Consider the following 56,298-nt stretch of genomic DNA (forward strand, 5'->3'; position numbering starts at 1 on the left):
TTGAGCTCGCGCTCCAGCAGTTCGCGGCCGGCCTGCACGTTGCGCGCGCGGTCAAGCTTGTGGAACCAGCTTCGTACCTTCTCGCGCGAGCGGTTGCTGGCCAGGAAGCCGTTCGCCGGTATCAGCCAGTCGCGGCGCGGATCGGCCTCCTTGCCGGTAAGGATCTCCACCCGGTCGCCGCTGCGCAGGCGGTAGGTCAACGGCACGATGCGGCCGTTCACCTTGGCGCCGCGGCAGCGGTGTCCCACCATGGTGTGCACCTGGTAGGCGAAGTCCAGCGGCGTGGCCCCCTGCGGCAGATCCAGCACTTCGTCCTTCGGGCTCAGCGCATAGACGCGGTCCTCGGTGAGCTCCGCATCCAGTGCCCCGGCCAGTTCATTGCCCTGCCCGTCCTGCGCCTGCTCCAGCAGCTGGCGCATCCAGGTGATCTTGCGGTCGAAGGCCTTTTCGGCGCCCTTGCCACCTTCCTTGTACTTCCAGTGCGCAGCCACGCCCAGTTCGGCCTGCGCATGCATCTCGTGGGTGCGGATCTGCACTTCGATGGTGCGCCCTTCCGGGCCGACGACGGCGGTGTGCAGCGAACGGTAGTCGTTGGCCTTGGGTCGGGCGATGTAATCATCGAACTCGCTCGGCACCGGCGCCCACAGCGCGTGCACCACGCCCAGCACGGCGTAGCAGGCCGCGACGTCGTCGACCATCACCCGCACCGCACGGATGTCATACAGCTGGTCGAACGCCAGCCGCTTCTTCTGCATCTTCCGCCAGATGCTGTAGATGTGCTTCGGCCGCCCGCTGACCTCGGCCTTGATGCCCTGGGCCGACAGTTCGCGCGAGAGTACCTTCTTGACGTTCTCGACGTAACGCTCGCGGGCGATGCGCGTTTCATCCACCTCGCGGGCGATGCGCCGGTAGGTGTCCGGCTCCAGATGGCGGAACGCCAGGTCTTCCAGCTCCCACTTCAGCTGCCAGATGCCCAGGCGGTTGGCCAGCGGGGCATGGATGTCGCGGGTCAGCTGGGCCAGCGCGCGGCGCTGCTCCTCCTCCAGCCTGTCGGCCGCGCGCATGCGCGCCAGCTGCCGCGCCAGCAGGATCGGCACCACCCGCAGGTCGCGGATGATCGCCAGCAGCAGCCGGCGCAGGCCCTCACTGTTGCGTCCGGCCTCGCGACCGGCGTGCAGCGCCCATACCGGGTCGGCCGCGTCCTGACCGTCGAGCAGGCCGATCACCGCCGCCCGGTGGCTGCCAAGCGGCAACTGCTCCAGGTGGGCGCGCAGGCCGGGCAGGTCGAACAGCAGGGCCGCGACCACCGCGCCTTCGTCCGCCGAGAGCATTGACAGGGCATCGAGGGTGTCGCCCAGCACCGACCAGCTGGCGCGCATCTGCGTGTCAGTCCCGGCAGCTTCCCAGTACTCGCGCAGGGCCTGGCGCAGCGGAGCGGGCAGCACCGCTGCCGAGGGACGGTTCAACAAGGCATCCAGGCCGGGGACGGAAGCGCGGTTCACAGCATCGAGCAGGCAAGACAGAGGCCCCTACACTAGCGCCGGCACCGTTCAGGGACAATCGCCGCCGCTGCATCGCCGGGCATGAGCACATGCCGCTACACTCGCGGGCAAACCCCGGAGAGACCTGTCATGCCTTCCATTGTCCTGCGCGCCCGTCCACGGCTGCTGGCCTGTGCCGCCGTGCTGTTGTCCCTGTCCGCGCCCGCCCTGGCGCAGCGCGTGGTGGAGGGCGATCTGCAGCAGCAGATGTCACCGGCCGAGTTCAAGGCCGCCGGCCTGGACAAGCTCAGCGCCGCCGAACTGGCCTCGCTCAACCGCTGGCTGCAGGGCAAGGTCGAAGCCGCTGCCACCGAGGCGGTTGCCGCCGTGCGCGAGGAAGCGCGCGAGGAGGGGCGACAGGAAGTGATCCGCAAGAACCGTGGCTTCTTCGACTTCGGCAGCAAGGAGCCGATCACCGGTGTGCTGCAGGGCGAGTTCCGCGGCTTCGGCAAGGGCCGCGTCTATTCGCTGGACAACGGCCAGCAATGGGAGCAGACCGACGCGACGTCAATTTCCGGTGTCCGCAGGCAATCACCCAAGGTCAGCATCACCCCGGGCATGTTGGGTGTGTGGTACCTGAAGGTCGAGGGCGTCAATACCCAGCCCAAGGTCCGTCGCACCAAGTAACGCGCGACCCGTCCGAATGCAGCCGGGCACTGCCCGGCTGCACGCTTCATGCCTGGCGCAGTGCCGCCACCCGCTGCGCCAGCTTCTTGGCCGAGATGCCGGTGCGCGCCCCCAGTTCCTGGGCGAACAGCGAAACCCGCAGCTCCTCCAGATCCCAGCGCAGCGCCTGCCACTGTGGCCGCTCGCGCAGGCCCTGCTGTTCACCGGCAGCCAGCGCCTCCAGGAACGGATGCAGTTCCAGCATGCGCGCCTGGTCACGTGGCGGGTCGCGCTTGGCACGTTCGGTGCGAAGGATCATCGCCTTCAGGTAACGGGGATACTGGGCCAGCGCATCAGCCGGTGTGTCGCGCAGGAAGCCGGGGTGGATCAGTCCCGCCAGCTGCGCTTCCATGTCGTCCAGGTTGCCCCGTGCCCAGCCCATCAACGGCGCTTCCAGCATCGGCTTCAGTTCCGCCACCAGCGCCAGGATGGTCTCGGCCAGCTTCAGCCGCGACATCGCCTCGCCGAACAGGGCCTTGGCTGCATGCTCGCGGCGCTGTTCGAAGGCCGCCGCATCGCGGATGTCTTCCAGTCCTTCGGCCAGCACGGCGTTCATCGCCGCATCCACCAGATCGCCTCGCAGGCGCTCCTGCGATTCGATCGCCGCATACAACAGGCCCGTCTTGGCACCGACCGGCAGCTGCTTGCGGGCCTGCTTGACCTTGTCGGCCAGGGCGATCTCCAGCAGGCGGCGCACGCCCAGTGGGTGGGCCTCCTCGGCCTGCTGGCGGTCGGCGAAGATGCGCAGGGCCACACTGTCACCCTCGTCCAGCAGCGCTGGATAGGCGGGCACGCCCGCCTCACCGGGTACCTGCAGTGGAATCGGCGCAGCCGGGAAGGTACGCAGCCCATCGGCCGCCATCTCGCGACCGGCACGCGCGGCAAAGGCATCACCGGCTCGGCCGCCGAATCGCGCCCGCAACGCGTCGAGGTCACGTGAGGTGGCCAGCACCTTGCCCTGCTCATCGCGCAGGCGCAGATTCATGTGCAGATGCGGCTCGATGGAATCCGGCTCGAAATCAGTCGCCGCGACTGGGGCGCCGGTCGCGCGCGACAGGAAGCGTGCCAGTTCGCCGGTGATCGCATCGGCACTGGCATTGGGGAACGCCTCATGGAACGCACGGCCGAAATCCGGGGCCGGCACATAATTGCGGCGCATCGCCTTGGGCAGGCTGCGGATCAGCGCTGCCGCCTTGTCGGCGACGAAGCCTGGCGCCAGCCAGCCCAACTGCACTGGATCGAGCGCGTTGAGCAGGTGCAGCGGCACCTCCAGGGTGACACCATCATCTTCGGCACCCGGCTCGAAACGGTAGTGCAGCGGCAGCCTTGCCTGGCCCAGCGGCAGATACTTCGGATAACGCTCCTGTTCGCTGCCTTCGCCCGGCAGCAGGTCCGCCAGCGTCCAGTGCAGCCCCTTGCGCTGTGCGGGCGGCAGTTCCTTCCACCACGCGTCCAGGCCGGATGCCGAATGGATGTGGGGGGGAACCCGGTCCAGATACCAGCGCGCCTGCCAGTTTTCATCGGCAACGATGCCAGCCCGGCGCAGCTTCGCTTCTTCCTCGCGCGCCACCTCCAGCACCTTCTGGTTGTCTGCCACGAAACTGGCGCGGGTGTTGATCTCGCCGGTCACCAGCGCCTGCCGCACGAAGATGTCGTGTGCCTCGCCGGGTGCGATGCGTCCATAATGCACCGGCTTCTTCGGCGCCAGCACCAGACCGAACAGGCTGATCTGTTCCGATGCCAGCACCTGGCCCTGCGCACGCGACCAATGCGGGTCGAAGTGCTTGCGCAGAAGCAGGTGCGGCAGCTCGGCAATCACCCAGTCCGGCTCGATCGCCGCCAGGGTCATGCCCCACACCTTCTGCGTGTCGAGCAGGTTGGCCACCAGCAACCAGGGGGGTGGCCGCTTGGACAGCACGGAACCGGGGAACGGCAGGAAGCGGCGCTGGCGCGGCGCGAGGAAATCCCCCTTCTCGGTGCGATGGCCGATCTGCGTAGGCAGGCCCGCCACCAGTGCACGATGCAGCGTCTGATAGGCCGAAGCGCGCACGCGTTCACTGAAGCCGCCGCCGGCAGGCGCCTGCTCTTTCTGCGCCCGTGCCGCCACCGGCGCCGGCACGGCGTCTGCCTTGCCCTCGCGGGCCAGACGGGCAGCGCGGTGCAGCTGGCCCCGCGTGGCTTTCACCGCTGCCGCGTCATCACGTGCGGCCGCCGGCGCACTGCTGCCCGCCAGCAACGGTGCCATCGATGCTTCCACGGGCTCTTCCTTCCAGCCCAGCTCCTCGCACAGCAGGCGTAGTTGGCGATGCAGCTCGCGCCACTCGCGCATGCGCAGGAATCCAAGGAAATGCCGCCCGCACCAGTCGCGCAGCTTGGACTGGGTCAGGTCTTCATGGGCCTGCCGGTAGGCATCCCACAGGCGCAGCACGCCGACAAACTCGGAGCGGCCGTCGGCGAACTGGGCATGCGCCGTGTCGGCGGCCCCCCGTGCCTCGGCCGGTCGCTCGCGCGGGTCCTGGATGCCCAGGAACGAGGCGATCACCAGCATCGGCCGCAGGCAGCCGGCCGCCTGTGCCGCCACCAGCATGCGTGCCAGCTTCACATCCACCGGCAGGCGCGCCATCTGCTTGCCGATCGCGGTCATGCGCCGCTCGCTGTCGATCGCGCCCAGCTCGGTCAGCTGCTGCCAGCCATCGGCCACCGCACGTTCGTCCGGTGCTTCCAGGAAAGGAAAATCCTCGATGCGGCCCAGACCCAACTGCAGCATGCGCAGGATCACCCCGGCCAGGCTGGAGCGGCGGATCTCCGGATCGGTGAACTCCGGCCGGGCCTGGAAATCGGCCTCCGCATACAGGCGGTAGCAGATGCCCTCGGCGATACGGCCGCAGCGGCCCTTGCGCTGGTTGGCGCTGGCCTGCGAGATCGGCTCGATGTGCAAGCGGTCAAGCTTGTTGCGCGGGCTGTAACGCTTGACGCGGGCGAAGCCCGGATCGACCACATAACGGATACGCGGCACCGTCAGCGAGGTCTCGGCCACGTTGGTGGCCAGCACGATGCGCCGGTTCGGCCCGGGGTTGAACACCCGGTCCTGGTCCTGGTTGGACAGCCGCGCATACAACGGCAGCACCTCGGTATTGCGGTACCGGCGTCGCTCCAGCGACTGGTGGGCGTCGCGGATCTCACGTTCACCCGGCAGGAAGATCAGCACATCGCCCCGCGCGTCCAGGCGCGTGATCTCGTCGATCGCCGATACGATCGCATCGTTGACGGTGCGTTCGCCCTCCTGCTCGCCCTCGCCTTCCAGCGCGCGGTAGCGCACCTCGACCGGATAGGTACGGCCCTCCACGCTGATCACCGGCGCGTCGTCGAAATGCTGGGCGAAACGGTCGGTGTCGATGGTGGCCGAGGTGACGATCAGTTTCAGGTCCGGCCGCTTGCGCAGCAGCTGCTTCAGATAGCCGAGCAGGAAGTCGATGTTGAGGCTGCGTTCATGCGCTTCATCGACGATGATCGTGTCGTAGTTCGACAGCCAGCGGTCGCTGGCGATCTCCGCCAGCAGGATGCCGTCGGTCATGAACTTGATGCGGCTGTCCTCGCTGACCTTGTCGTTGAAGCGCACCTGGTAGCCGACCAGCTGGCCCAGTTCGCTCTGCAGCTCCTGTGCCACGCGGCTGGCCACGGCGCGTGCGGCGATCCGGCGCGGCTGGGTGCAACCGATCATGCCGGCCTGGCCACGGCCGGCGGCCAGGCACAGCTTGGGCAGCTGGGTGGTCTTGCCCGAGCCCGTTTCGCCCGCGATCACCACCACCTGGTGATCCCGGATCAGCGCGATGATGGCATCGGCTTCACGCGCAATCGGCAGCTGGGGGTCCAGAGTAATGGCTGGTTGCTGCTGCGCCCGTATCTGCCGGCGCTGCACCGACGCCTGCAAGGCCTGCTCGAAGGTAGCAGCCAGTGCCGCATCCTGTGGCTTGGCCTGGCAACGCGAGAGCATCCCCAGCAATCGGCCCCGGTCGCGGCTCATTGCGCCGTCGATGGCGGCGCGCTGTTGGCGCAGGCGGGACTGCGGCATTTTGTCGATAGCGTTCATCAATCGGTTCGTTTAAAACTTTGAAAGCAAACAGTCGTCAAGACTGATTTATTGTGAAGACCAACGATTCCACAAAGGAGGAACCCCATGGCGAAGACCAAGAGCCCGACCAAGGCCAAGACCGGCAAGCAGAAGCTTGCCGCTGCGGCGCCGTCGGCCCCCAATATCGATATCGGGATCACCCAGGGCGACCGCAAGAAGATCGCCGACGGTCTGTCGCGCTTCCAGGCTGACGCGTTCACGCTCTACCTGAAGACGCACAACTTCCACTGGAACGTGACCGGGTCGATGTTCAACTCGCTGCACACCATGTTTGAAACACAGTACACCGAGCAATGGGCGGCCCTGGACGATGTGGCCGAGCGCATCCGCGCGCTGGGCTTCAATGCCCCGGGCTCCTACCGGGAGTTCGCTGCGCTGACCTCGATCGCCGAGGAGCCGGGCCTGACCGACAGTGCGGACTGGCGGGAAATGGTACGCCAGTTGGTGGTCGCCAACGAAGCGGTCTGCCGTACGGCGCGTGAAGTGCTGGAGGTGGCGGCCAAGGGCGATGATGCCCCGACCGAGGATCTGATGACCCAGCGCCTGCAGACCCACGAGAAGTATGCGTGGATGCTGCGCTCCCTGCTCCAGTAAGGGTTGGGGGGTGTTCGGCAGGGCTGCGCCCTGCACCCGCAGAAGCAACTGCAACGGCAACGGCCGGAGCAAAAGCGGGTTTCCTGTGGGTTGGCGGGGTGGGTCCGGTTGCGGGGGACGCCGCAAGTACGTCCCTGTAGGCTCGGTCGCGCCATCCATGGCGCTCACGCCCCCGCAACCGGACCCACCCCGCCTTCGACAGATCTCCACGAGCTGTCAGGACATGCCTTGGGGTCGGATCCGTTTTCCGCAGGAAAACGGATCCGACCCCATTCTGTTTGTCGATATCTGACAGATTTCATCCACGCAGGGCGTGGATGGCCCCACCGTCACCGGGAAACTGTCGAAGGTGGGGCGGTGTCGGAGTGCGGGGTGTCAGCCGCATGGATGCGGCTGCCAAGCCTACACGGACGTACTTGCGGCGTCCCCGCACTCCGACACCGCCCCACCAGACCGCGGATCAGCCCAGAGCCGGCTGTTGCCTTTGACGTTGCACTGGCTTGCAGCAGGTGCAGGGCGCAGCCCTGCCGAACCCCTACCCCTCCCTCCGGGGTAAACTAGCGCGATGGCTTCCCGTCCCGCGCACGACCTGCTCAACCGCGTCTTTGGTTACGACGATTTCCGTGGTCCGCAGCAGGACATCGTGGAGCACGTGGCTGCCGGTCACGACGCCCTGGTGTTGATGCCCACCGGCGGTGGCAAGTCGCTGTGCTACCAGGTGCCCGCCCTGCTGCGCGACGGATGCGGCATTGTCATCTCACCGCTGATCGCACTGATGCAGGACCAGGTCGAAGCCCTGCGCCAGCTGGGCGTGCGCGCCGAATACCTGAACTCGACGCTGGACGCAGAAACTGCCGGCCGCGTCGAACGCGAAATGCTGGCCGGCGAGCTGGACATGCTCTATGTCGCACCCGAGCGCCTGCTGACGGGTCGCTTCCTGTCCCTGCTCTCGCGCAGCCGGATCGCCCTGTTCGCGATCGACGAAGCCCATTGCGTGTCGCAATGGGGCCATGACTTCCGCCCCGAGTACCGCCAGCTGACGGTGCTGCACGAGCGCTGGCCGCAGATTCCCCGGATTGCCCTGACAGCCACCGCCGATCCGCCGACCCAGCGCGAGATCGCCGAGCGCCTGGACCTGCAGGATGCCCGCCATTTCGTCAGCTCCTTCGACCGCCCCAACATCCGCTACACCGTGGTGCAGAAGGACAACGCACGCAAGCAGCTGACCGATTTCCTGCGCGGGCATCGCGGCGAGGCGGGCATCGTCTACTGCATGTCGCGGCGCAAGGTCGAGGAAACCGCCGAGTACCTGCGCGGACAGGACTTCAACGCCCTGCCCTACCATGCCGGCCTGCCCGCCGACGTCCGCGCGGACAACCAGCGCCGCTTCCTGCGCGAGGATGGCATCGTCATGTGCGCCACCATCGCCTTCGGCATGGGCATCGACAAGCCGGACGTGCGCTTCGTTGCGCATACCGACCTGCCCAAGTCGATGGAAGGCTACTACCAGGAAACCGGCCGCGCCGGCCGCGATGGCGAAGCGGCCGAAGCATGGCTGTGCTACGGCCTGGGCGACGTCGTGCTGCTCAAGCAGATGATCGAGCAGTCCGAAGCCGGCGAGGAACGCAAGCAGCTGGAGCGGTCCAAGCTCGACCACCTGCTCGGCTATTGCGAATCCATGCAATGCCGCCGCCAGGTGCTGCTGGCCGGCTTCGGGGAGACCTATCCCCGCCCCTGCGGCAACTGCGACAACTGCCTGACCCCGCCGGCGGCATGGGACGCGACGGTTCCCGCGCAGAAGGCGCTGAGCTGCGTCTACCGCAGCGGCCAGCGCTACGGCGTTGGCCACCTGATCGACATCCTGCGCGGCAGCGAGAACGAGAAGGTGCGCCAGCAGGGTCATGACCAGCTCAGCACCTACGCCATCGGCCGCGACCTGGATGCACGGACCTGGCGCAGCGTGTTCCGCCAGCTGGTGGCCGCCAGCCTGCTCGAAGTGGACAGCGAAGGCCACGGCGGCCTGCGCCTGACCGATGCCAGCCGCGACGTACTGAAGGGCCGCCGCACGGTGAACATGCGCCGCGAGGCTGCGGCCAGCGCCGGCCGCGAACGCAGCGCGCAGCGCACCGGCCTGTCGGTCCCCCCGCAGGATCTGGCCCTGTTCAATGCCCTGCGCGGCCTGCGTGCCGAACTGGCCCGCGAGCAGAACGTGCCGGCCTTCGTGATCTTCCACGACAGCACCCTGCGCAACATCGCCGAACAGCGCCCCACCAGCCTGGACGAGCTGGCCCGGGTCGGCGGCATCGGGGGCACCAAGCTGAGCCGCTATGGTCCGCGCCTGGTGGAAATCGTGCGCGAAGAGGGGTAGCGCCCGGCCTCCTGTAGAGCCGAGCCCACGCTCGGCTGCCGTTGCCGCAGAAGCAGCCGAGCGCGGGCTCGGCTCTGCATTGGTGCCGCTCCAATCTTGAACCGGCCATTCAGCCGGAAGTGCATCCGGGCCCGCTTGCGGCTAGATTAGCGCCATGTCCCTGGCCTCGACCCTGCTCCGCGTCGTGCTCATGCTCAGCCTGTTGCTCAACGGGCTGAACGCGGCCATGGCCAGCGGTCATGAGGAGATGGGCCGCATGGCCCACGTGATGATGGCGACGATGGCGGGCGACGCCGACTGCCATCACCACGCCGCCATGTCCGCCGACGAGGCGCCGCAGGCCCAACCGGCGGCCCACGATGCGCATTGCAAGATCAAGGACTGCCTGCGCAGCTGTGCCCAGCATCCCCTGCTGGCGGTGCAGGCGCTGCCCTTCATGGCCGGTCCCGGCCTGTCGCTGACACCGCAGCCGATGCCGGCCAACGGCCGCCCGGCGCCGCCGTTGCCGCCACTTTCCCGCCCTCCCATCGCCTGATCCACACGCGTCGTGCGCCACGCGCACTCAAGCCGGCCCGCTGCCGGCGTCCTACCGTGTCTGGAGTCACCACCATGAATACCCGCATTCCCCCCGGCCCGGGCGCCCTGCCCATGCCGTCGCGCCGCCTGTTCGTTCAGGGTCTCGCCGCTGGCGGCGTGGTTGCCGGCATCGCCGCGGGCGGCGTGCCGCAGCGCGCGCTCGCTGCGGCCAGTGCCGCCCCGCGCTTGGCCGGCGCACCGGCCGTGCTGACCGATACCCGCCTGGAACTGGCCATCGGCGAATCGCTGGCCAACTTCACCGGTCGCACCCGGCCGGCGATCACCGTCAACGGCTCACTGCCGGCACCGATCCTGCGCTGGCGCGAGGGCCAGACCGTGGATCTGTTCGTACGCAATACGCTGGACCGCCACCCGACCTCGATCCACTGGCACGGCATCCTGCTGCCGGCCAACATGGACGGCGTCCCGGGCCTGAGCTTCAACGGCATCGGTCCCGGCGAGACCTACCACTACCACTTCCAGCTCAAGCAGTCGGGCACGTACTGGTATCACAGCCATTCGATGTTCCAGGAGCAGGCCGGCCTGTATGGCGCACTGATCATCGACCCGGCCGAGCCGGCCCCGTACCGGCACGACCGCGAACACGTGATCATGCTGTCGGACTGGACCGACATGGACCCGGGTGCACTGTTCCGGCGCATGAAGAAGCTCGCCGAGCACGACAACTACTACAAGCGCACCCTGCCCGACTTCGTGCGTGATGTGCGTCGCGATGGCTGGTCCGCGGCGCTGTCCGACCGCGGCATGTGGGGACGGATGCGGATGACACCCACCGACATCTCCGACATCAACGCGCATACGTACACCTACCTGATGAACGGCACCGCGCCGGCCGGCAACTGGACCGGGCTGTTCCGCACTGGCGAGAAGGTGCTGCTGCGCTTCATCAACGGCGCCTCGATGACCTACTTCGACGTGCGCATTCCCGGCTTGAAGATGACCGTGGTCGCTGCCGATGGCCAGTACATCCATCCGGTCAGCATCGATGAGTTCCGCATCGCCCCCGCCGAGACCTACGACGTGCTGGTCGAACCCAGCGGGCAGGATGCGTTCACCATCTTCTGCCAGGACATGGGCCGCACCGGCTACGCGGCCGGCACCCTGGCCGTGCGCCACGGCCTGCAGGCGCCGGTTCCCGCCCGCGACCCGCGCCCGCTGCTGACGATGAGCGATATGGGTCACGACATGGGCGGCGGTCACGGCGGTCATGACATGGCCGCGATGAAAGGCATGGAAGGCGGCTGCGGCGCCAGCATGGGGCACGGCGCGCATGGCGGCGCGACGACCACCGGCACGGCTCCGAAGCACCCGGCCAGCGAACGCAACAATCCGCTGGTGGACATGCAGAGCTCGGCCACCGATCCCAAGCTGGACGATCCCGGCATCGGCCTGCGCGACAACGGCCGCCAGGTGCTGACCTACGGCGCGATGCGCAGCCTGTTCGAGGACCCCGATGGCCGCGAGCCCAGCCGTGAGATCGAGCTGCACCTGACCGGCCACATGGAGAAGTTCTCCTGGTCGTTCGACGGCATTCCATTCGCCAGCGCCGAGCCACTGCGGCTGAACTACGGCGAGCGCATGCGCATCGTGCTGGTCAACGACACGATGATGCAGCATCCGATCCACCTGCATGGCGTCTGGAGCGACGTGGAGGACGCGCAGGGCAACTTCCAGCTGCGCAAGCACACGGTGGACATGCCGCCCGGGACCCGCCGCAGCTACCGCGTGCGCGCCGATGCGCTCGGCCGCTGGGCCTATCACTGCCACCTGCTCTACCACATGGAAGCGGGGATGATGCGCGAAGTGAGGATCGAAGAATGAAGCGCTCCCTTTTCTCCCCCAGCCTGCTGGCAATGGCCCTGAGCGTCGCACTGCCTGCCTTCGCACAGTCGCACGCAGGCCATGACAGGCCCACGCCCGCACCGGCACCGAAGATCCAGCAGCCCACTGCCGAAGACGCGGTTGATCACTCGAAGATGGATCATTCGAAGATGGATCATTCGACGATGGATCACTCGAAGATGGATCATTCGAAGATGGATCATTCGACGATGGATCATTCGACGATGGGCCACGGCACGTCCGCGCCGACCGAGCCGCGCGAGCCCATTCCAGTGCCCACCGACGCCGATCGTGCCGCCGCGTTCCCGCCCATCGCCCATGGCGCGATGGAGCATGCGCCGGAAATCAACAGCCTGCTGCTGATCGACCGCCTGGAGCACTGGGACGGCAAAAACAGCAACGGCCAGGCCTGGGAGGCCACCGGCTGGATCGGCGGCAACATCAACCGCCTGTGGCTGCGCACCGATGGCGAGCGCAGTGAGGGCCGCACCGAATCCTCGGCGGTGGAAGCACTGTACGGGCGCAGCGTGTCGCCCTGGTGGGATGTGCTGGTGGGTGTCCGCCAGGACTTCCGCCCCGCCGATTCCCGAACCTGGGCGGCCATCGGCATCCAGGGCCTGGCGCCGTACAAGTTCGAGAGTTCGGCCACACTCTATGCCGGCTCCGGCGGACAGCTGCTGGCCAAGGCCGAAGTGGAGTACGACGTGCTGCTGACCAACCGGCTGATCCTGCAGCCGCTGGTGGAGGCCACCGTGGCCAGCAAGGACGAACCGGAGTACGGCATCGGGCGCGGCCTGAACAAGGTCGAGGCCGGACTGCGCCTGCGCTACGAGTTCAGCCGCCGCTTCGCGCCTTACATCGGTATCACCCATGAGCGCAGTTTCGGCGATACCGCCGACTATGCCGGCGACCACGCGCGCGACACGCGCTGGGTGGCGGGCGTGCGCATGTGGTTCTAGTCGGCACAATGCGTGCAGCAGCGGGCCCCGGTTCAGACCGGGGCCCGCTACACTGCGGCACGTTCTTTCGCAGCTTGCATCATGGCCTTGCAGATCCGCCGCGCCACCTTCGCCGACGCTGAAGCGCTCTCAGCGATCGCCATCGCCACCTACACCGAAACCTGGGGCGACTCCTATCCGCCGCAGGATCTGCATGCGTTCCTGCACGCGCACTACAGCACGCAGCCGCAGCGCATCGAGCTGTCCGATCCACGCAGCGCGGTCTGGCTGCTGCTCGATGGCGATGCGGTGGTTGGCTATCTGGCCGCAGGCGCCAACACCCTGCCGCATGTCGACGCCCGCGACGGCGACATCGAACTCAAGCGCCTGTATGTGCTGGCGGCGTACCAGAACGGCGGCCACGGGGCGCGCCTGATGGAGGCGTTCCTGCATTGGCTGGATACGCCGCAGCGCCGCACCCTGTGGGTCGGCGTCTGGGAGGAGAACCTCGGCGCACAGCGCTTCTACGCGCGCTACGGTTGCAGCAAGGCCGGCGAATACGACTTCATCGTCGGCGACAGCCGCGATCGCGAGTTCATCCTGCGCCGGGCCTGACGCCCCCGGGATCGCCGCTGCCCCGTGGGCCTGTCAGAAATCGAACAGGTCGGACAGGAAGCTTTCCTTCTTCTTTTTCTTGTAGCCGTAACCGTGCTGGCCACGGTTTTCGTCGTGACGCTGGCCAAGGTGGCGGGTATCGCGGTGCATCACCGGCGGTGGCACTGCCGCCGGTTGTGCCTGTGCTGGCGGCGGTGGCGGCACCGCCGCACCGGCATTGGCGCGCTCGATGATCTTGTCCAGCTCGCCACGATCCAGCCACACGCCGCGGCAATTCGGGCAGTAGTCGATCTCGATGCCATGGCGCTCGGCCATCTGCAGGGTCTGGGTCTTGCACACGGGGCACAGCATCGGCATCGCTCCTGTCGGGTCTGATCTGGACTCTACCTGCTCTGCGATGACTGTCCGGCAACGCATGACCGATGGCAGGGGGACTTCCGGCGCGTGCCCTGCATCGCGCCGCCTCGCACACTGCGGTCTGGTCCCGCATGGAATGCGCTGATGAGTGTCCTGTCCCGCCTGCCGACTGCCGCCCGGATCCTGCTGGTCCTGCTGGGAACGGGCCTGGGGCTGAACGTACGTGACATCGCGGCGGCGCTGGGGCGGCCCATCCCCGGCCTGCCGATCCCCTATGGCGGCAGCCTGCTCGACAACGCCCTGGCGGTGCTGGTGGCCGTGCTGCTGGCCCTGCTGCTGCGTCCGCGCCACATGGGGTTGGCCGAAAGCCTCGGCCTGCGCGGCAACGGGATGCGCGGACCGCTACGGGTGCTGCTGGCCAGCCTGCCCTGCTGGGTGGGTCTGGCCGTGCTCGGCCGACCCAACACGGCGCTGACCGCCCTCGATGCGACGATGCTGGCCGTTCTGTTCCCGCTGGCCGAAGAGATTCTGTTCCGCGGCCTGGGCTTCATTCTGCTGGTGAAGATCGTGCGCGGCCCGTGGCCCTTGCTCGCACTGCCGCAGGCCCTGTTGTTCGGCATGGTGCACTGGCTTGGATTCGGCGGTTTCGATGGCGGTGGGGTGGCGCTGTTCGTCGGCGCAGTGATCGCCTTGGGGGGCTTCGTCTTCGCCTGGCTGGACCGCCTGGATGGCAACACCCTGTGGTGCGGCCTGGCGCTGCACGTGTCGATGAACCTGGCCTGGAACGTGTTCAGCCTGGACGACGCCGTGGCGCTCGGTTGGCAGGCCACCAGCCTGCGCATCGGCACGGCTCTGCTGGCGGTCGCGGTCCTGGCCTGGGACATGCGCCGGCGCCGCCGTCTGTAACATCCACGTGGCTTGCCGTGCACGCCGGGATCACTACCGGATTGCGCATACTTGCGCGCCTTTTCACCGTCGCTGTCCGGAGTTGTCGCGTCATGTTGCTGTCCAAGCGCCACGTTGAACCGCGCGTCCTGCTGATCGAGGACGCGGAGGAGACCCGCGAACTGAGCCGCATGGCGCTGGAAAGCCAGGCCTGCCACGTGGTGGGGGTGAGCTCTGCCGAAGCGGCACTGGGCCTGCTGGCCGCCGGCGAGCGCTTCGACCTGCTGTTCACCGACGTCAATCTGGGCCCGATCAGCGGCATCGAAGCCGCCAACCGGGTCCGCGGCCTGCATCCCCAGCTGCCGATCCTGGTGACATCGGGCATGGACCAGCACGCCGTCCTGCCGCAGCTGCGCGACGGCATCCATTTCCTGCCCAAGCCGTACAACATGAGCGAGCTGCTCGATGCGATCCGCCTGTGCTTCCGCCACGCGGATGTGGGCGTATTGACCGGGCCGGATGCACAGGCGGCGTGAAGCATCCATCCACGCCCAGCGTGGATGACCTCCGCCGTCAACCGCTGCTGTACGGCCCGGTGCCCGGAAACACCCTCAGCAGCGCGCGCGTGATGACGTCCGGGTAGACCGTGAAGTGGTCCTCGTCATCGATCACCATGTTCTCCACCTTCAACGAACGCCCGCTGCTGCGCAGCTGCTCGGCGAATTCGGCGTTGTCGCGCAGCATGTCGTTGCGGGTGAAATAACGCGGCTCGGGCTTGACCGTTTCAAAGCTGCCTACCGACAGCACCACCGTGGTCGGCTGCGTCGGCGCCTTGGCCTCCGCCTGCATGCGCGGCACGTGATGATCATCGAACCACAGCGACGGACTGGACAGGATGTAGCTACGGAACATGTCCGGGCGCGTGGTCAGCACATAGGCGCCGAACAGGCCACCATAGGAATGGCCTGCATAGGCACGCCGCGCCGGATCGGTGCGGTAGCGCGCATCGATCATCGGCAGCACCTGCTCGGCAAGAAAGTCGCGATAGTGCGCGGCACCGCCGTAGCTGACGTCATCACTGTAGTCCCGCGGATCGGTACGTGCCGGGTCGCTGGGCGTGTAGTCGCGCGAACGGCTCTGCCTGGAGGTCAGCCCCTCCTGCGGCGGCAGCCCCACCAGGATGAAGTCTTCGATGTTGACGCCCCGCTGCCCCACCATGTGTCGCACGCTGCGTACCAGCGGGAAGCTGTACAGCGCGTCGGTCACGTACAGCACCGGATAGCGCTTTTCCGGATGTGCGGCGTAGTCGGCCGGCAACGCCACCCACACCGGGTAATCGCGGCCGACCGGATCATGCACGCGCAGCGCCTCGGTATCCGGCAGCACCACACCCGGCGCGACGGTAGACGCGCTTTGCTTTGCCTCACTCTGCGCCGCCGGTGGCGCCACCGACATCGCACAGCCACTTACGGCCAGACAGGCCGCCACACTCCATCCACGCACACGCTGCATCCACACGCTCCCGTTACGGGCGGCGCACCGGATGGCGCCGCTGCCGCATCCTTGCATGCGGTGCACGCCGGTGCCAGTGCGGTCAGGGCGAAGCCGCTGGCGGCGCCGGGAACAGCGTGCGCAGTGCCTGCAATGCGGCCGGGTGATAGATCGTGGCGTGGGTTTCTTCCGGCAGCGGCAGGTACTTCACCAGCGGCGACGGCGACGGGTGTTGCAGCAGCGTGGCCAACTGCGCCGCGGAACTGGCCAGTTCCGGTTGCCCACTGCTGGCCAGGAATACGCGTGGCTTTGCCTGCGTCACCGCCGGCAGCTGCGTGGCTGCGCCGGCCAGCAAGGTGCCACGGTTCCACCACAGGCTGGGATCGAGCGCGATGTAGCTGTTGAACAGCGCCGGTTCCTGCAGCAGTGTTTCAACCACGAACAGGCCGGCCAACGATTCGCCGATCAACGCACGCTCGTCGGTGGTCGGGTAGCGCTGGCGTACCTGCGGCATCAGTTCATCGCGCAGGAAGGTGCGGTAGGCCGCCGAACCGCCGATGCGCGGCGCGATCTTCTGGTCCTGCGGGTCCTTGCTGGGGCCGGTCATGTCGCGGCGCCGCTCGGTGTTCTCGATGCCAACCAGCAGGAACGGGCGCATGCTGCCGTTACCGGTCAGCACCTGCACCAGCCCCGCCACATGCAGGAAATCCTCGCCGATGCCGCCGTCGGGCATGTAGAGCACCGGCAGCGGTGCCTTCGGATCCAGGCCCCACGGCTGCGGGCGGTAGACATTGATGCGGCGGGTCTCGCCCAGCGCCTTCGATTGCACGGTGAAGGTCTCGCCGATGACGAGCGGCGCGGCCGGCGTTGTCTGCGCGGACGGCGCGGGTTCGGCGGCCATCAGTGGCGCGGCGGAGACGGCGGACAACAACAGCGACAGCACGATGGGGCGCATGGGAGAACCCGTCCTGGGAAAGAGGCCGAGCATAGCGCGAGGTCGCTGTACATCCACGCCAAGCGTGGATGGATCACTGTAGAGCCGAGCCCACGCTCGGCTTGGCCCTGACGCGAACCGCAGCCGAGCATGGCTCGGCTCTACAACACGTCGCTCTGGCGCGGACGCCAACATCTCGGTCGTCGCAAATGCACCGATTTTCGAGAGCATGATTCGCAGACCAAACAACCATCTCATGCAAATGTGACGCCTCCGTTCCACGTGCCGCGTCACGTCACACTCGCCGTCACCGGCAGTTCTCGACATTTTCCCCGCGCGATTGACCAAGCCCCAGAGTACTTGCGTCGCGCACTGTCGCTTGCTGCACCAGCGGGGCCTGCGCCACCATCGTCGCGCGCCTTGGTTCCGCATTTCTCTTCGGAGAATCCTCATTGAAATCCAAGCGCGTGCGTGAACACCATGCAGCGCCACCGACAACGGGTGGCACCGGGCCTGCAAGCTCGTAATGACATTCACGCTGTTGTTTGCGCTCACCGGCCGACGCCGTCTTTGGATGGTGCCGGCGGGTGATCCGTCGGCCGTTATGGCGGGCGGTGCGTGGGGGTTTTCGGACCCGCCGGTTACTGCGTGATGTCATTCCGGCTTGCAGCCACGCATCGCCCGCCACCCGCGCTGCGCGGTGGCACGCCCACGCAAGAGCCGAGGAAGCCGAGATGACCGAACGTCCGCACTATGCTTCACACGCCACCAGCATCGATGATGACGACGACAACCCATCGCCCGAACTGAGCACCTTCCTGGGCTGCCTGAAACGCATCCGCGCGGGTGAAGGTGCCGATGGTCTGCCCTGGCCTGAGGCCGACGTTTCCCCGGGGCGTGGGGTTGCCCTGTCGCGGGTGGAACGGGCTGCCATCGGCATGCTGACCGTAGCGGAAATGCTGCACGCCGCCGATCGCTGCCGGGAAATGGCCACGCCGGACCGGCATCTGGACGCCGGAGTGGTGGAAGGGCTGTTCTTCGCCTGCCGCAGCCTGGCGGAACTGGTGTGCAGGGATGTGCGGGCCGAGTAGCCCGCTGCCGCAAAGCGGTCCATACTCGGGCCGGACCGGTCCATCGTCATGTTCAAACTTACAAGGAGGTACACATGTTGAATGCAATGATCGTCGTAGCACTGGCCGCAGGCCCAACCGCATCCGCACCGTATGGCGACTGCCTGCTCGCTAACCTCCAGCCCGGGCTGTCCGACCGTGCAGTGCAACTGGTGCAGCAGGCCTGCGCCGTAAAACACCCGGACAGCTTCGCTGCATCAGTGGAACTGGAGCGCAGATACAGCATCCAACGACAGGCGCAGTTCGATGCGGATCGTGCCACGGCGGAGCGGGCCGCGAACGCCGCCGCCCGCGCTGCGAATGTGGCTGCCACCGTGGCGGCGGAACGCGAGGCAGCAGAGGCCAAGGCTGCGACGGCGAAGTAGCCTCCACAGGAGGTGGGGAACGCACCCATTGATCGCTGTCCAAGGAAAGGAATTCCCATGCAGATGACGTCGCTTGCTTTCGGCATCGCGTTGTTGACGAGTGTGTCTGTCGGCCCGGCACTGGTCGGTGCACAAGCCGCCCCCGCAAAGGCGCGTACCACCGTGGAATCGCGGACGACCTGGCCAGCAGGCTCCGTCGAGGCCGCGTCCATTCTGGCGTGGGTCAAGGCACGGTCTCCCGGACATGCGCCCATCACCTCTGGGGGAGATATCTCGATTATCCGCAGGCAGATTGAGCCGCAGCCGCTGACTCGAACATCCAGCGGCCCAACCGTGGAGCTGCCCGTCTCAGGGCGGCAGGGCGAGGCGATCACGATCACGAGTCGCCAGGCAGATGGCTCCATCGAAACCTGGGCCCATACAGGGATCGATAGCGGGTGGATGCTGGTTGAGTATCACTTCAAGCGCGGCTTCAGCCCCGAGAGCATCAAGTAATCGAGCTACGCTCCTGGGCTGCTGCTGGACCAAACGCGCCTTGCGCAAGCCGGCACCGCTTTTCAACTTGGCTCTGGCGCAACCGGCCTCTGGCAGCGGCGGCAATCTGGACGGAACGGCCCACGCGTCTGGCCGGCCACTGGCCGTGATCTGGGAGCAATGAAACTGGGTACTGGTCTGGCCGCAGCTGGCGTTGGGCCGGCGTAATGGTTGTTGCCACCATCACCTGCGTTCTGTGGACACGCGCGAGGCGAGTTCGGGAAACCACAATGTAGGAATTTCCCTATAGCACGGAAATCGGAGAGCTGAAAGACTCTGAACCGCTCGTAGATGTCGAGCTAGCCAAGACCTAGAGGAGTGATTATGAAGACCCATAACATCCTGTTCGGTTTCATTGCTGTCACGATCGGTGCGATGTCTACAATTGGTGTGGTGCCTGAAGCGAAGGCCGCCGGCTTTCAAACAACCTGCAGCCCTCTCGGGGGTGGCTGGTACCAATGTACGGAAAAGTACTGCAACAACGATGGCTGCGTGGTTGTGAATACTTGGAGCCAGTTCTTCCAAGGCGATCAAGTGATCTTCGAGTAACGTTCCCCACATGAACATCGGCGCAAAGGCTCAGGTCTTTGCGCCTTACCCCAATTGGCGATTGCGATCGCTCGATTTGAAATCAGAGATAGTCGATCAGGCGGCCGCAGCCAAGCACCGCGCGGAGCGGTGGATATTTTGCGGAGCGCGGGGGAAGGGCTGAAACCCTTGGTGCACATGGTGGGCCGTGTAGGATTCGAACCTACGACCAAAAGATTAAAAGTCTTCTGCTCTACCGACTGAGCTAACGGCCCGGTGCACTGCCCCAGCCGCGTGGCGGGGGTGGGCATTCTACCCCACTTTGCCACGCGACGCGAAACCCCATACCCGCAGCCCGGGCAATCAAGCGCCCGGGCAGCCGGCTTGAACCGGCTTAAACCTTCCGCCCACACCGCGCATCCCATCCCTGATCCCCACTGGAGAGCCTGGATGCGCCGCTGCCTGCCCCTGATCGCCGCACTGCTGTTGCCCGGCGCCGCGCTGGCAGCGGCGTCCCCGGTGCGTAGCGACGACATCGCCCGCTTCTGGGCCACCTACGATGCGGTGCGCGCCGAACCCGATGCCGAGCGCCGGGTGGCGCTCGTGCAGCAGCACTACGTCGACCCGGGCAGTCCCGGCCTGCATGCGCTGATGCAGGTCCGCAATTACACCGCGCGCGAGTATGCCGATGCCATGCGCGCGTGGCCGCGGTTCTGGAACTCGGTAAGGCCACTGACAACCAACGCCCGCAGTGCCAGCGCGACGCTGGAACAGGATCTCATGGCCTTCCGCACGCTCTACCCCTCCCTGCGCCCGGCCACGATCACCTATGCGGTGGGCGTGCTGCGTACCGGCGGCACCACGCTGAGCGACCAGGTGCTGATCGGTGCGGAGATGGCACTGGGCGACGAGCGCGTGGATGTCAGCGAACTGCCGGAGCCGATGCGCAGCCGCCTGCGCATCTTCTATGACAGCCGCCCCGGCGCGAACAACGCGCAGAACAACCTGCATGAGTATGTGCACACCCAGCAACGCGAGACCACCGGCAATCTGGCGCAGTACGCGGTACGCGAGGGTGTGGCCGAGTACATCGCCGAGCGCATCAGCGGCAGGCGCCCTGCCCTGCCGCTCTATGACTACGGCCCGCTGCACGAGGCGGAGATACGTACCCGGTTCATCGCCGAGATGGACGGCGATGACCTGGACAACTGGCTGTACAACAGTGCCCGCAATCCGTTCGGCGTGAGCGACGTGGGCTACTACGCCGGCTATCGCATCGCGCAGGAGTACATGCGCCGGCAGGCCGATGAGAAGGCGGGGATCGCGCGGATGATCGAGCTGGACTACGCCGATCCGCAAGCGGTGCGGGCCTTCATCGAGGCTTCGGGTTGGTTGCAGCAGCGGTAGCGCTGGGCCATGCCCGGCGCACAGTGCCAACCAAGGTTGGCACCCACCATTGAGGCATCAGCCCCCATCACCTCAGGCGTACAGCGTCGGGTCGGCCACGCCGGCGTCGGCGAAGCCCTGTGCACGCAGGCGGCAGGCATCGCAGTGGCCGCACGCGGCACCGTTGGCATCAGCGTTGTAGCAGGACACGGTCAGACCGAAGTCCACGCCCAGGCGCACACCCTCGCTGACGATCTGGCCCTTGCTCAGGAACTGCAGCGGCGCGTGCACCTTGATGCCTGCACCTTCCACGCCGGACTTCGTCGCCAGGTTGGCCAGGGTCTGGAAGGCGGCGATGAACTCGGGGCGGCAGTCCGGGTAGCCGGAGTAATCCACGGCATTGACGCCACAGAAGATGTCGTTGGCGCCCAGCACTTCGGCCCAGCCCAGGGCCAGCGACAGCATGATGGTGTTGCGTGCGGGCACGTAGGTGACCGGAATGCCGGCACCGCCGGCCTCGGGTACGTCGATGTCATCGGTCAGTGCCGAGCCGCCGATGCTGCGCAGGTCCACATCCACGGTCTTGTGCGCGACCACGCCCTGGGCCTTGGCCACGCGTGCGGCGGCGTCCAGTTCGGAGGTGTGGCGCTGGCCATAGCGTACGCTCAGGGCATGCACGGCAAAGCCCTGTTCCTGGGCCATGGCGATGACGGCGGCTGAATCCATGCCGCCGGAGAGAAGCACGACTGCCTTCTTCATGGAAAATCTTCCGGTTGGGGGAGGAAAGCCAGCACGCTGTCCCGCGCCGGAGTTGCATCAGGAAACAAGGGTGGCCTCAGCGGCCCGGCTCATCGTTCCACAGAATCTTGTGCAGCTGCATCTGGAAGCGTACCGGAAGCCGGTCTTCAACAATCCAGTCGGCCAGCTGGCGCGCGGTGATCTCCCCCTTGCTGGGCGAGAAGAACACCGTGCAACGCTTCACCAGCGCGTGCTCGGCCAGCAGGGCCTTGGCCCAGTCGTAGTCCTCGCGGCTGCAGATGACGAACTTGATCTGGTCGCGTGCGGTCAGCAGCGGCAGGTTCTCCCAGCGGTTGCGCGCCACCTCGGCCGAACCCGGGGTCTTGATGTCGACCACGCGTGATACGCGCGGGTCCACCGCGCTGACGTCCAGCGCACCGGACGTTTCCAGCGAGACGTCCAGGCCGGCGTCACACAGCTTCTGCAGCAGCACCAGGCAGCGCTTCTGCGCCAGCGGCTCGCCGCCGGTCACGCAGACGTGACGCACGCCCTGGGCCAGCACTTCGGCCACGATGTCGTCGATATCCCACCAGGTGCCGCCGTGGAAGGCGTAGGCGGTGTCGCAGTACTGGCAGCGCAGCGGGCAGCCGGTCAGGCGAACGAACACGGTCGGCCAGCCGGCGGTATCGGCTTCGCCCTGCAGCGAGGTGAAGATCTCGGTGATCTTCAGGCGCGGCAGGGGCGACTGCACGATGTCGCTGGGGGTGGCGACGGCGTTGGACGGGATAACGGCGGTCATGGCGGGAACTTCTTTGTGGGACACGTGGCGGATGGGCTACCGTGGCCGGTAACGAAAGCAGCCGAGCATGGCTCGGCTCTACAACAGCAACCGAACGGGCATGGCCCAGCCGGTGACGCGAGCCGCCGGGCATGGCCCGGCGCTACCGGATCCGGGCGGGTTGGCCGATCCGGAAACGAAAGCAGCCGAGCATGAGCTCGGCGCTACGGGACACGTATTGTACGCCCGGTCAGCGGATCTGCTGGCCCAGGCGGATCGACTGCAGGCGGTCCTGCGCGGTGCGCGCGGCGTCCGAACCGGGGTACTGCGCCACGACAGTCTCCAGCGTCTGCTGGGCCTGATCGACCTTGCCCTCGCCATACTGCGAGAGGCCGACCTTGAGCAGGCCGCCCGCGGCCTTGTCATGGGTCGGATAGCGTGAGAGCAGCTCGCGGAACTGGGTCTCGGCCATCGGGAAATTGCGGGTGGCGTAGTAGCTCTCGCCCAGCCAGTACAGTGCATTCGGCGCGTACACGCCGTTCGGATACAACTGCAGGAAGCTCAGGAACAGCTGCGCCGAATCATCGTACTTGCCGGCCTTGAGCGAATCGAAGGCGACGTTGTAGGCGGTGCGCTCATCACCCGTGGCGGCCAGACTGCCGGGATCGCCATGGATGGACGGCGGCCGCTCGGAAGTGGCCGCCGCTGCCGGTTTGGCCGGGGCCGGTGCGGCCTGCGGCGCGTTCGCCGGAACGGGGGGCAGGACCGGGGCATTGCCCCCTTCCAACCGGTTCAGGCGGCTGTCCAGGTCCAGGTACTGATCCTGGGCGGACTGCTTGAGCTGGGCGTTGTCGTGCTGCAACTGCTCGATCGAGGCCTGCAGGCTGGTCACCTGCTGCCGCAGCTGGTTGATCTGGTTCAACAGGTCCTGGTTGGCACTGTTGTTGTACATCTGCTGCTCGAGCGCGCCGACACGATCGGCCAGACTCTGTCGCTGTGCATGCGCCGGTGCGGCAGCCACGAGGGCTGCCGCAACGACCAGCATCAGTTTGATGCCAATGCGCATGGATTACTGCGCGGTGTAGACGATTTCGACGCGACGGTTCTGCGACCAGCAGGACTCGTTCGACTCGGTGCAGACCGGACGCTCTTCACCGTAGGACACGACGGTCAGCTGCGAAGCCGAGCCACCGTTGGCCTGCAGCGCCGAGCTGACGCCGTTGCCACGACGCTCGCCCAGGGCCTGGTTGTACGCGCGCGAACCACGCTCGTCGGTGTGGCCCTGCAGGGTGATGCGCGAGGACGGGCGGTCACGCAGGTACTTGGCGTGGCAAGCCATGATGGCCTGGAATTCCGGCTTCACGTCTTCCTTGTCCAGGTCGAAGTAGACAACGCGCTGGCGCAGGCAGGCATCGGTATCCAGGTCGCCCGGGCCGTACAGGCCGGAGGTCGACGGACCGGTCGGGGTGGTGGTCGAGGTGCCGGTGTCAACCGGGGCTGCCGGCTCTTCCTTCACCTTCTTCGAGCAACCGGCCAGGACGGCCACAGACAGCAGGGAAACAAGCAGAACACGGGTGGACTTGTTCATGGCGATACCTTTGTGGCTCCTAGGCCGATGAGGGGTTCAAGACAGCGAAAATATTAACACTCTTTTAGCGCTGGGTACGGTATGGGGACCATGCCGGCTCGCGCACATCACCATCGGCCAGAACCAGGCGCTGGCGAACCCGCGCATCGGCCGAAACGGCATACAACACACCACGGCCACCTTCGCGGGCGGCGTACAGCACCATGCTTGCGTTGGGCGCAAAGCTCGGCGATTCATCCAGCGAACCCGGGGACAGGGTGCTCCAGCGCGGCGAGCCCAGCGAGCTGTCCATCATCGCGATCTTGTAGCTGTTGCCCGAGCCCTGGGCCACGGCGATCTTCTTGCCGTCATAGGACACCGAAGGCTTGGCGTTGTAGTTGCCCTGGAAGGTCACGCGCTCGGCGCTGCCGCCGCCGGCACCGACCTTGTAGACCTGCGGACGGCCGCCGCGGTCGGAGGTGAAGTACACCGCGCTGCCGTCCGGTGCCCAGGTCGGCTCGGTATCGATGGCGAAGTGGTTGGTCAGCTGGGTCAGCTGCTTGCTGCCCAGGTCCATCACGTAGATTTCCGGGTTGCCGGAGCGCGACAGGGTCAGGGCCAGCTTGCGGCCGTCCGGCGAGAACGCAGGCGCGCTGTTGATGCCGCGGAAGCTGGTGACCAGCTCACGGGCACCGGTGGCGATGTTCTGGATGTAGATGGCCGAGTTGCCGCGCTCGAAGCTGACGTAGGCCAGCTTGCCACCATCCGGGCTCCACGACGGCGACAGCAGCGGCTCGGCCGAACGCACAATGGTCTGCGGGTTGTAGCCATCGGAGTCGGCCACCATCAGCGCATAGCGCATGGCGTCGCCCTTGCCGCTGGCGGTCACGTAGGCGATGCGCGTCCAGAAGGCACCCCGGACACCAGTGATCTTCTCGTAGATGGCATCGGCCATCTGGTGGGCGACGTCGCGCATGGCATTGCCGCGGGCGGTCATCGCCAGGCCGAGCAGGCGCTCGCCCTTCGGCACGTCGAACAGTTCGTACTCGACACGGTAGGCACCGGCACCAGCATCCAGCACGCGGCCGACCACGATGTAGTTCTGCTTCAGCGCGCGCCAGGTGGCGAACTGGATCTCGCCGCCACGGACGGGCTTTTCAACGATCTGCGCTTCGGGCAGGGTGCGGAACTGGCCCGAACGTTCCAGGTCGGCGCGGACCACACCGGCGACATCGGTCTGCGGTGCGGCCGACGAGCCCTGGTAGGGCATCGGCACGATGGTGATCGGCAGCGCGGACGCGTTGCCGCCGATGATGTCGATATCCAGTCCCCTCTGCTGCGCGACGGCAGCGAAGGGCAGCAACAGGGCCGCAAACACGGCAAGCCAGCGAGGCATCTTCTTCATGGAGCGCTCAATAGGGGGAAACCGGAACGAGGGATAGCAAAGCGGCGGTGAACCGCTTCGCAATCATGAACCAAGGGTACGTGAATTCCGGGTCAGTTCCAGCCCGTCCTCTCACGCCCCATTAACGTATCGGTCGGCTGCCGCGCGACGGGGCGACCCGCAGGCCGGCCCGCGCGGCCGATCAATCCTGCGCGGTGAAGGTCAGGTTGAGCGTGCGCGCAAACACCGATTCGAATCCGCGATAGGGCAACGGCTGCGCATTGAGCACTGCGGCCTCGATCGAACGCCTGCCGGCTTCGTCATAGGGGCAGTTGGCGCCCACCTTGGCCTGAAGCACCTGCCCCCCCGGAATCTGGGTGATGGTGATCTGGCAGCGCTGGCCCAGCGGCACACTGTCTGGACGCGTCCAGGCGCTGCGAACCTTGGCCTGGATCGCGGCAGCGTACTTCGCCGACAGATCATCGCTGTTGCCACCGCCCCCAGCGGCCGGCTGTGCCGCACCGGTGTTGCCGGCCGGCGCGCTGCCGGCGGCGTTGCGTGCGGCGGCGACCTGGCGCAGCTTCTGCTCGGCCAGCTTGGCTTCCTTCTCCGCCTGTTCGCGCCTGGCACGGATCTCGGCGATCTTCTTCTGCCGTTCGGCCTCGGCCTGGTCGGCGGCCTGCCGCTCCTGCTCGGCACGCTTCTTCTTGGCGTCTTCTTCCTGCTGCTTGGCCAGGCGCAGCTTCTGCTCGGCTTCTTCCTGGCGCTTGCGCTCGGTCAGGTCGATCTGCTCCTGGCGGCGCTTGGCTTCCTGTTCCTGCCGGGCCTTCTCCTGCGAGATGGCCAGTGCGCTCACCGCCTCCTGGTCCTGCGTATCGGGCTGGGCGACACGCTCCTGCGCCTGTTGCTGCTGCGGCGTGGGAGCATCCTGCGGACGTGGCTCGGGAATCGGCTGCGGCGGTGGAATGGTGTCCTCGGGCACCGGAATCGGCTCGGCAACCGGCGGCGGCAGATCTTCCAGCTTCTCCGACTGGCGCAGGGCCTGGCGCGCAGCGGCCGCCTCCGACGCGGACAGCGCCAGGCTGGCCTCGACCGAGGGATCACCGGCAGCGGCATCGGTATTGCGCGTGGGCGACCACAGCCACGCCAGGATGAACACCAGCGCGACCAGCAGGTGCACCAGCACGGCCAGCGCCAGGGGCAGGCCCCAGCCCGGTTCCTGCTGTCGCGGAGGCGGCAGGGTCTCAGCGTGCATCGGTGGCCAGGCCTACCTTGTCCACTTTCGCGCGCTTGATCACGTCCATCGCCGCGATGACCTTCTCATAGGCCACGGCACGGTCGGCGGCGACGATCACGCGCAGGCCCTTGTCCTGTGCGGCGATGCCGGCCAGGCGCCCTTCCAGCTCCTCGGCAGACACGGCCGTGGGCTCCTTGGCGTCGGGCAGCTTCAGGCTCAGCTGGCCGTCCTGGCGTACCGAAACGATCACCGGATCCTGCTTGCTCTCCAGCGCCTTGGCATTGGAGTTCGGCAGGTCCACGTCGAAACTCAGGGTGAGCAGCGGTGCGGTGACCATGAAGATGATCAGCAGCACCAGCATGACGTCGATATAGGGAACGACGTTGATTTCCGATTTCAGCTTGCGGCGCTTGCGGCGACCGATGGCAGCGGACATGGCTTGGACTCCCGGGTCAGGCGCTTACTCGTCGCCAGCGCTCTGGCGCTGCAGGATGGAGCTGAACTCGTCGGCGAAGGTCTCGAAACGGACCGACATGCGCTCCACACGGGTGGTGAAGCGGTTGTAGGCCCACACCGCCGGGATCGCCACGAACAGGCCGATGGCGGTGGCGAACAGCGCTTCGGAGATGCCCGGGGCGACCGAGGCGATGCCGGCCTGGGCGCCGCTGCTGATCATGTCGTGCATGGTCACCATGATGCCGAACACGGTGCCGACCAGGCCCACGTAAGGCGCGGTCGAGCCGATGTTGGCCAGCAGTTCCAGATTGCGCTCGAGCTGATCGACTTCGCGGGTGTAGGTGGTGCGCATCGCACGTTGCGCGCCTTCCAGCTGCGCACGGCCATCCAGCCGGCGCTTGTCGCGCAGGCGGGTGAACTCGCGGAAGCCCGCCTCGAAGATCGCCTCCAGGCCGCCCACGTTGCGGCTGCGGTCGGTGGCCGAGCTGTACAGCTTGCCCAGGTCGGCGCCGGACCAGAAGCGGTTCTCGAACTCGTCCGCCTCGCGGGTGGCCTGCTTGAACACGCGGGCCTTGCGGAAAATGATCACCCAGCTGACGAACGAGCCGACCAGCAGCAGCAGCACGATGATCTTCACCGGCAGGCTGGCCTTGGCCATCAGTTCGAGGTAGTTGATGCCGCCGCCGGTGGTGGCCTGGGCAAGGGTCTGGGTCGCGGCGTTGCTGACGTCAGCCGGCAGTGCCTCGGTGACCGTGGCCTGCAGGGCCAGGAGCGTTGCGATCATCCGTTGTTCCTCAGTGTTCGGATTCGGGGTGGAGGTAGGGTTGCAGCACGGCAAGGACCGCGTCGTCCATGCCACGCGGGCGGAAACTGGCCGCGTCCAGTGCGGCGATGCGGACCTGCGCCGACAGCAGCAGTTCGCCGTCGCGCTCGATCCGCTGATCGAAGACCATGCTGGCCTTCTTCAGCTGGACCAGCGTGGCACTCACCTGCAGGAGGTCATCCAGCCGCGCCGGCCGGATGAAGTCCATCTGCATGGCACGTACCGCGAAGACCATGCCGTGCTCGCTGCGCATGCGCTCCTGGCCATAGCCCAGCGCGCGCATCCATTCGGTCCGGGCCCGTTCCATGAAGGCCACGTAGCGGGCGTGGTAGACCACCCCGCCTGCGTCCGTATCTTCCCAGTAAATGCGTGTCGGCCAACTGAATAGTGGCTCAACCGACATCGGGAACCTCCGCGAACAGGTCCTGCGGCGGGTTCTTCGGCTTCAGGCCCATGTGCCGGTACGCCTTGTGGGTGGCCATGCGGCCGCGCGCGGTGCGCACCAGGAAGCCCTGCTGGATCAGGTAGGGTTCGACCACGTCTTCCAGCGTTCCGCGCTCTTCGGACAGCGCGGCGGCCAGCGATTCGATGCCGACCGGGCCGCCGTCGAAGTAGTCCACCAGGGTCCTGAGCAGGCGCCGGTCGAGCTCGTCGAAACCCTCCGGGTCGACCTTGAGCATCTGCATGGCCGCCTGGGCGACCGCCACGTCGATATGGCCACCCGCCTTCACCTGGGCGTAGTCGCGCACCCGCCGCAGCAGGCGGTTGGCGATGCGCGGGGTGCCACGCGCACGGCGCGCGATCTCCCCTGCGCCGTCGGCGGTGCAGTCGATGCCCAGGATGGTGGCCGAGCGGCGTACGATCCGGGTCAACTCCTCGACACTGTAGAACTCCAGCCGCTGGACGATGCCGAAGCGGTCGCGCAGCGGCGCGGTCAGCAGGCCGGCGCGGGTGGTGGCCCCGATCAGCGTGAACGGTGGCAGGTCGATCTTGATCGAGCGGGCCGCAGGGCCCTCGCCGATCATGATGTCGATCTGGAAATCCTCCATCGCCGGGTACAGCACTTCCTCGACCACCGGCGACAGGCGGTGGATCTCGTCCACGAACAGTACGTCGTGTGGCTGCAGGTTGGTCAACAGGGCGGCCAGATCACCGGCCTTTTCGATCACCGGACCGGATGTCACCCGCAGCGCCACCCCCAGTTCGTTGGCGATGACGTGGCTGAGCGTGGTCTTGCCCAGCCCCGGCGGACCGAAGATCAGCACATGGTCGAGCGCGTCGCCGCGGGCCTTGGCCGCTTCGATGTAGATCTCCAGCTGCTCGCGCACCGGCGCCTGGCCCAGGTAATCGGCCAGTCGCTTGGGGCGGATGCTGGCGTCGGCGGCGTCATCCTCGCGGGTGGCGCCGGCGCCGATGATGCGGTCGTCGGTCATGTGCTGATTATGCGGCAAAAGCGCCGGTTTCGACCGGGCTGCGCCCGGCACCCGCGGTAGTGCCGGCCGCTGGCCGGCAACCTCAACAGCAACAGCCGAAGCGGGCTTCCTGGGGAATGGCGGGGTGGGTCCGGTTGCGGGGGACGCTGCAAGTACGTCCATGTAAGCTCGGTCGCCGCATCCATGCGGCTCACGCCCCCGCAACCGGACCCACCCCGCCTTCGACAGTTGGCCGCGATCTGATGGTAGGTGTCGACCTTGGTCGAGACGGAAGATCCACGCCATGCGTGGATGGAACAGAGCAGGAGAGTGGGCTCAGTTTCAGGCACGCAGCATCTCCGCAAGAGGAGCCCCCTTGTTGTTCAAGGGGGCGCGCCGATAGGCGGGGGGATAAGGTGGAATGCGCGCGGGGCCCACGGTTTGCGCAGCAAATCGTGGGACGTAACGCAGGTGGAGATTAAATCTCCACCTGTGCGCCCAACTCAACCAGACGGTTGCCCGGAATCCGGAAGAAGCCCGTGGCCGGCGCAGCATTGCGATGCATCAGCGCGAACAGCTTGTCGCGCCAGATCGGCATGCCGCGGTTGGCGGTGGCGACGATGGTCTCGCGGCTGGCGAAGAAGGTGGTGTCCATCGGATCGAAATAGATCCCGCCGTGGTCGCAGGAGCGCATCAACGCCAACGGTACGTCCGGCGTCTCCATGAAACCGAAGCGGACATAGACCCGGTAGAACTCGTCGCCCACCGATTCGATCTTCAGCCGTTGCCCCTCCATCGCATAGGGAATGGGCAGGGTTTCCACATGCAGGAAGACGTTGCGCTCGTGCAGCACCTTGTTGTGCTTGAGGTTGTGCATCAGTGCATGCGGAGCCACGGTCGGGTCAGCGGTGAGGAACACCGCGGTACCCGGCACGCGCACCGGCGGCGCCAGCATCAGGCCCGGCAGGAAGGTGTCGATGCGGATACCGTCCTTGCGGATCTCGTCGCGCAGCAGCTCTCGGCCACGGCGCCAGGTGCGCATCATGGTGAACAGGAAGATGCCCAGCACGACCGGGAACCAGGCGCCCTGCAGCAGCTTGGCGCCATTGGCGATGACGAAGCCGACGTCGATGATGAAGAACACCACGCACAGCGGCAGGATCCAATGGCGCGCCTTGGGCCACAGCGAGCGCGCGACCAGGGCCAGCAGCAGCGTATCGATCAGCATGGTGGCCGAGACCGAGATGCCATAGGCCACAGCCAGGTTCGACGAGCTGCGGAAGGCGAGCACCAGGCCGATGACCATCACCGCGATGCCCCAGTTGATGCCCGGGATGTAGATCTGGCCGATGGTGTCGTGCGAAGTGTGCTTGATGCGCATGCGCGGGATGTAGCCGAGCTGCATGGCCTGGCGCGAGACCGAGAACGCGCCGGTGATCACCGACTGGGAGGCGATCACCGCCGCCATCGTGGCCAGGATGATCATCGGATACAGGGCCCAGTCGGGGACCGCTTCGAAGAAGGGATTCTTCACCGCTTCGGGGTGGTTCAGCACCAGCGCGCCCTGCCCCAGATAGTTCAGCACCAGGCACGGCAGCACGAAGAAGTACCAGGCATGGCGGATGGGCTTGGCACCGAAGTGGCCCATGTCGGCATACAGGGCCTCGCCACCGGTGACCGCCAGCACCACGGCGCCAAGGATGAAGATGCCGTGCCAGCTGTGCTCCATGAAGAAGCGGATCGCCCACCACGGGTTGAACGCCTTCAGCACTTCCGGCGAATCGATGATGTTGTAGATACCGATCGCCGCCAGCGAAATGAACCACACCGAGGTGATCGGGCCGAACGCCTTGCCGATCTTCTCTGTGCCGAAACGCTGCGCGGCGAACACCATCAGCAGGACCACCACGGTGATCGGCACGATGAACGCGTGCAGGCCCGGTGCGGCCACCTCCAGGCCCTCGACGGCACCAAGCACCGAGATCGCAGGGGTGATCACGCCATCACCGAAGAACAGCGACGCACCGAAGATGCCCAGGATGCCCACCACGTAGGCCGAGCGTGAGCCGTTGCGCAGCGTACGCTGGGTCAGCGCCATCAACGCCATGATGCCGCCCTCGCCATCGTTGTCGGCGCGCATGATGATGGTCACGTACTTCAGGGTGACCACGATGTTCAGCGCCCAGAACGCCAGCGACAGCACACCGAGCACGGTGTCGTGGTCGCTGTTGAGCCCGTAGTGCGGCGAGAACGCCTCCTTCAGGGTGTACAGCGGGCTGGTACCGATGTCACCGAAGACCACACCGATCGCACCGATGACCAGCGCCAGTCCCCCGGCCGGGGGGGCGTGACCGTGTCCGCCAGGGGCGGCTGCGTGCGGGGTTTGACTGCTGGACATGGGACTCCTGGCGAAGCTCAGGCGATGGGGGGAGGAAAAGGACGCGGCTCAGCGCAGCGCCGACTGCAGGGCCTTGCGGATGACCGTGGCCACTTCGTCGCCTTCGTTGAAGGCATCACGGGCCATGCGGGCCGCTTCGGCCGGCTTGTAGCCCAGCTGCTGCAGCGCCACGGTGGCATCGGACAGCGGGTCGGCCGGGGCCGGACCACTGCCGGTCGGCAGCGCCCCGCCGGCACCGAACTGGGCCGCACGGTCGCGCAGCTCCAGCACCATGCGCTCGGCGGTCTTCTTGCCGATGCCCGGGATGCGGGTCAGTGCGGTGATATCGCCCGCCTGCACCATGCGCGCGAATTCCTCGACGCTGACAGCGGACAGCACGGCCAGCGCGATCTTCGCGCCGATGCCGCTGACCTTCTGCACATCGCGGAACAGCCGACGCTCGCCCTCGCGCAGGAAGCCGTACAGCGAGACGCTGTCTTCCTTCTGCGCGTAATGGGTGTACAGCGTGACCTCGCGTCCGAGCTCGGGCAGGTCGTAGAAGGTGCTCATCGGCGCCTCCAGTTCGTAGCCCACTCCATTCACGTCCACCACCAGCCACGGCGGCGCCTTGTAGGCGACGATGCCGCGCAGTCGACCGATCATTGCGTGCAGCTCCTCATTTGCGACCCCACGCCTGGCGGGCGCTGAGCCCCAGGCGGTTGGCCGTCGCCCTTACGTGGGCGTGGGTGATCGCTACCGCCAACGCGTCGGCCGCGTCGGCCTGCAGCTTGGTTTTCAGGTTGAGCATGAGCCCGACCATGTGTTGAACCTGTTGCTTTTCCGCGCCACCACGGCCGACCACGGCCAGCTTGATCTCGCTGGCGGCGTATTCGTGCACCGGCAGGTCGCGCAGCACCACGGCCGAAATGGCTGCGCCGCGGGCCTGGCCCAGCTTCAGCGCCGAATCGGGGTTGCGCGCCATGAACACGCGCTCAATCGCCACTTCCTGCGGCTGGTACTCGCGGCACAGGTCGGCCAGACCCAGCACCAGCAGCTTCATCCGCTGCGGGAAATCGTCGGCGCCCAGCAGTACCAGGGGCTGGTGATGGACGTGGATGACGCGCCCTGCGGCATCGACATCGATGATGCCCACCCCGGTCCGCTGTGAACCGGGGTCGATGCCGAGGATGCGGGTCATGCCGCGCTCCTGGCGGGGCGGAACGGGAAGCGCTGGCAGGCGTATGGGCTCATGACTGTCCGCGGTGACCGTTCAACGGCCCGCGCCCAGGCCGTCGGTGACGGCTCAGGCGTAGGCGTCGGCGCCGAGTTCGGCGTTCGAATACACGTCCTGCACGTCGTCCAGGTCTTCAAGCATGTCCAGCAGCTTGCGGACCTGCAGGGCGACCTCGCCCTCGACCTTGATGTCGTTGTCGGCGCGGAAGGTGATCTCGGCGTGGTCGGCGAGATGCCCTGCGGCAGTCATCGCCTCCTTTACCGCGTTGAATGCGTCAGGGCTGGTGACCACGTCGATCGAGCCATCGTCCGGATAGACGACGATGTCATCGGCGCCCGCCTCGATGGCCGCTTCGGTGATCGCCTCCTCGTCGGCACCCGGGGCAAAGCTGAGCACGCCCAGGCGCTTGAACATGAAGGCCACCGAGCCCTCGGTACCCATGTTGCCGCCGCATTTGCTGAACGCGTGGCGGACATCGGCCACGGTGCGCACGCGGTTGTCGGTCAGGCAATCGACGATCACCGCCACACCGCCGGGCGCATAGCCCTCGTAGCGCACTTCCTCGTAGTCGACGCCTTCCAGCTCACCGGTGGCCTTCTTGATCGCACGTTCGATCACGTCCTTGGACATGTTCACGGCCAGGCCCTTGTCCATCGCCACGCGCAGGCGCGGGTTGTTGTTGGGGTCGCCTCCACCGCCGCGCGCGGCCACGCCGATCTCGCGGATGATCTTGGTGAAAATCTTGCCGCGCTTCGCGTCGGACGCGTTCTTGCGGGCTTCGATGGAGGGGCCTCTACCCATGGGTGCTACCGTCTGGCTGCTTCAGGATCAAGGCGCGGATTCTACCTGATCGGGCGCTGCAACCGTGTCTAGGGCGGATGGACGCCGCTGCGCTCGCCGGGCATGGCCCGGCGCTACCGGGGAAAGCGCCGCAGGATCGTTGCCGGGGTAGCGCCGGGCCATGCCCGGCGGACGGTGCGCATCGACCGGGCGCCTACGCGGCCGCAGCGTCGCGGCTGTGATCGAACCGGCCGTGGCGCAGGAAGTGCGCGGTCTGCCGTGCCGCATCGGGCGAAACCACCAGGCCGCTGTGGCTGGTACGCACTACGCAATGATCGGCCAGACCCGGCAGGCGGGTTTCCGCCAGCGCCACCGTGCCGTCGGAGGCATCGTCGATCGCGCCGAGCAGGCTGCCCAGCCCATGCGGCACCGAACCGGCGATCAGGCCGACCGCGGCCGTGCCCTGCCAGTCGGGCAGGCCGTCAAGCAGCAGTTCGCTGCTGCGGCCCAAGGCCAGGCCCCAGCCATGCTCGGACAGCGAACGCGCGGTACCGCTGCCGCGCAGCGGCGAGCCAAGGCAGACCACGCGCTGTACCTGCAGCTGCGGTTGCCGGCGCAGTGCCTCCAGCGCCAGCAGCCCGCCAAGGCTGTGGCCGACCAGCGACAGCGGTCCGGCATCGGCCAGACGCTCCAACAGCTGAGGTACCGCTACATCCGGGCCGCCGAACACGGAGGAATAGCCAAAGGTCTGCACCCGGAACCCGCGCGCGCGCAGGCGCCACGCCAGCGGCCCTACCCAGGCGCGGGCGTTCCAGATGCCATGGAGCAGCAGTACGGGGGGTGTCATGTGCAACAGCCTGGCGATCAGCGGGGCGGAAACGTGAGGTGATTGAACACACGCCGGCAGAAAGCGGCGGTGAACGCGCTCAGGCCGTTCGCGGCGCGCGGCGCAGGATGAACTCCAGATCGTTGGTCTGGCCGACCGGGAACAGGTACTGCCCGGCCTTCTCGAAGCCGTAACGGGCATAGAAGCGCTGTGCGCCGAAGTTCTCCGACCACACGCCCAGCCACAGTGTCCTCGGGCCGTCGCGCTCCAGCCACGCCAGCGCGGTTTCAAGCAGGCGGCTGCCCCAGCCACAACTCTGCTGCGACTTGACCAGATACAGGCGTTTGAGCTCGCCATCCCCCGCTTTCACGTCCGGATGGGGCAGGCCACAGGGACCGGCGGCGGCATGACCGACCGCCTCCCCTTCCCGCTCCAGCAACCACACGGCGTAATCCGGGTGAGCCAGGATCGTGCGCTGGCGCTCGACCGTGTAGGACTCCTGCAGGAACGCCTGCAGGTCCTGCGGCGGATACAGGTGGCCGAAGGTCTCGGTGAACGTGCGTGCGGCCAGCGCCGACAAGGTCGGCGCGTCGTCCACGGTGGCGCGGCGGATCGAGTACATGCAGGAAGTTGACGTCAGCGCGAAGGGCGGGTCAAGCCTTTTCAGGCGATTCCGCGTCTTCCTCGTCCTCTTCCTCGTACTCCTCTTCGTCCTCGTCCTCTTCTTCGCCTTCCTCGTCCTCGTCGTACTCTTCTTCCTCTTCGTCGTCTTCGTAATCTTCGACGCCGAAGTCTTCACCGTCCCAGCGGCCTTCGCCGTCGGCGACGAAGGTCAGGGCCATCGCCGACGGGTTGGTGCCGACGCGGACCAGCCAACCACCGAACACGCGTGCCCGCTCGGTGACCAGGTTGGCCTCGGAGCCTTCATTGCCCAGCTTTTCCCACTCCAGCGAAAACGCAAACTCGGTCATTGCCTGGATCTCCTGATCAGTTTTTCTTGGGGCGAACCTGGATATGCACTTCGGCCAGCTGCTCGTCGACGATCGGCGACGGCGCGTCGGTCATCAGATCCTGTGCACCGGTGGTCTTCGGGAACGGGATGACGTCGCGGATCGACTCGGTACCGGCCATCAGCGCGGCGATACGGTCGATGCCGAATGCGATGCCGCCGTGCGGCGGCGCGCCGTAGTTCAGCGCGTCGAGCAGGAAACCGAACTTCGCACGCGCTTCTTCGGCGCCGATGCCGAGCAGCTCGAACACCGCGCTCTGCATGTCCGGGCGATGGATACGGATCGAGCCGCCGCCGATTTCATTGCCGTTGAGCACCATGTCGTAGCCGCGCGAGACCGCGGTACGGGCATTGGCGCGCAGGTCGGCGATATCGTCCACGGCCGGTGCGGTGAAGGGGTGATGCAGGGCGACATAGCGCTGCGCCTCGTCGTCCCATTCGAACATCGGGAAATCGGTGACCCACAACGGGCGCCAGCCATCGGCGACCAGGCCGAAGTCCTTACCGGCCTTCAGGCGCAGTGCGCCCATGAAGTCGGAGACCTTGTTATAGCCACCGGCACCGAAGAACACGATGTCACCCTTGCCGGCGCCGACGTGCGCAACCAGCGCGGCGAAGGCGTCTTCGCTGAAGAACTTCTGGATCGGCGAGCTGACCTCGCCGTTGTCGGCGATCTTGATGTAGGCCAGGCCCTTGGCGCCGTACTTGGCGGCGTGCGCAGCGTACTCATCGATCTGCTTGCGGCTCAACGCTGCGCCACCGGGGATGCGCAGCGCGGCGACGCGGCCATCGGCGTCGTTGGCCGGGCCGGTGAACACCGGGAACTCACTGCCCTTGACCAGCTCGGCCACGTCCACCAGTTCCAGCGCGATGCGCAGGTCCGGCTTGTCCGACCCATACCGGCGCATCGCTTCGGCCCAGGTCATGCGCGGGAAGCTGGCATCCAGGTCGACGTCCACCACTTCCTTGAAGATGGCGCGGATCATCTCTTCGACGAAATCCTGCACGTCGCGCTCGCGCACGAAGGCGAACTCCATGTCCAGCTGGGTGAATTCCAGCTGGCGGTCGGCACGCAGCGCTTCATCGCGGAAGCAGCGCGCGATCTGGTAGTAACGGTCGAAGCCGGCCACCATCAGAATCTGCTTGAACAGCTGCGGGCTTTGCGGCAGAGCGTAGAACTCGCCCGGATGCATGCGCGCCGGCACCAGGAAGTCGCGCGCGCCCTCCGGGGTGGCCTTGGTCAGGATCGGGGTTTCGATGTCCTGGAAGCCACGCGCATCCAGGTGACGGCGCAGCGCCTGCACCAGCTTGATGCGGGTGCGCTGCATGCGCTGCATTTCCGGGCGGCGCAGGTCCAGGTAGCGGTACTTCAGGCGGGTATCTTCGCCCGGATTCTCGTGAGCGTGGAACGGCAACGGCGCCGCCTTGTTCAGCACGGTAATGGCCGTGGCGATCACTTCCACCCTGCCGGTCGCCATCTTGTCGTTCACCGCGTGGCGGGCACGCACCACGCCTTCCACCTGCAGCACATCCTCGTAGCCCAGGCTGGCCGCGACCGCGAACACTTCGGCGTTGTCGACCTCGACCGTCACCTGCACGATGCCTTCATGATCGCGCAGATCGATGAAGCAGACGCCGCCCTGGTTACGGGCCACGTCGGTCCAGCCGGCGAGGGTGACAGTCTGGCCAATCAGGGTCTCGTCGACCAGGCCGCAGAAGTGGGTACGCATGGGGGAAAGCTCCGCTGGAGAACGCCGGCACCCGATGGGCCGGAAAGCCCCGTATTCTGCGGCCGAGGCCCCGGCCGGGGCAAATGCGGGGCAGTCACACGGGCTTTATCCGTTCCGTCCTTATAGTCGCGCACCACACACCGTATGGGGATTCGCCATGAAAACGCTGTCCCTGGCCAGCCTGGCCGTCACCCTCAGCCTGGGCGCCCTCGCCGGGCTCACCCTCTCCCCCGCCCCCGCCGCCGCGCAGAACGGCGTCATCCGCTGCGAAAGCCAGAACAACCGCGAACGGGTCTGCACTACCGGCTGGCGCAGCGCGCAGCTGGTACGCCAGCTGTCCGGCTCGGCCTGCCAGGAAGGCCGTACCTGGGGCAGCCGCAACGGCAGCATCTGGGTCAACAACGGCTGCCGTGCCGAATTCGTCGAGGGTCGCGGCGGTTGGGGCGGTGGCAATGGCGGCTGGGGGGGCAGCAACGGCAACACCATCCGCTGCGAAAGCCAGAACAACCGTGAACGCAGCTGTCCGGTCGGATGGCGCAATGCCCGCCTGGTCCGCCAGTTGTCCGGCAGTCCCTGCCAGGAAGGCCGCACCTGGGGCGTGCGCAATGGCGCGGTGTGGGTCAGCAATGGCTGCCGCGCCGAGTTCGCTGAAGCCCGCGGTGGCTGGGGCGGCGGCAACGGCGGCTGGGGCGGCGGCGGCAACAGCAATTACTCCATCACCTGCAGCAGCAACAACAACCGCGTCCAGAACTGTGACTGGGACGAGCGTCAGGGCCGGCCGGTGCTGCAGCAGCAGTTGTCGGGCAGCGCCTGCCAGGAGGGCCGCAGCTGGGGCTATGCGCGAGGCCAGGTCTGGGTGAGCAACGGCTGCCGGGCCCGCTTCGGCACGCGCTGAGCGAACGAACCTGCGGGCGTGCGGCGGCATCGCCGCCGCCGCGGTCGCCGGGGATGGCCCGGCACTGCCAGGCGCGATTCGAGCGCTACGGTGCGGTTGCCGGCGGGGCCTCGTCGCCCCACGGTGCCGGCGGCAACGCCACCGGCTTGCTCAGGTCGAACTGCACGCGGAAGCGGCGGCCTTCGGGACGGGTCAGCTCGTAGACGAAGCGCTGGTCCGGCTCGATCTCCATCGCCCACACGTTGTGGGTAGACGCCAGCATGTCGGCGCGGCGGAACATGGCCACCGAATCGGCATCGGCCGGGAACTGCTGGCGTTCGGCGGTACCCGGCGGACGGCTGTCGCCGCCATACAGGGTGATCGCATCAGGGCTGCCATCGGCATGCCGGTGATCGTGCTTGAGCCGCAGCCCGCTCTCGGTGCGGGTCAGGACCCAGGTCCGCGAATGATCATCGCCAACATGGAAGGGGATGCGCAGCTCATGCCCGGGATCGGCACAGCCCCGCACGTGCATGACCAGCCGCTGCCCGGCGAAGGGGTCCTTGCCGGTCGGTGCCGGCGTGTCCTCCACCACTTTGCCCTCGTACGCCTGGCCGCAGTGGGCGGCGATCGCAGCCATGAAGGCGTCGGCCGGGGCCGTCGCCACGTCGTGGGCGACCGTATGCGAGGGCTGTGAGCAGGCTGCGAGCGTGAGCAGGGCGGCAGAAGCAGTGACGAGGGCAGGCAGTTTCATGCCCCAACCCTAACGACCATGGCCGGCCTGCGCAAACCACTCACCCGTTCAACGCCCCGTGTCCACGCCCTCCGCCAGGGTCTCGGTTGCCGCCACGGGTGCGGCCTCGCCCGCCCCGTCCGGCTCCTGCTCGACCGGGTCGACATCGAAGGGCGTGCGGAACACCAGCGAGGGCAGCAGGGTGGTCAGCGCCGCGTACAGCAGCAATGCGCCGAACAGCACCGCCGGAATCTGGAACCGCTCACGCATGATCGCGGCCAGGACCAGGGTGAAGATCAGCGTCGGCGCCAGCGCCAGCGACACGCGCAGACTGCTGCGGAAACTCTCACCGAACATCAGCCTGCGCTGCAGCCAGACCACGCCGATACGCAGCGGCAGCACCACCAGGGTGATCACGATGCCCAGCCCCAGCGCTTCGAAGCTCAATGCCTCGGCCGGAACCTTGGTGCCGGCATTGAAGAAGTAGAACGGCACGAAGAACGATGCGAACAGCCGCAGTGCATGCAGGTTCTCGTGCGAGGCCAGCAGCGGCATGCGCTGGTGCAGCAGCCGTGCGACCAGGCCTGCGATGAAGGCGCCCACCAGGTAATACACCCCCAGCAGGTAGGTGATGTAGGCAGCGACCATGCCGACCATGACCAGCAGCGAAAACTCCGAACCGGGCGCGTGCGGCGCCACCCAGCGACCCAGCGCGATGAACAGCAGCGGCAGGCCGACCATCATCGCCAGCAGGGCCAGGCTGGACAGGGCCATGTGACCCGGATCGCCGGCCTGCAGCACGATGAACAGTGCCGCCAGCGCCAGCAGCTCACCGGCGATGGCCTTGCTGGTCACCCAGAACCGCTCGTCCTCGCTCAGACCCAGCCGCGACAGCGAATCCATGATGAAACCCGTGGAGGGCGTCAGCAGTGCCAGGGCCAGCAGGCCCGCGGCCTGCCACGGCAGGCCGGCGTAGCGCCAGGCCAGCCAGCCGACGCCGAACAGGGTGGCGCTGCGCACCACAAGATGCGCCAGCAGGGGCCACATGCCACGGCGCAACGCCTGCAGATCGACCTCCAGACCTGCGAACAGGAACAGGGACGAGATGCCGAGCGTGGCCAGCAGCCCGATCACCGCGTCGTGCGCCTGGTCCCCGAGCCAGAGCATGCCGATGATCCCGAACAGCAGGCAGGTGAGCGGTGCGGGCAGGCTGAAGCGCTGTAGCGCGCGCGGGATCACCAGCAGCGCGAAGATCAGCAGCAGGTAGATCAACTCATGACTCATGGGGGACTTCCGTGTGGTTTCGAACGCGCGCAGGATGCGCGCGCACGACCCTCGGAGCAAGCCCGGCCCGGAGACTGGCGGGCGTCAGCCGATCAGCCTGTCCGCGATGCGTCCAACCTGCGCCAGCACGCTGGCGCGTTGATCGTTGCTGATGTCCGCAGCCTGCAGGTAGGCCGTAATCACCCAGGGTGCCCCTCCCCGCACGGGCCACAACACGGCGGTGTCATTGCGTGCATCCTCGCCATTGCTGCCGGTCTTGTCGCCCACCCGCCAGCGCGCGCCCAGCCCTGCGCGCAGGCACGCATCGCCGGTTTCGTTGTCGATCAGCCAGTCGGCCAGTTGCTGGCGCGCGCCCGGCGCCAGCGCATCGCCCAGCACCAGCCGCTGCAGGGTCGCGGCCATCGCCGCCGGCGTGGTGGTGTCACGTGGATCACCCTCGGCGAAGCTGTTCAGTTCCGGCTCGAGACGATCGCTGCGGGTCACGCTGTCGCCCTGAGCGCGCAGGAAGGCCGTCACGGCGGGCGGCCCGCCCACCACGTCGAACAACAGATTGGCCGCCGTGTTGTCGCTGCTGATGATCGTTGCCCGGCACAGGTCGCGTACGGTCAGATCCTTGCCGGCGTGGCGGCGCGCCACCGGCGCATGCGAAAGCAGGTCGGCCTCGCGCACCGGCACGCGCCTGTCCAGCAGCCCGGGCACGCGCCGTGACTGGTCCAGCACCGTGGCCGCCAGCACCGTCTTGAACGTGCTGCACAGCGGGAACCGCTCATCCTGGCGATGGCCGATGCGGCGACCGCTGGCGGTATCCAGCACGGTCACGCCAAGCCGGCCGGCGCAGGCATTTTCCAGGGCGGCAAAGTCCGTGGCGGCGGCGATCGCGCCGGCCGCCGCCGACGTGCCAACGCCCCTGCCGGCAGCACGGGCGATCAGCGGCAGTGCCAGTGAAGACACCACTGCTGAAGTACTGAACTGAAGGAATCGTCGACGGGGCAACATGCAGGACCTCCGGAAAGTGAACCCGATTATCGAAAGCCCCCGCCGCGCCTGACCAGCGCGTTTTTTCAGCACGTGCCATCAATTTCATTCATGCCTAAGAAGGGCATTCAACGGAGATTCCACGAACCATCCGGATCCCGCTACGATCAGTCATCATTTCAGCTCACGGCTTTCCGATGCTGCATCCGACTCTGCCGCTCAACGCCCTGCGCGCCTTCGAAGCAGCGGCCCGCCACCAGAACTTCACCCGCGCCGCGCTTGAGCTGTGCGTCAGCCAGGCCGCGTTGAGCCATCAGATCCGGGGGCTGGAGGACCGGCTGGGGATCCGCCTGTTCCATCGCCTGCCTCGCGGCGTCGCCCTCACCGATGAAGGCGCCGCGCTGTTCCCGGTGCTCAACGAAGCGTTCGAGCGCATCTCGGCCAGCATCGCGCGCTACACGGGGGGAGCGGCCCGCGAAGTGCTGACGCTGGGCGTGGTGGGCACCTTCGCCACCGGCTGGCTGCTGCCACGCCTGGCCGCGTTCGAGGCCACGCATCCGGATATCGAGCTTCGCGTGCAGACGCACAACAACCGCATCGATCTTGCCGGCGAAGGCCTGGACCTGGCCATCCGCTTCGGTGAGGGCGACTGGCAGGGGCAGGCCTGCACGGCGATCCTGGATGCGCCGTTCGCACCGCTGTGCGCCCCCGCCCTGGCACGCCGGCTGAAACAGCCGCGTGATCTGGGCACGCTGCCGCTGCTGCGCTCCTATCGCAATGACGAATGGCCGCGCTGGCTGCAGGCGGCCGGGGTCAGCGGCGTGGAGGCGCGCGGGCCGGTATTCGATTCGTCGCTGACCTTGGCCATGGCCGCTGCCGGAGGGGCCGGCGTGGCCCTGCTGCCGCTGCGCATGTTCGAACAGGAACTGGCGGAAGGACGGCTGCTGCAGCCGTTCGCCACGACGCTGGAACTAGGCCGCTACTGGCTGACGAGGCTGCGCTCACGCGCCGAGCGTGAGCCTGCACGACGCTTCCGGGAATGGTTGCAGGCGCAGGGCTGACGCGCGCGAGCGGTAGCGCCGGGCTGATGCGCACGAGCGGTAGCGCCGGGCCATGCCCGGCGAGCGCAGCGGATCGGGAACACCACCGGGCATGGCCCGGCGCCCTCCATCAGGACTCCAGCAGCTCCATCCAGGCAGCTTCAGCCTTTTCCAGCTGCGCAGCGGCCGTTTCGCGATCACGGCCCAGCACGGCCATGCGGGTGCTGTCGGCATAGTTGGCCGGGTCCGCCAGTTGACGGTCCAGTTCGGCCAGGCCGGCTTCCAGCTCGGCCACCTTGGCTTCCGCCGCGGCCAGCTTGTGCGGATTCACCGGCTTCTTCTGCACGACCTGCGCCACCGGTGCGGTCTTGACCACCACCGGCTCTTCCACCTGCTCCATGCGCGCCTTGGTGCCCTGCGCCTGCGGACGGGTGCGCAGCCACGCAGCGTAGGCGTCGAGATCTCCGTCGAACGGCTCGACCACGCCATCGGCCACGCGCCAGTACGTATCGCAGACCAGGCCGATCAGGTGGCGATCATGGGAGACCATCACGATCGCGCCTTCGAAGGTTGCCAGCGCTTCGGCCAGCGCCTCGCGCATTTCCAGGTCCAGGTGGTTGGTCGGTTCGTCCAGCAGCAGCACGTTCGGCTGCTGCCAGGCGATCAGCGCCAGCGCCAGGCGCGCACGCTCACCACCGGAGAAGCCATCGACCGGCTCGAATGCACGATCACCCGGGAAATTCCACTTGCCGAGAAAATCGCGGAACGACTGGTTCGGCGCATCCGGCGCGATCTCGCGGAAATGCTCCATCGGCGACTGGCCTTCGTGCAGCGACTCGACCGTGTGCTGTGCGAAGTAGCCGATCTTCAGGTCCGGATGGGCCATGCGCTCTCCGGCAATCGGTGCCAGCTCGCCCACCAGGGTCTTCACCAGGGTGGTCTTGCCGGCGCCGTTGGGGCCGAGCAGGCCGATGCGTTGTCCCGCTTCCAGACCAAAGCCGACGTTGTGCAGGATCACGGCGTCCTGGCCATAGCCCGCCTCGACATGATTCAGGCGGATCAGCGAGAACGGCAGTTTGGCGGGCGGTGCGAACTCGATACGGAACTCGCGCTCGGCACGCACGGCCTCGGTACCGGCCAGCTTGGCCAGACGCTTCATGCGGCTCTGCGCCTGCGCGGCCTTGCTGGCCTGCGCCTTGAAGCGGTCGATGAAGCTCTGCAGATGGGCCCGCTCGGCCTGTTCCTTCTCGTGCGCGATCTGCTGCTGGCGCAGCTGCTCGGCACGTTGGCGCTCGAAATCGGTGTAGCCGCCCGGGTACAGCTTGGCGCCGCCCCCATGCAGGTGCAGGGTGTGGGTGGCAACGTTGTCGAGGAACTCGCGGTCATGCGAGATCAGCAGCAGCGTGCCGGGGTACTTCAGCAGCCACTGTTCCAGCCAGTACACCGCATCCAGATCGAGGTGGTTGGTCGGCTCGTCGAGCAGCAGCAGGTCGCTGGGCATCATCAGCGCGCGGGCCAGGTTCAGGCGCACGCGCCAGCCACCGGAGAAGGAGGACACCGCGCGGTGGTGGGTCTCGGCCGGGAAGCCGAGGCCGTGCAGCAGCTTGCCGGCACGTGCTTCGGCGTCATAGGCGCCCATCTCGGCCATCCGGGTATGGGCATTGGCCACCGCCTCCCAGTCTTCACGGGCGGTCGCATCGGCCTCTTCGGCCAGCACGGCGGCCACTTCCGTATCGCCACCGAGCACGAAGCTCAACGCCGGATCCGGCAGCGACGGGGTTTCCTGGGCCACGCTGGCAATGCGGACCTTGCCGGGCAGGTCGACGTCGCCCTTGTCGGCCTCCAGTTCGCCCTTCACCGCCGCGAACAGGCTGGACTTGCCGGCACCGTTGCGGCCGACCACGCCCACCCGGTAACCGGCATGCAGGGTCAGGTCGACGTTGGACAACAGCAGCCGCTCGCCGCGGCGCAAGGCGAAATTACGAAGCGAAATCATCGGGGGGGTCCATATAACCGGATGGAATGTGCTGGTGAGCACTGTTCCTGCGACGCAATTCTAGCGTTAACGAATACTTGACGCGCCCCGGGATGCGCAGCGGCTGGCGTTTCCTCTCTCCCACGTCCTCACCGCACGTGTCCCGGGCCCCTCTCATGATGATGCCCATCGCGGCTAAATGGTTGCTGCTGCAACGTTTTTTCCGATGGCCGGCATTTGACAGGCACTGAATATCCCGTTAATTCCTATTTTGCGCACCGCAACAACCGTCGTCCGCTTCACCTCGTGATGTCGATACCGGTGCCGTCCCCGCCAACCGGAGTTCCGTCCCGATGACCCGCAAGACCAGCCTGATCGCCGCCGCCGTCGCTGTCGCACTCGGTGGCTCTCCGTTCCTCGCCGCCGCCCAGCAGAGCGGTACTGCCGCCAACACACTGGACACCGTGATCGTCACCGGTACCCGCGTGGCCGACCGCACGGTCGCCGAATCGCAGTCCCCGATCGACATCATCACCCCCGAGGTTCTGCAGTCCACCGGCACCAGCGAACTGGCCACCGCGCTGTCGCGTGCCCTGCCCTCGCTGAACTTCCCGCGCCCGGCCCTGACCGACGGCACCAGCGGCGTGCGACCGGCGCAGCTGCGTGGCCTGTCACCGGACCAGGTGCTGGTGCTGGTCAACGGCAAGCGCCGCCACACCTCCGCCATGATCAACGTCAACGGCAGCATCGGCCGCGGCTCGTCGGCGGTGGACATCAATGCGATTCCGATCGCCTCCATCGAGCGCGTTGAAGTGCTGCGCGACGGCGCTTCGGCGCAGTACGGCTCGGACGCCATCGCCGGCGTCATCAACATCGTGCTCAAGGGCAGCGGCAGCGGCGGCAGCCTGGCCGTCGACTACGGCCAGTATTCGGCCGGCGATGGCAACAAGTACCAGCTCTCCGGCGATACCGGCGTGGAGTTCGGCAGCGGCCGTGGCTGCCTGCACGTGGCCGGGCAGATCAGCCAGCAGGATGAAAGCAACCGCGCCGGTCCTTACCAGGGCAGCACACCGAACACCGGCAATTTCCCTGGCATCGGCGAGACGACCTTCGTGGTCGGCGATCCGCGCGTGGATGCGACCGCCGCCTCGGCCAACGCCAGCTTCGACTTCAGCGACCGCGTTACCGGCTACGCCAACGCGTTGCTCAGCAACCGCGACATCACCTCGTTCGCGTTCTACCGCTCGCGCAACCACAGTGGGCAGGGCGCCCTGCTGGCCCAGGTCTATCCCGACGGCTTCGTGCCGCAGATCAACCAGTACTCCAAGGACCGCTCGCTGGTGGCCGGCGTCAAGGGCAGCACCGACAGCGGCTGGACCTGGGACCTGAGCCTGAACCACGGCGAGAACACCCTGGATTTCCACACCCGCAACACCATCAACTACAGCCTGGGCACGGCCAGCCCGAGCTCGTTCTACGACGGCACGTTGAAGTACCAGCAGGACATCTTCAATGCCGACCTGACCAAGTCGCTGGACTGGGGCCTGGCCTATCCGGTGACGCTGTCCTTCGGTGGTGAGTACCGCAAGGAGAAGTGGGACCAGAACCCGGGCGAGCTGAATTCGTACACCGGCAGCGGCGCACAGGGCTTCGCCGGCTTCACCCCGACCAATGAAGTGCATACCGACCGCCACAACTATGCGGTCTACGCCGGCCTGGAAGCGGACCTGACCGAGAAGTTCTCCGCCGGCCTCACCGGGCGCTACGAAGACTATTCGGACTTCGGTGACCGCTTCTCCGGCAAGCTTTCGGCACGCTACGCGTTCACCGACAAGGTCGCGCTGCGGGCCACCGCGTCCAGTGGCTTCCGCGCGCCATCGCTGGGCCAGCAGGGCTACCAAGCGGTGACCAGCACCATCATCAACGGTGACTTCTTCGAACGCGGCACTTTCCCCACCACCAGCCCGGCCGCACAGGCGCTGGGCGCCTCGCCACTGAAGGCCGAGACCTCCACCAGCTACAGCCTGGGCCTGGTGCTGCAGCCGGTGGACCGCCTGTACGTGACCATCGATGCGTACCAGATCGACATCGACGACCGCATCGCGCTGTCCTCCAACATCACCACCACGCCGGCTGCAGCCGCGCTGCTGGGCGGGCTGGGCCTGCCGCAGGTGACGGCCTTCTCGTACTTCACCAATGCACTGGACACGCGCACGCGGGGCGTGGACTTCGTCTCCAGCTATACCGTGCCCTTCAGTGCCAGCAGCCTGGAGCTGACGGCGGCCTACAGCTACAACGAAACCGAAGTGAAGCGGGTGAACGGGTCTCCGTCGGTGTTCCCGACGCTGGGTATCTCGCAGTCGCTGATCGGCCGCGATGAGATCGGCCGCATCGAGGACAGCTATCCGCGCGACAAGGCGATCCTCAGCGGCACCTGGCGCTCGGATCATTGGGAGCTGGGCCTGGCGGCCACACGCTACGGCAAGTTCACCGTGCGCAATTCGGCCACCGCGCTGCGTGACCAGACCTACGGTGATGCCTGGGTAGTGGATGCCTCGGCCAGCTACAAGCCGAGCAGCAACTGGACCCTGACCGTCGGCGCGGACAATCTGCTGGACAAGTATCCGGACCGGACGGCGGACCTGCAGAACTCGACCTTCGGCATGCTGCCGTACAGCAACTACTCGCCGTTCGGCTTCAACGGCGCGTATGTGTACGGGCGTATCCGGTACACCTGGTAAGCGGCACCGGTAACGCCGGGCCATGCCCGGCGGCGCTCGCGTTTCGCACCCGCTGACCTACCGCGGCGGGTGTTCTGTTTTGTGCTGCGGGCAGATCAGTCGCACGGCTGGCAATTGGTCCTGCGACGACCTCGTGCAATCACACGGACAGACTCAAGACAATTGTCCAGACTGTCAAAATTCACGTTTACTTGAAATCCAGGGAGCGACCAGCTCGCGCTGCCAAACGTTCCCTCATCGCGCCATCGACTGGCTCGTTCACCAATGCGTTCTTCGAGAATGGACGGCGGATCATCGAATTGAAGACCGAATGGCAACGGTCCAGCCCAGGCTCTTGAGTTTCCCAGTCGATCGCGGATGAAACTTATGCCGGTGCATACCGGGTGGCCACCGGGCACGCCTCGCTTACTGTCGAAGTAAAGGATGAAGCCATGCTCGTCGGCTCTGTCAACGACCTCCCTGCTCGCCTCCGCCATCAGACTCGCAAGACCAAATTCCCGGAACACAGCCTGGAAATCGGCACCTCCGGTCGATCTCCCGAGGATATCGAGCACCTGCTCCGCTGAGGGGAACGCGTGCATCGCCGGCGCGTGGGCCAGCAATGGCATGGGAATTCCCACGCTGATATCAACGATCCCAGGCTCTCGTGCCTGTTCGACGCACTCCGGTTGATAGGTCAAACGGATGCGGTGGTCAGGCAACCACCAAGCGTCGCGCCTGCCGGCATGCAGTCTACTCCCCCACCCTGCCGTAGCCAGTCTGGCGCGCGCCGTAGCCCTGTCGTCATCCCACTTTAGGCCAAAGGGCAGGACACCCTCATAGCGACGCATGACGTCTGGAATTCCTGAGGTCACAGCGACATTGGTGAAAACAAGCACGCCGCTTTTCCCGTGCGATGCTACAGATCGTCCATTCCAGTAATTTCGTTCGCTGAAAGAGAACAGCACGCCCTGGCCGCTCGCACGCAGGACGGCCTCATAAGGGCTTCTGGCGGGACGGATCAACTCTGGTCTTCGCCTGACGCCCAGCGATTGAAGCATCGTCGTGACGGCTGGATCAGCAGCGCTTCTACCAAAGAGGGCCGTTATCGCCTGGAGTTCCATTTCATTCATTCCTCTGGCGGCAGCCGTAGGCTGACGCAACGCACTCCCCTTTCACCGTCGTAGTCGACAGCCAGCTCCAGCTTTTCGAGCGTCCATGCGTCGACATTGCCAGTTGCCGTCCCGCAGCATCATCCACTCAGATCCGGTGACCACTGATGCCCAAGCGGTAATCATCCAGATCCCGGAGCTGGATTCCGTTCCTGGAGAACATGATTTCGAGCTCCTGCAGTTCTGAATCTCTACCGATCACAGCGATGAATTCTTCAACCGTTGGATGACTCACAAAGATCTCGTTGTCTACTTGAGCGGTAAGCCGCCACGACCTGCCTACGGATGGCGATCGATACGTTTGATAGGATCGCTCAACGAGATGCAGCGAATCGAATCATCGGGACCAGAGAAATCAACTGCGAGCTCCAAGCCACCGACGCACCAGACATCTACCTCACCATCAAATCCCATTTCAACAGCATCCCCTGCATTCAGCGCATCGAGCCGCCCCCTTACATCTCGGCGCAGCATGGAAAAGCTCAGTGCGCAGGGCAACGGGCCAGAGTAGGCAAGCTCTTCCTTCTTGTTCTTCTTACTCTTTCTCGGCCCCCAGAACGCTGCGCTCGTCAGTACCCAGGGCCCATCGTCCAGGTCATGGTACGGAATGTCCGCCAGCAGGCCGATATCCTTGAATTCCAACTGCAGCGTATTTTCCTCGTCAGTCCAAAACCGCATTCCCGCCAGCTTCAACGGATAGTGGCGAAGGTCGCGCTCACCGATTTCCAGTTCAAGGAGCAAGCGGGCCAGGGGCGCCGAGCTCGTGTCTTGACCTATCGCCTGCATTACTACGTCAATGTCGGGAAGCTTCATGTGGTTGTTCACTGGTCTGAAGAGAGCAGGCCCCACTGGTTGGTCAGCAGAACGGAGGAGCGAGCACATGGTGACGCGTGCCGGTTTCGGGGAAACCCGCCAGATCGCAAACTTCACCCCCTTCGCCTGCGCCTTCCGTCCAACCACCGGTGCTTGGATGCCGTCGCATCGACTGGAAGACCTTGTGGCACAGGGCCAGGGGCCCTGCAAAGACGTCGCCACGTGTCGAACCCATCCCCGTTCCCGTGCTTGTATCGGCTGGCGTCGGCTTGGCTCAGGTTCATGGTTCAGAGCAACTGGCCGCCCCACACAGGGCCGATCCCGACAGCGCCCCTCGACCGGCCCGCACACGCCAGCTCGGACGCCGACCGACGGCTCCCCTTACGCAACGATCCGATACGCTGGAGGGGTTTGCCGTATGTGGCCTCATCGGTGAAAATCGGGACATCCCCCTCCCCGAACCCTGCGAGTGCCGATGCACCATGACACCGACCTGATCAACATCGTCGCCGTTGGCCTGGGGCTCGCCTTCATCTTCGGCGCGCTGGCCAACAAGCTGCGCTTGTCTCCCCTGGTCGGGTATCTGGTTGCTGGCATCTGCGTGGGGCCATTCACCCCGGGGTTCGTCGCCGACCAGGCGCTGGCCAACCAGCTGGCCGAACTGGGCGTGATGCTGCTGATGTTCGGCGTCGGCCTGCACTTCTCGCTGAAGGACCTGATGGCGGTCAAGGCCATCGCCATCCCGGGTGCCATCGGCCAGATCGCAGTGGCCACCCTGCTCGGCTGGGGCGTGGCGTGGTTGATGGGCTGGCCGACACTGCATGGGGTGATCTTCGGCTTCTCGCTGGCCACCGCCAGTACCGTGGTCCTGCTGCGGGCGATGGAAGAGCGCCGCCTGCTGGAGACCATGCGCGGCAAGATCGCAGTGGGCTGGCTGATCGTGGAGGATCTGGCCTGCGTACTGGCACTGGTGATGATGCCGGTGCTCGCCGGCGTGTTCGGCCCCGATGCGGCCAAGGAAACCCACACCGTCGGCAGCGTGCTGGCCGATCTGGGCTGGACGTTCGTGCAGCTTGGCCTGTTCGTGGCCGTGATGCTGGTGGTCGGTCGGCGGGTCATTCCCTGGATCCTCGAACGCATCGCCGGCACCGGCTCGCGCGAGCTGTTCACCCTGTCAGTGCTGGCGATCGCACTGGGCGTGGCCTTCGGTTCGGCCATGCTGTTCGGCGTGTCCTTCGCGCTGGGCGCGTTCTTCGCCGGGATGCTGCTCAACGAATCGGAACTGAGCCACAAGGCGGCGCATGATTCGCTGCCGCTGCGCGATGCGTTCGCGGTGCTGTTCTTCGTTTCGGTGGGCATGCTGTTCGACCCCAACATCGTCGTGCAGCATCCGTGGCAGGTACTGGCCACGGTGCTGATCATCATGTTCGGCAAGTCCGCCGCCGCCTTCTTCATTGTGCGCGCGTTCGGCCACCCGAGCAGCACCGCGCTGACCATCTCGGCCAGCCTGGCGCAGATCGGTGAGTTCGCCTTCATCATCGCCGGCCTCGGTGTCTCGCTGCAGATCCTGCCGAAGGAAGGACAGTCGCTGGTGCTGGCCGGTGCACTGGTGTCGATCATGCTCAACCCGCTGGTGTTCGGCCTGCTCGACCGCTGGCAGGCGAAGCAGGAGCAGCTGCCGCAGGCGCCGGAGCCGGAAGAAGCCACCGGGCCCTCGCGCGACCTGCATGACCACGCCATCGTGATCGGCTACGGCCGCGTCGGCAGCGAGCTGGCGCAGGTGCTGCGCGACCGCGGCGTACCGGTGCTGGTGATCGATGACAACAAGGACCATGTCGAGCGTGCACATGCCAGTGGTCTCGCGGCGATCCGTGGCAGCGCCGCGGCCGACCGGGTGCTGGCCGAGGCCCACCCGGAGCGCGCCAAGATCGCCGTCCTGGCCATTCCGCAGCCATTGGAAGCCGGCGAAGCGCTGGCCAAACTGCGCGCGATCAATCCCGAGCTGACCCTGCTGGCACGGGCACACAGCGATGCTGAAGTGAAGCACCTGCTGGAACATGGCGCCGATGGCACGGTGATGGCCGAGCGCGAGCTGGCCTATTCGCTGGCGGAGATGATCATGTCCACCCCGCCCTACCGGAATCTCGGCCAGCACAGCATTCCGGTGGTGTGAGGCAGGGCGGACGGCGTAGCGCCGGGCCATGCCCGGCGGCTGCCATGAAGAATCCCCGGTCGACCCGCATCGACCGGGGATAGGTAACACCAGTGCCACGCCTTGGAGAGGCAGCTCCACCGTAGCGCATCGCGGCGGCGGTGGTGATCGCCACTGGCGATGACGACCAAGCGCCTGGCTATCAGGCGCCGGCCAGCGCCTGCTGCAGGTCGGCCTGCAGGTCGCCGATGTGCTCGATGCCGATCGACAGCCGCACCGTGTCTTCGCTGACCCCGGCGCGGGCCAGTTCATCGGCATCCAGCTGGCGGTGGGTGGTGGATGCCGGATGGGTGGCCAGCGACTTGGCGTCACCCAGGTTGACCAGCCGCGTGAACAGCTTCAGTGCGTCCAGGAAGCGGGCACCGGCCTCACGTCCGCCAGGGAGACCGAAGGTCAGCACGCCTGAGCCCTGCCCACGCAGGTAACGCTGTGCGCCCGCATGCTCAGGGTCATCCGGCAGGCCGGCATAGCGCACCCACGCCACCTTGGGATGCTGCTTCAGATACTGCGCCACGGCCAGCGCGTTGGCGTTGATCCGTTCCATGCGCAGGGCCAGGGTCTCGATGCCCTGCAGGATGAGAAACGCATTGAACGGCGACAGTGCCGCGCCGGTATTGCGCAGCGGTACCACCCGCGCCCGGCCGATGTAGGCGGCCGGGCCGAGGGCGTCGGTGTAGACCACACCGTGATAGCTCGGGTCCGGCTGGTTGAGACGGGCGAAACGCTGTGGCTGCGCCGTCCAGTCGAAGCGGCCCGAATCGATGATCGCTCCCCCCAGACTGTTGCCATGGCCGCCGAGGTACTTGGTCAGCGAGTGCACCACGATATCCGCGCCATGCTCGAATGGGCGCAGCAGGAAAGGCGTGGCAACCGTGTTGTCGACAATCAAGGGCACGCCGGCGGCATGGGCGACTTCGGCAATCGCGGCGATGTCGGTGACATTCCCGCGTGGATTGCCGATCGACTCCACGAACACCGCCTTGGTACGGCTGTCGATGAGGGGAGCAAAGGCTGACGGATCGGCCGGATCGGCGAACCGCGCCTGGATGCCGTACTGCGGCAGCGTATGCGCCAGCAGATTGAGGCTGCCGCCATACAGCGCACTGGCGGCGACGATGTTGTCGCCTGCTTCGGCGATGGTCTGGATCGCATAGGTGATCGCAGCCTGCCCGGAGGCCAGCGCCAGCGCACCGATCCCGCCTTCCAGCGCGGCCAGACGTTGCTCCAGCACGTCGGTGGTGGGATTCATGATGCGGGTATAGATGTTGCCCTGCACCTTCAGATCGAACAGATCGGCGCCGTGCTGGGTGTCATCGAAGGCGTAGGCCACGGTCTGGTAGATGGGCACCGCCACTGCGCGCGTGGTCGGGTCGGGCCGGTAGCCGCCGTGCACGGCCAGGGTTTCCAGTTGCCACTGCGGATCACTCATCGCGTCAGGTTCCATCCGGGGAAACCTGCACGATAGGCGACCCCACCGCGCACGCTGAGAGCCGCTGGCGATGAGCCCGTAACCTGTGGTTATCAGGACCTGCCCGGCAGCCCGCAGGTTCCCGCCCCCATGGGCGGGAACCCGGCCGACATCAGGCCTTGGCGAACACCAGGTGACCGCCGTCGTTGCCGACCTCGATGGTGTCTCCGTTGGCGAAGGCGCCCGACAGGATCTTCTGTGCCAGCGGATTCTCCAGCTGCGACTGGATCGCGCGCTTCAGCGGGCGTGCGCCGTATACCGGATCGAAGCCCACATTGCCCAGCAGGTCGAACGCGGCATCGGACACCACCAGCTTCAGGCCGCGCTCGGCCAGCCGCTTCTCCAGCCCGCGCATCTGGATGCGCGCGATCTGCTTGATCTGCTGCTTGTCCAGCGGGTGAAACACCACGATATCGTCGAGGCGGTTGATGAACTCCGGACGGAAGTGCGCCTGCACCACCCCCATCACCGCGGCCTTCATCTGCATGTAGGCCTCCGGGCTGTCGTCACCGCTCATATCCTGGATCTGGTGCGAACCCAGGTTCGAGGTCATCACGATGACGGTATTGCGGAAGTCCACCGTGCGGCCCTGGCCATCGGTCAGGCGGCCATCATCCAGCACCTGCAGCAGGATGTTGAACACGTCCGGATGCGCCTTCTCGACCTCGTCGAGCAGGATCAGCGAGTACGGACGGCGACGCACGGCTTCGGTCAGGTAGCCTCCTTCCTCATAGCCGACGTAGCCCGGAGGTGCACCGATCAGGCGGGCGACGCTGTGCTTCTCCATGAACTCGCTCATGTCGATGCGGATCATCGCGTCGGCGCTGTCGAACAGGAATTCGGCCAGGGACTTGCACAGTTCGGTCTTGCCGACGCCGGTCGGGCCCAGGAACAGGAACGAGCCGGCAGGCCGGTTCGGGTCGGACAGGCCCGCGCGTGAGCGACGCACCGCGTCAGACACCACCTTGATCGCCTCTTCCTGGCCGACCACGCGGTTGTGCAGCACCTCTTCCATCCGCAACAGCTTGTCGCGCTCGCCTTCGAGCATCTTGTTCACCGGGATGCCGGTCCAGCGCGACACGACCTCGGCGATCTCCTCGTCGGTCACCCGGTCCTGCACCAGCTTGAAGTCCTTGTGCTCGGCTTCCTGGGCAGCCGCCAGCTGCTTTTCCAGTTGGGGCAGCAGCCCATACTGGATCTCGCTCATCCTGGCGAAATCCTGCCGGCGCTGCGCGGCTTCCAGCTCCAGCTTGGCCTGCTCCACCTGCTCCTTGATCTTCGTTGCGCCCTGCAGCGCGGCCTTCTCCGACTTCCAGATTTCATTGAGGTCGGAGAATTCGCGCTCCAGCACCTCGATGTCATTCTCCAGATCGGCAAGGCGCTGCCGCGAGGCATCGTCCTTCTCCTTCTTCAGCATTTCGCGCTGGATCTTCAGCTGGATCACGCGCCGCTCCAGCCGATCCAGTTCCTCGGGCTTGGAGTCGATCTCCATGCGCAGGCGCGAGGCGGCCTCGTCCATCAGATCGATGGCCTTGTCCGGCAGCTGGCGGTCGGTGATGTAGCGGTTGGACAGCGTGGCCGCAGCAACGATCGCCGGGTCGGTGATCTCAACGCCGTGGTGCAGGGCGTACTTCTCCTTCAGCCCACGCAGGATGGCAATGGTGTCCTCCACCGAAGGCTCGCCCACGAATACCTTCTGGAAGCGGCGTTCCAGTGCGGCATCCTTCTCGATGTACTTGCGGTACTCGTCCAGCGTGGTGGCACCGATGCAGTGCAGCTCGCCGCGCGCCAGCGCCGGCTTCAGCATGTTGCCGGCGTCCATCGCACCGTCGGCCTTGCCGGCCCCGACCATGGTGTGCAGCTCATCGATGAACAGGATGATCTGCCCTTCGTTCTTGGCTAGGTCGTTCAATACGCCCTTCAGTCGCTCCTCGAATTCACCGCGGAACTTGGCGCCGGCGATCAACGCGCCCATGTCCAGTGACAGCACGCGCTTGCCGCGCAGGCCCTCAGGCACTTCGTCGTTGATGATGCGCTGGGCCAGCCCTTCCACGATCGCGGTCTTGCCCACGCCGGGTTCGCCGATCAGCACGGGGTTGTTCTTGGTCCGGCGCTGCAGTACCTGGATGGTGCGGCGGATTTCCTCGTCACGGCCGATCACCGGGTCCAGCTTGCCGCTCTCGGCGCGCGCGGTCAGGTCGATGGTGTACTTCTCCAGCGCCTGGCGCTGCTCTTCGGCGTTCTCCGACTGCACGTTCTCGCCGCCGCGCAGCTTGTCGATCGCCGACTGCAGGCGCGCCTTGTCGGCACCGGCGGCGCGCAGCGCCATGCCGAGCGTGCCGCCATCCTCCAGCGCCGCCAGCACGAACCACTCGCTGGCGATGAAGGCATCGCCGTGCTGCTGGGCCAGCTTGTCGGTGTGGTTGAGCAGGCGGTTGAGATCATTGCCGATCGACAGGTTGCCGGCCTGCCCGGACACCTTCGGCAGCGCGTCCAGCGCCTCGTCCAGGCGCTCGCGCAGCACCGGTACATTGACACCGGCCTGCGCCAGCAGCGGGCGCGTGCTGCCGCCCTGCTGGTCCAGCAGTGCGCTGAACACGTGGACCGGTTCGATGATGCTGTTGTCGCGGCCCACGGCCAACGACTGCGCGTCCGCCAGCGCCTGCTGGAAACGCGAGGTGAGCTTGTCCATCCGCATTGCGAATCCTCATCGGTCGTCAGTGCCGGCCCGTGCCGGCGATGCTGGAAAGATGCGGTTGCACCACCCGGTTTCAAGGGCGGCTGCGACTGCACCCCGGGGCCAGTCAGCCTGGGGCCAGCATGCCGGAACGGGTGTGGTCGGCGCGTTGATCCGGATCAGTACGCATGGCGGGCCGCGCCCGCGATCGCTCAGCGCGCGATCGCGCTGCGGATCGCCCGGAGCTGCTGCTTGACCGCCCGCGATTGCGCCACATCCATGCGCAGCAGGGCCTTCTGGCCAATCGAGCGCGCCTGCAGATCCGGATCCACGAAGCGGTAGCGGCCCCGTTCATCGCGTTGAACGAGGGGCGCCTGCTGCGGCTCCGGGGTCTCCAGCAGATGGTCGATCACCGCCACCAGGCGATCATTGAAGTAGCCCTCTGGCCGCCCAAGATCGACATAGGCCTGCTGGATCAACGGGTAGAAGCGCTTGTACGCCGTAGCCGTTGCCGCCGGGTCCAGCGCGGTGAATGCCTGCACATAGGGCGCATAGCGCGCGGCGTTGCTGGCGGCGATGCGTTCCCCGCCCTCGCCCGGCTCGACCTGCAGGCTCCCCGGCAGAGGCCGCGCGGCCAATGCGGTCGGCGGAACACTGGGCTTGTCCAGATTGTCGACCTGGGTCACCAGGCGCTGGATCAGGTGATCGCGCAGCAGCAGGGTGAGCGGCCCCTCCCCCTGGAACAGCTGGCTCAATGCGCTCCAGGCCGCGATATCGCTGTCGGCCAGTTCCGGCAGCGCGGGATCGGCCGCGGCTTCGGTGTCCAGCGGATGCTGGATGGCGGGCGGCGCCGGTGCGGTTTCTGCGGCCGCCTTCGGTTGTGGCGGTGCGCCAGCACTGGCGGGGGGCGACTGCACCGGCACCGGGACACCGTCCGCCAGGCTCTTGAGCTGATCGCGGAACAGCCAACCGCCCGCGCCACCGATCACCACCACACCCAGCACCCAGGGCCATACCGCCTTTCCACTCTGCATGATGCAGTCCCTCGTTTTCCATCTGCATGGACAAGGTGTGACCCTCTCGATTCCCGAGGGTTCCCCG

Annotated in this window: 50 protein-coding genes and 1 tRNA gene (1 of these 51 only partly in view); 18 read left to right on the plus strand and 33 right to left on the minus strand. The window is 66.6% G+C overall.

The genetic code is table 11. From position 1 onward, the window contains the following. On the minus strand, positions 1-1,502 hold the 5' portion of the coding sequence (locus ACZLIF_RS15950) for a bifunctional (p)ppGpp synthetase/guanosine-3',5'-bis(diphosphate) 3'-pyrophosphohydrolase (protein WP_164972393.1). Its footprint begins 655 nt before the window's first position; only the first 1,502 of its 2,157 coding nucleotides appear in the window; the start codon lies at positions 1,500-1,502; its stop codon lies off the left edge, out of view. Between the two features lie 129 nt (positions 1,503-1,631). On the opposite strand from ACZLIF_RS15950, the gene ACZLIF_RS15955 reads away from it, so the two are divergent. Continuing rightward, positions 1,632-2,168, plus strand: a complete 537-nt coding sequence (locus ACZLIF_RS15955; RefSeq protein WP_128989723.1) for a hypothetical protein — start codon at positions 1,632-1,634, stop codon at positions 2,166-2,168. Between the two features lie 46 nt (positions 2,169-2,214). Here the strand turns inward: ACZLIF_RS15955 and hrpA are convergent, their stop codons facing one another. Further along, entirely contained in the window at positions 2,215-6,297 is a 4,083-nt protein-coding gene (gene hrpA, locus ACZLIF_RS15960; protein WP_478462103.1) for an ATP-dependent RNA helicase HrpA, read from the minus strand. Between the two features lie 87 nt (positions 6,298-6,384). Here hrpA and ACZLIF_RS15965 point away from each other — a divergent pair, with 87 nt between their 5' ends. From ACZLIF_RS15965 to ACZLIF_RS15990, 6 genes are all read left to right on the plus strand, one after another. Continuing rightward, positions 6,385-6,933, plus strand: a complete 549-nt coding sequence (locus ACZLIF_RS15965) for a Dps family protein (protein WP_053518946.1) — start codon at positions 6,385-6,387, stop codon at positions 6,931-6,933. Between the two features lie 565 nt (positions 6,934-7,498). Then, a complete protein-coding gene (recQ, locus tag ACZLIF_RS15970) occupies positions 7,499-9,301 on the plus strand; it encodes a DNA helicase RecQ (RefSeq protein WP_128990246.1) in 1,803 nt (600 codons plus the stop codon). A 154-nt stretch (positions 9,302-9,455) separates the two neighbouring features. After that, positions 9,456-9,836, plus strand: a complete 381-nt coding sequence (locus ACZLIF_RS15975; protein WP_128990243.1) for a CopL family metal-binding regulatory protein — start codon at positions 9,456-9,458, stop codon at positions 9,834-9,836. Between the two features lie 74 nt (positions 9,837-9,910). Next, positions 9,911-11,719 carry a copper resistance system multicopper oxidase gene (locus tag ACZLIF_RS15980; protein WP_128990241.1) on the plus strand — a complete coding sequence of 603 codons (1,809 nt, stop codon included), beginning with the start codon at positions 9,911-9,913 and terminating at the stop codon, positions 11,717-11,719. Then, a complete protein-coding gene (locus tag ACZLIF_RS15985) occupies positions 11,716-12,699 on the plus strand; it encodes a copper resistance protein B (protein ID WP_128990239.1) in 984 nt (327 codons plus the stop codon). The genes ACZLIF_RS15980 and ACZLIF_RS15985 overlap by 4 nt, the downstream gene beginning before the upstream one ends. Positions 12,700-12,780: 81 nt before the next feature. Further along, on the plus strand, positions 12,781-13,293 hold the full coding sequence (locus ACZLIF_RS15990) for a GNAT family N-acetyltransferase (RefSeq protein ID WP_128990237.1): 513 nt from the start codon (positions 12,781-12,783) through the stop codon (positions 13,291-13,293). 33 nt (positions 13,294-13,326) lie between these two features. On the opposite strand, the gene ACZLIF_RS15995 is transcribed toward ACZLIF_RS15990, so the two are convergent. Beyond that, positions 13,327-13,644, minus strand: a complete 318-nt coding sequence (locus ACZLIF_RS15995; protein WP_053520162.1) for a TFIIB-type zinc ribbon-containing protein — start codon at positions 13,642-13,644, stop codon at positions 13,327-13,329. A 150-nt stretch (positions 13,645-13,794) separates the two neighbouring features. Here ACZLIF_RS15995 and ACZLIF_RS16000 point away from each other — a divergent pair, with 150 nt between their 5' ends. Together ACZLIF_RS16000 and ACZLIF_RS16005 are read left to right on the plus strand one after the other, a co-directional pair. Then, positions 13,795-14,556: a CPBP family glutamic-type intramembrane protease gene (locus tag ACZLIF_RS16000; protein WP_128990235.1), complete on the plus strand. Its 762-nt coding sequence runs from the start codon at positions 13,795-13,797 to the stop codon at positions 14,554-14,556. Between the two features lie 92 nt (positions 14,557-14,648). Further along, entirely contained in the window at positions 14,649-15,071 is a 423-nt protein-coding gene (locus ACZLIF_RS16005) for a response regulator (RefSeq protein ID WP_065174769.1), read from the plus strand. 37 nt (positions 15,072-15,108) lie between these two features. Here ACZLIF_RS16005 and ACZLIF_RS16010 read toward each other — a convergent pair whose 3' ends face one another. Together ACZLIF_RS16010 and ACZLIF_RS16015 are read right to left on the minus strand one after the other, a co-directional pair. Then, a complete protein-coding gene (locus ACZLIF_RS16010; protein WP_128990233.1) occupies positions 15,109-16,047 on the minus strand; it encodes an alpha/beta hydrolase in 939 nt (312 codons plus the stop codon). A gap of 82 nt (positions 16,048-16,129) precedes the next feature. Next, on the minus strand, positions 16,130-16,981 hold the full coding sequence (locus tag ACZLIF_RS16015; RefSeq protein WP_128990231.1) for an alpha/beta hydrolase: 852 nt from the start codon (positions 16,979-16,981) through the stop codon (positions 16,130-16,132). Positions 16,982-17,694: 713 nt separating this feature from the next. On the opposite strand from ACZLIF_RS16015, the gene ACZLIF_RS16020 reads away from it, so the two are divergent. From ACZLIF_RS16020 to ACZLIF_RS16035, 4 genes are all read left to right on the plus strand, one after another. Further along, positions 17,695-18,051, plus strand: a complete 357-nt coding sequence (locus tag ACZLIF_RS16020; protein WP_053520167.1) for a hypothetical protein — start codon at positions 17,695-17,697, stop codon at positions 18,049-18,051. A gap of 74 nt (positions 18,052-18,125) precedes the next feature. Continuing rightward, entirely contained in the window at positions 18,126-18,455 is a 330-nt protein-coding gene (locus ACZLIF_RS16025; protein ID WP_128990229.1) for a hypothetical protein, read from the plus strand. Between the two features lie 57 nt (positions 18,456-18,512). Beyond that, complete coding sequence (locus ACZLIF_RS16030) at positions 18,513-18,950, plus strand: hypothetical protein (RefSeq protein ID WP_128990227.1); 438 nt, start codon at positions 18,513-18,515, stop codon at positions 18,948-18,950. 363 nt (positions 18,951-19,313) lie between these two features. Then, positions 19,314-19,538, plus strand: coding sequence for a hypothetical protein (locus ACZLIF_RS16035; protein ID WP_128990225.1), 225 nt, complete (start codon positions 19,314-19,316; stop codon positions 19,536-19,538). 178 nt (positions 19,539-19,716) lie between these two features. Here ACZLIF_RS16035 and ACZLIF_RS16040 read toward each other — a convergent pair. Continuing rightward, positions 19,717-19,792: transfer RNA gene (locus ACZLIF_RS16040), tRNA-Lys, on the minus strand. 175 nt (positions 19,793-19,967) lie between these two features. On the opposite strand from ACZLIF_RS16040, the gene ACZLIF_RS16045 reads away from it, so the two are divergent. Next, positions 19,968-20,924, plus strand: coding sequence for a DUF2268 domain-containing putative Zn-dependent protease (locus tag ACZLIF_RS16045; protein WP_128990223.1), 957 nt, complete (start codon positions 19,968-19,970; stop codon positions 20,922-20,924). Positions 20,925-20,996: 72 nt separating this feature from the next. On the opposite strand, the gene queC is transcribed toward ACZLIF_RS16045, so the two are convergent. The 18 genes from queC to aspS all read right to left on the minus strand — a co-directional run bounded on the left by queC (position 20,997) and on the right by aspS (position 37,254). Next, positions 20,997-21,662 carry a 7-cyano-7-deazaguanine synthase QueC gene (gene queC, locus ACZLIF_RS16050; protein WP_053520243.1) on the minus strand — a complete coding sequence of 222 codons (666 nt, stop codon included), beginning with the start codon at positions 21,660-21,662 and terminating at the stop codon, positions 20,997-20,999. A 76-nt stretch (positions 21,663-21,738) separates the two neighbouring features. Then, on the minus strand, positions 21,739-22,440 hold the full coding sequence (queE, locus tag ACZLIF_RS16055) for a 7-carboxy-7-deazaguanine synthase QueE (RefSeq protein WP_065174763.1): 702 nt from the start codon (positions 22,438-22,440) through the stop codon (positions 21,739-21,741). Positions 22,441-22,669: 229 nt separating this feature from the next. Next, complete coding sequence (gene ybgF, locus ACZLIF_RS16060; RefSeq protein ID WP_053520245.1) at positions 22,670-23,485, minus strand: tol-pal system protein YbgF; 816 nt, start codon at positions 23,483-23,485, stop codon at positions 22,670-22,672. Positions 23,486-23,488: 3 nt separating this feature from the next. Next, positions 23,489-24,007 (minus strand): peptidoglycan-associated lipoprotein Pal, encoded by a 519-nt coding sequence (gene pal, locus ACZLIF_RS16065; RefSeq protein WP_005418510.1) that lies wholly within the window; start codon positions 24,005-24,007, stop codon positions 23,489-23,491. Between the two features lie 64 nt (positions 24,008-24,071). Beyond that, positions 24,072-25,391 (minus strand): Tol-Pal system beta propeller repeat protein TolB, encoded by a 1,320-nt coding sequence (tolB, locus tag ACZLIF_RS16070; RefSeq protein WP_053520246.1) that lies wholly within the window; start codon positions 25,389-25,391, stop codon positions 24,072-24,074. A 181-nt stretch (positions 25,392-25,572) separates the two neighbouring features. Then, positions 25,573-26,625 carry a cell envelope integrity protein TolA gene (gene tolA, locus ACZLIF_RS16075; RefSeq protein WP_053520247.1) on the minus strand — a complete coding sequence of 351 codons (1,053 nt, stop codon included), beginning with the start codon at positions 26,623-26,625 and terminating at the stop codon, positions 25,573-25,575. After that, entirely contained in the window at positions 26,615-27,043 is a 429-nt protein-coding gene (gene tolR, locus ACZLIF_RS16080) for a protein TolR (protein WP_053520248.1), read from the minus strand. Before tolR ends, tolA begins: the two co-directional genes overlap by 11 nt. A gap of 24 nt (positions 27,044-27,067) precedes the next feature. Beyond that, positions 27,068-27,847 (minus strand): protein TolQ, encoded by a 780-nt coding sequence (tolQ, locus tag ACZLIF_RS16085; protein WP_053520249.1) that lies wholly within the window; start codon positions 27,845-27,847, stop codon positions 27,068-27,070. Between the two features lie 10 nt (positions 27,848-27,857). Next, positions 27,858-28,289 carry a tol-pal system-associated acyl-CoA thioesterase gene (gene ybgC, locus ACZLIF_RS16090; RefSeq protein ID WP_053520250.1) on the minus strand — a complete coding sequence of 144 codons (432 nt, stop codon included), beginning with the start codon at positions 28,287-28,289 and terminating at the stop codon, positions 27,858-27,860. Next, complete coding sequence (ruvB, locus tag ACZLIF_RS16095; RefSeq protein ID WP_065174760.1) at positions 28,279-29,319, minus strand: Holliday junction branch migration DNA helicase RuvB; 1,041 nt, start codon at positions 29,317-29,319, stop codon at positions 28,279-28,281. Before ruvB ends, ybgC begins: the two co-directional genes overlap by 11 nt. Before the next feature lie 457 nt (positions 29,320-29,776). Then, on the minus strand, positions 29,777-31,696 hold the full coding sequence (locus tag ACZLIF_RS16100) for a potassium transporter Kup (RefSeq protein WP_053519356.1): 1,920 nt from the start codon (positions 31,694-31,696) through the stop codon (positions 29,777-29,779). 48 nt (positions 31,697-31,744) lie between these two features. Continuing rightward, positions 31,745-32,338 (minus strand): Holliday junction branch migration protein RuvA, encoded by a 594-nt coding sequence (gene ruvA / locus ACZLIF_RS16105; RefSeq protein ID WP_053519357.1) that lies wholly within the window; start codon positions 32,336-32,338, stop codon positions 31,745-31,747. A 13-nt stretch (positions 32,339-32,351) separates the two neighbouring features. Beyond that, positions 32,352-32,873, minus strand: a complete 522-nt coding sequence (gene ruvC, locus ACZLIF_RS16110; RefSeq protein WP_053519359.1) for a crossover junction endodeoxyribonuclease RuvC — start codon at positions 32,871-32,873, stop codon at positions 32,352-32,354. Between the two features lie 105 nt (positions 32,874-32,978). Further along, complete coding sequence (locus ACZLIF_RS16115; protein ID WP_053519361.1) at positions 32,979-33,710, minus strand: YebC/PmpR family DNA-binding transcriptional regulator; 732 nt, start codon at positions 33,708-33,710, stop codon at positions 32,979-32,981. A gap of 193 nt (positions 33,711-33,903) precedes the next feature. Then, the gene (locus tag ACZLIF_RS16120; protein ID WP_053519363.1) at positions 33,904-34,536 is read right to left on the minus strand and encodes an esterase/lipase family protein; all 633 of its coding nucleotides are present in this window, start codon (positions 34,534-34,536) and stop codon (positions 33,904-33,906) included. Between the two features lie 79 nt (positions 34,537-34,615). Next, positions 34,616-35,137, minus strand: coding sequence for a GNAT family N-acetyltransferase (locus tag ACZLIF_RS16125; protein WP_074899607.1), 522 nt, complete (start codon positions 35,135-35,137; stop codon positions 34,616-34,618). A gap of 31 nt (positions 35,138-35,168) precedes the next feature. Next, positions 35,169-35,486 (minus strand): DNA primase, encoded by a 318-nt coding sequence (locus tag ACZLIF_RS16130; protein WP_128990548.1) that lies wholly within the window; start codon positions 35,484-35,486, stop codon positions 35,169-35,171. A gap of 16 nt (positions 35,487-35,502) precedes the next feature. Continuing rightward, a complete protein-coding gene (gene aspS / locus ACZLIF_RS16135; protein ID WP_053519369.1) occupies positions 35,503-37,254 on the minus strand; it encodes an aspartate--tRNA ligase in 1,752 nt (583 codons plus the stop codon). Positions 37,255-37,411: 157 nt separating this feature from the next. Here aspS and ACZLIF_RS16140 point away from each other — a divergent pair, with 157 nt between their 5' ends. After that, positions 37,412-38,149 carry a DUF3011 domain-containing protein gene (locus ACZLIF_RS16140; protein WP_128990550.1) on the plus strand — a complete coding sequence of 246 codons (738 nt, stop codon included), beginning with the start codon at positions 37,412-37,414 and terminating at the stop codon, positions 38,147-38,149. A gap of 85 nt (positions 38,150-38,234) precedes the next feature. Here the strand turns inward: ACZLIF_RS16140 and ACZLIF_RS16145 are convergent, their stop codons facing one another. From ACZLIF_RS16145 to blaL2, 3 genes are all read right to left on the minus strand, one after another. Further along, positions 38,235-38,882, minus strand: coding sequence for a hypothetical protein (locus ACZLIF_RS16145; protein ID WP_053519373.1), 648 nt, complete (start codon positions 38,880-38,882; stop codon positions 38,235-38,237). Between the two features lie 48 nt (positions 38,883-38,930). Further along, positions 38,931-40,145: a cation:proton antiporter gene (locus tag ACZLIF_RS16150; protein WP_053519375.1), complete on the minus strand. Its 1,215-nt coding sequence runs from the start codon at positions 40,143-40,145 to the stop codon at positions 38,931-38,933. A gap of 84 nt (positions 40,146-40,229) precedes the next feature. Continuing rightward, entirely contained in the window at positions 40,230-41,141 is a 912-nt protein-coding gene (gene blaL2, locus ACZLIF_RS16155) for a L2 family extended-spectrum class A beta-lactamase (protein WP_478462107.1), read from the minus strand. A gap of 176 nt (positions 41,142-41,317) precedes the next feature. Here blaL2 and ampR point away from each other — a divergent pair, with 176 nt between their 5' ends. Next, positions 41,318-42,181 carry a LysR family transcriptional regulator AmpR gene (gene ampR / locus ACZLIF_RS16160; RefSeq protein WP_053519379.1) on the plus strand — a complete coding sequence of 288 codons (864 nt, stop codon included), beginning with the start codon at positions 41,318-41,320 and terminating at the stop codon, positions 42,179-42,181. Positions 42,182-42,290: 109 nt separating this feature from the next. Here the strand turns inward: ampR and ACZLIF_RS16165 are convergent, their stop codons facing one another. After that, positions 42,291-44,156, minus strand: a complete 1,866-nt coding sequence (locus ACZLIF_RS16165; protein WP_053519381.1) for an ABC-F family ATP-binding cassette domain-containing protein — start codon at positions 44,154-44,156, stop codon at positions 42,291-42,293. 332 nt (positions 44,157-44,488) lie between these two features. On the opposite strand from ACZLIF_RS16165, the gene ACZLIF_RS16170 reads away from it, so the two are divergent. Next, positions 44,489-46,876: a TonB-dependent receptor plug domain-containing protein gene (locus ACZLIF_RS16170; RefSeq protein WP_128990554.1), complete on the plus strand. Its 2,388-nt coding sequence runs from the start codon at positions 44,489-44,491 to the stop codon at positions 46,874-46,876. A 95-nt stretch (positions 46,877-46,971) separates the two neighbouring features. Here ACZLIF_RS16170 and ACZLIF_RS16175 read toward each other — a convergent pair whose 3' ends face one another. Beyond that, complete coding sequence (locus ACZLIF_RS16175; protein ID WP_128990557.1) at positions 46,972-47,979, minus strand: hypothetical protein; 1,008 nt, start codon at positions 47,977-47,979, stop codon at positions 46,972-46,974. Positions 47,980-48,306: 327 nt separating this feature from the next. Then, positions 48,307-48,840, minus strand: a complete 534-nt coding sequence (locus ACZLIF_RS16180) for a hypothetical protein (RefSeq protein ID WP_128990559.1) — start codon at positions 48,838-48,840, stop codon at positions 48,307-48,309. A gap of 475 nt (positions 48,841-49,315) precedes the next feature. On the opposite strand from ACZLIF_RS16180, the gene ybaL reads away from it, so the two are divergent. Continuing rightward, the gene (ybaL, locus tag ACZLIF_RS16185; RefSeq protein ID WP_053519386.1) at positions 49,316-51,013 is read left to right on the plus strand and encodes a YbaL family putative K(+) efflux transporter; all 1,698 of its coding nucleotides are present in this window, start codon (positions 49,316-49,318) and stop codon (positions 51,011-51,013) included. Between the two features lie 181 nt (positions 51,014-51,194). Here the strand turns inward: ybaL and ACZLIF_RS16190 are convergent, their stop codons facing one another. The 3 genes from ACZLIF_RS16190 to ACZLIF_RS16200 all read right to left on the minus strand — a co-directional run bounded on the left by ACZLIF_RS16190 (position 51,195) and on the right by ACZLIF_RS16200 (position 56,231). Next, entirely contained in the window at positions 51,195-52,481 is a 1,287-nt protein-coding gene (locus tag ACZLIF_RS16190; protein ID WP_053519387.1) for an O-acetylhomoserine aminocarboxypropyltransferase/cysteine synthase family protein, read from the minus strand. 151 nt (positions 52,482-52,632) lie between these two features. Beyond that, positions 52,633-55,218: an ATP-dependent chaperone ClpB gene (gene clpB, locus ACZLIF_RS16195; protein WP_065174752.1), complete on the minus strand. Its 2,586-nt coding sequence runs from the start codon at positions 55,216-55,218 to the stop codon at positions 52,633-52,635. Positions 55,219-55,409: 191 nt separating this feature from the next. Next, positions 55,410-56,231 carry a DUF3014 domain-containing protein gene (locus tag ACZLIF_RS16200; RefSeq protein ID WP_128990561.1) on the minus strand — a complete coding sequence of 274 codons (822 nt, stop codon included), beginning with the start codon at positions 56,229-56,231 and terminating at the stop codon, positions 55,410-55,412. Between the last annotated feature and the right edge of the window lie 67 nt (positions 56,232-56,298).

It is taken from the genome of Stenotrophomonas sp. 2201_Sma (assembly GCF_056486685.1).

Bases quoted from the DNA above. Each gene is read 5' to 3' on its own strand.
- ACZLIF_RS15955 (WP_128989723.1), top strand. From the start codon at position 1,632: ATGCCTTCCATTGTCCTGCGCGCCCGTCCACGGCTGCTGGCCTGTGCC.
- hrpA (WP_478462103.1), bottom strand. From the start codon at position 6,297: ATGAACGCTATCGACAAAATGCCGCAGTCCCGCCTGCGCCAACAGCGC.
- ACZLIF_RS15965 (WP_053518946.1), top strand. From the start codon at position 6,385: ATGGCGAAGACCAAGAGCCCGACCAAGGCCAAGACCGGCAAGCAGAAG.
- recQ (WP_128990246.1), top strand. From the start codon at position 7,499: ATGGCTTCCCGTCCCGCGCACGACCTGCTCAACCGCGTCTTTGGTTAC.
- ACZLIF_RS15975 (WP_128990243.1), top strand. From the start codon at position 9,456: ATGTCCCTGGCCTCGACCCTGCTCCGCGTCGTGCTCATGCTCAGCCTG.
- ACZLIF_RS15980 (WP_128990241.1), top strand. From the start codon at position 9,911: ATGAATACCCGCATTCCCCCCGGCCCGGGCGCCCTGCCCATGCCGTCG.
- ACZLIF_RS15985 (WP_128990239.1), top strand. From the start codon at position 11,716: ATGAAGCGCTCCCTTTTCTCCCCCAGCCTGCTGGCAATGGCCCTGAGC.
- ACZLIF_RS15990 (WP_128990237.1), top strand. From the start codon at position 12,781: ATGGCCTTGCAGATCCGCCGCGCCACCTTCGCCGACGCTGAAGCGCTC.
- ACZLIF_RS15995 (WP_053520162.1), bottom strand. From the start codon at position 13,644: ATGCTGTGCCCCGTGTGCAAGACCCAGACCCTGCAGATGGCCGAGCGC.
- ACZLIF_RS16000 (WP_128990235.1), top strand. From the start codon at position 13,795: ATGAGTGTCCTGTCCCGCCTGCCGACTGCCGCCCGGATCCTGCTGGTC.
- ACZLIF_RS16005 (WP_065174769.1), top strand. From the start codon at position 14,649: ATGTTGCTGTCCAAGCGCCACGTTGAACCGCGCGTCCTGCTGATCGAG.
- ACZLIF_RS16010 (WP_128990233.1), bottom strand. From the start codon at position 16,047: ATGCAGCGTGTGCGTGGATGGAGTGTGGCGGCCTGTCTGGCCGTAAGT.
- ACZLIF_RS16015 (WP_128990231.1), bottom strand. From the start codon at position 16,981: ATGCGCCCCATCGTGCTGTCGCTGTTGTTGTCCGCCGTCTCCGCCGCG.
- ACZLIF_RS16020 (WP_053520167.1), top strand. From the start codon at position 17,695: ATGACCGAACGTCCGCACTATGCTTCACACGCCACCAGCATCGATGAT.
- ACZLIF_RS16025 (WP_128990229.1), top strand. From the start codon at position 18,126: ATGTTGAATGCAATGATCGTCGTAGCACTGGCCGCAGGCCCAACCGCA.
- ACZLIF_RS16030 (WP_128990227.1), top strand. From the start codon at position 18,513: ATGCAGATGACGTCGCTTGCTTTCGGCATCGCGTTGTTGACGAGTGTG.
- ACZLIF_RS16035 (WP_128990225.1), top strand. From the start codon at position 19,314: ATGAAGACCCATAACATCCTGTTCGGTTTCATTGCTGTCACGATCGGT.
- ACZLIF_RS16045 (WP_128990223.1), top strand. From the start codon at position 19,968: ATGCGCCGCTGCCTGCCCCTGATCGCCGCACTGCTGTTGCCCGGCGCC.
- queC (WP_053520243.1), bottom strand. From the start codon at position 21,662: ATGAAGAAGGCAGTCGTGCTTCTCTCCGGCGGCATGGATTCAGCCGCC.
- queE (WP_065174763.1), bottom strand. From the start codon at position 22,440: ATGACCGCCGTTATCCCGTCCAACGCCGTCGCCACCCCCAGCGACATC.
- ybgF (WP_053520245.1), bottom strand. From the start codon at position 23,485: ATGCGCATTGGCATCAAACTGATGCTGGTCGTTGCGGCAGCCCTCGTG.
- pal (WP_005418510.1), bottom strand. From the start codon at position 24,007: ATGAACAAGTCCACCCGTGTTCTGCTTGTTTCCCTGCTGTCTGTGGCC.
- tolB (WP_053520246.1), bottom strand. From the start codon at position 25,391: ATGAAGAAGATGCCTCGCTGGCTTGCCGTGTTTGCGGCCCTGTTGCTG.
- tolA (WP_053520247.1), bottom strand. From the start codon at position 26,625: ATGCACGCTGAGACCCTGCCGCCTCCGCGACAGCAGGAACCGGGCTGG.
- tolR (WP_053520248.1), bottom strand. From the start codon at position 27,043: ATGTCCGCTGCCATCGGTCGCCGCAAGCGCCGCAAGCTGAAATCGGAA.
- tolQ (WP_053520249.1), bottom strand. From the start codon at position 27,847: ATGATCGCAACGCTCCTGGCCCTGCAGGCCACGGTCACCGAGGCACTG.
- ybgC (WP_053520250.1), bottom strand. From the start codon at position 28,289: ATGTCGGTTGAGCCACTATTCAGTTGGCCGACACGCATTTACTGGGAA.
- ruvB (WP_065174760.1), bottom strand. From the start codon at position 29,319: ATGACCGACGACCGCATCATCGGCGCCGGCGCCACCCGCGAGGATGAC.
- ACZLIF_RS16100 (WP_053519356.1), bottom strand. From the start codon at position 31,696: ATGTCCAGCAGTCAAACCCCGCACGCAGCCGCCCCTGGCGGACACGGT.
- ruvA (WP_053519357.1), bottom strand. From the start codon at position 32,338: ATGATCGGTCGACTGCGCGGCATCGTCGCCTACAAGGCGCCGCCGTGG.
- ruvC (WP_053519359.1), bottom strand. From the start codon at position 32,873: ATGACCCGCATCCTCGGCATCGACCCCGGTTCACAGCGGACCGGGGTG.
- ACZLIF_RS16115 (WP_053519361.1), bottom strand. From the start codon at position 33,710: ATGGGTAGAGGCCCCTCCATCGAAGCCCGCAAGAACGCGTCCGACGCG.
- ACZLIF_RS16120 (WP_053519363.1), bottom strand. From the start codon at position 34,536: ATGACACCCCCCGTACTGCTGCTCCATGGCATCTGGAACGCCCGCGCC.
- ACZLIF_RS16125 (WP_074899607.1), bottom strand. From the start codon at position 35,137: ATGTACTCGATCCGCCGCGCCACCGTGGACGACGCGCCGACCTTGTCG.
- ACZLIF_RS16130 (WP_128990548.1), bottom strand. From the start codon at position 35,486: ATGACCGAGTTTGCGTTTTCGCTGGAGTGGGAAAAGCTGGGCAATGAA.
- aspS (WP_053519369.1), bottom strand. From the start codon at position 37,254: ATGCGTACCCACTTCTGCGGCCTGGTCGACGAGACCCTGATTGGCCAG.
- ACZLIF_RS16140 (WP_128990550.1), top strand. From the start codon at position 37,412: ATGAAAACGCTGTCCCTGGCCAGCCTGGCCGTCACCCTCAGCCTGGGC.
- ACZLIF_RS16145 (WP_053519373.1), bottom strand. From the start codon at position 38,882: ATGAAACTGCCTGCCCTCGTCACTGCTTCTGCCGCCCTGCTCACGCTC.
- ACZLIF_RS16150 (WP_053519375.1), bottom strand. From the start codon at position 40,145: ATGAGTCATGAGTTGATCTACCTGCTGCTGATCTTCGCGCTGCTGGTG.
- blaL2 (WP_478462107.1), bottom strand. From the start codon at position 41,141: ATGTTGCCCCGTCGACGATTCCTTCAGTTCAGTACTTCAGCAGTGGTG.
- ampR (WP_053519379.1), top strand. From the start codon at position 41,318: ATGCTGCATCCGACTCTGCCGCTCAACGCCCTGCGCGCCTTCGAAGCA.
- ACZLIF_RS16165 (WP_053519381.1), bottom strand. From the start codon at position 44,156: ATGATTTCGCTTCGTAATTTCGCCTTGCGCCGCGGCGAGCGGCTGCTG.
- ACZLIF_RS16170 (WP_128990554.1), top strand. From the start codon at position 44,489: ATGACCCGCAAGACCAGCCTGATCGCCGCCGCCGTCGCTGTCGCACTC.
- ACZLIF_RS16175 (WP_128990557.1), bottom strand. From the start codon at position 47,979: ATGGAACTCCAGGCGATAACGGCCCTCTTTGGTAGAAGCGCTGCTGAT.
- ACZLIF_RS16180 (WP_128990559.1), bottom strand. From the start codon at position 48,840: ATGAAGCTTCCCGACATTGACGTAGTAATGCAGGCGATAGGTCAAGAC.
- ybaL (WP_053519386.1), top strand. From the start codon at position 49,316: ATGCACCATGACACCGACCTGATCAACATCGTCGCCGTTGGCCTGGGG.
- ACZLIF_RS16190 (WP_053519387.1), bottom strand. From the start codon at position 52,481: ATGAGTGATCCGCAGTGGCAACTGGAAACCCTGGCCGTGCACGGCGGC.
- clpB (WP_065174752.1), bottom strand. From the start codon at position 55,218: ATGCGGATGGACAAGCTCACCTCGCGTTTCCAGCAGGCGCTGGCGGAC.
- ACZLIF_RS16200 (WP_128990561.1), bottom strand. From the start codon at position 56,231: ATGCAGAGTGGAAAGGCGGTATGGCCCTGGGTGCTGGGTGTGGTGGTG.